The sequence below is a fragment of the Novosphingobium sp. genome (genome assembly GCF_027486195.1).
Taxonomy (GTDB): Bacteria; Pseudomonadota; Alphaproteobacteria; order Sphingomonadales; family Sphingomonadaceae; genus Novosphingobium.
The window spans coordinates 115,343-170,339 of the sequence record NZ_JAIXPP010000020.1 but is presented as its reverse complement, the minus strand read 5'-3'; the positions used below and the strand labels follow the sequence as shown (position 1 = coordinate 170,339).

The 54,997-nt window shown below is 66.0% G+C and carries 58 protein-coding genes (2 of these 58 cut by a window edge); 34 read left to right on the top strand and 24 right to left on the bottom strand.

The annotated features are described in order from the left end of the window. Positions 1-1,810, bottom strand: partial view of a YbcC family protein gene (locus Q0071_RS04990; protein ID WP_298165951.1) — the 5' portion only. It extends 611 nt beyond the left edge of the window; the window shows 1,810 of its 2,421 coding nt (coding positions 1-1,810); its start codon is at positions 1,808-1,810; the stop codon falls past the left edge of the window. 32 nt (positions 1,811-1,842) lie between these two features. Then, a complete protein-coding gene (locus Q0071_RS04985; RefSeq protein ID WP_298165949.1) occupies positions 1,843-3,420 on the bottom strand; it encodes a proton-conducting transporter membrane subunit in 1,578 nt (525 codons plus the stop codon). Between the two features lie 109 nt (positions 3,421-3,529). On the opposite strand from Q0071_RS04985, the gene Q0071_RS04980 reads away from it, so the two are divergent. From Q0071_RS04980 to Q0071_RS04970, 3 genes are all read left to right on the top strand, one after another. Then, positions 3,530-4,426, top strand: a complete 897-nt coding sequence (locus Q0071_RS04980; protein ID WP_298165947.1) for a LysR family transcriptional regulator — start codon at positions 3,530-3,532, stop codon at positions 4,424-4,426. 231 nt (positions 4,427-4,657) lie between these two features. Beyond that, on the top strand, positions 4,658-5,431 hold the full coding sequence (locus tag Q0071_RS04975) for a TauD/TfdA family dioxygenase (protein WP_298165946.1): 774 nt from the start codon (positions 4,658-4,660) through the stop codon (positions 5,429-5,431). 217 nt (positions 5,432-5,648) lie between these two features. Continuing rightward, the gene (locus Q0071_RS04970; protein ID WP_298165944.1) at positions 5,649-6,257 is read left to right on the top strand and encodes an NAD(P)H-dependent oxidoreductase; all 609 of its coding nucleotides are present in this window, start codon (positions 5,649-5,651) and stop codon (positions 6,255-6,257) included. A gap of 30 nt (positions 6,258-6,287) precedes the next feature. Here the strand turns inward: Q0071_RS04970 and Q0071_RS04965 are convergent, their stop codons facing one another. Then, positions 6,288-6,683: a MerR family DNA-binding protein gene (locus Q0071_RS04965; protein ID WP_298166069.1), complete on the bottom strand. Its 396-nt coding sequence runs from the start codon at positions 6,681-6,683 to the stop codon at positions 6,288-6,290. 93 nt (positions 6,684-6,776) lie between these two features. On the opposite strand from Q0071_RS04965, the gene Q0071_RS04960 reads away from it, so the two are divergent. Next, complete coding sequence (locus Q0071_RS04960; protein WP_298165942.1) at positions 6,777-8,183, top strand: hypothetical protein; 1,407 nt, start codon at positions 6,777-6,779, stop codon at positions 8,181-8,183. 12 nt (positions 8,184-8,195) lie between these two features. Here Q0071_RS04960 and guaA read toward each other — a convergent pair whose 3' ends face one another. Next, on the bottom strand, positions 8,196-9,755 hold the full coding sequence (gene guaA / locus Q0071_RS04955; protein WP_298165940.1) for a glutamine-hydrolyzing GMP synthase: 1,560 nt from the start codon (positions 9,753-9,755) through the stop codon (positions 8,196-8,198). Between the two features lie 538 nt (positions 9,756-10,293). Between guaA and gluQRS the strand changes: the two genes are divergently transcribed. The 4 genes from gluQRS to Q0071_RS04935 all read left to right on the top strand — a co-directional run bounded on the left by gluQRS (position 10,294) and on the right by Q0071_RS04935 (position 12,929). Then, positions 10,294-11,148, top strand: coding sequence for a tRNA glutamyl-Q(34) synthetase GluQRS (gene gluQRS / locus Q0071_RS04950; protein WP_298165938.1), 855 nt, complete (start codon positions 10,294-10,296; stop codon positions 11,146-11,148). Next, positions 11,145-11,381 (top strand): HIG1 domain-containing protein, encoded by a 237-nt coding sequence (locus Q0071_RS04945; RefSeq protein WP_298165936.1) that lies wholly within the window; start codon positions 11,145-11,147, stop codon positions 11,379-11,381. Before gluQRS ends, Q0071_RS04945 begins: the two co-directional genes overlap by 4 nt. Before the next feature lie 18 nt (positions 11,382-11,399). After that, the gene (locus Q0071_RS04940; RefSeq protein WP_298165934.1) at positions 11,400-11,975 is read left to right on the top strand and encodes a cob(I)yrinic acid a,c-diamide adenosyltransferase; all 576 of its coding nucleotides are present in this window, start codon (positions 11,400-11,402) and stop codon (positions 11,973-11,975) included. Positions 11,976-12,059: 84 nt separating this feature from the next. After that, positions 12,060-12,929: a 3-hydroxyacyl-CoA dehydrogenase NAD-binding domain-containing protein gene (locus Q0071_RS04935; protein WP_298165932.1), complete on the top strand. Its 870-nt coding sequence runs from the start codon at positions 12,060-12,062 to the stop codon at positions 12,927-12,929. Between the two features lies 1 nt (position 12,930). On the opposite strand, the gene Q0071_RS04930 is transcribed toward Q0071_RS04935, so the two are convergent. Continuing rightward, positions 12,931-13,275 carry a hypothetical protein gene (locus Q0071_RS04930; protein ID WP_298165929.1) on the bottom strand — a complete coding sequence of 115 codons (345 nt, stop codon included), beginning with the start codon at positions 13,273-13,275 and terminating at the stop codon, positions 12,931-12,933. A gap of 171 nt (positions 13,276-13,446) precedes the next feature. Between Q0071_RS04930 and Q0071_RS04925 the strand changes: the two genes are divergently transcribed. Next, a complete protein-coding gene (locus Q0071_RS04925) occupies positions 13,447-13,908 on the top strand; it encodes a thermonuclease family protein (RefSeq protein WP_298165927.1) in 462 nt (153 codons plus the stop codon). On the opposite strand, the gene Q0071_RS04920 is transcribed toward Q0071_RS04925, so the two are convergent. Then, positions 13,905-14,540 (bottom strand): TetR/AcrR family transcriptional regulator, encoded by a 636-nt coding sequence (locus tag Q0071_RS04920; protein ID WP_298165925.1) that lies wholly within the window; start codon positions 14,538-14,540, stop codon positions 13,905-13,907. The two genes, Q0071_RS04925 and Q0071_RS04920, sit on opposite strands and share 4 nt — an antisense overlap. 125 nt (positions 14,541-14,665) lie before the next feature. Here Q0071_RS04920 and Q0071_RS04915 point away from each other — a divergent pair, with 125 nt between their 5' ends. Then, the gene (locus tag Q0071_RS04915) at positions 14,666-16,453 is read left to right on the top strand and encodes a bifunctional metallophosphatase/5'-nucleotidase (RefSeq protein WP_298165923.1); all 1,788 of its coding nucleotides are present in this window, start codon (positions 14,666-14,668) and stop codon (positions 16,451-16,453) included. Positions 16,454-16,456: 3 nt separating this feature from the next. On the opposite strand, the gene Q0071_RS04910 is transcribed toward Q0071_RS04915, so the two are convergent. Genes Q0071_RS04910 through Q0071_RS04900 form a run of 3 tightly spaced genes read right to left on the bottom strand, consistent with a single transcriptional unit; the run spans position 16,457 to position 18,346 of the window. After that, positions 16,457-16,960, bottom strand: a complete 504-nt coding sequence (locus Q0071_RS04910; protein WP_298165922.1) for a DUF2306 domain-containing protein — start codon at positions 16,958-16,960, stop codon at positions 16,457-16,459. Then, the gene (locus tag Q0071_RS04905; RefSeq protein WP_298165920.1) at positions 16,942-17,727 is read right to left on the bottom strand and encodes a DUF1295 domain-containing protein; all 786 of its coding nucleotides are present in this window, start codon (positions 17,725-17,727) and stop codon (positions 16,942-16,944) included. Before Q0071_RS04905 ends, Q0071_RS04910 begins: the two co-directional genes overlap by 19 nt. Continuing rightward, a complete protein-coding gene (locus tag Q0071_RS04900) occupies positions 17,720-18,346 on the bottom strand; it encodes a lysophospholipid acyltransferase family protein (RefSeq protein WP_298165918.1) in 627 nt (208 codons plus the stop codon). Before Q0071_RS04900 ends, Q0071_RS04905 begins: the two co-directional genes overlap by 8 nt. 126 nt (positions 18,347-18,472) lie before the next feature. Here Q0071_RS04900 and Q0071_RS04895 point away from each other — a divergent pair, with 126 nt between their 5' ends. The 4 genes from Q0071_RS04895 to Q0071_RS04880 are packed head-to-tail and all read left to right on the top strand — an operon-like array spanning position 18,473 to position 22,001. Then, positions 18,473-18,937: a MarR family transcriptional regulator gene (locus Q0071_RS04895; protein WP_298165916.1), complete on the top strand. Its 465-nt coding sequence runs from the start codon at positions 18,473-18,475 to the stop codon at positions 18,935-18,937. Continuing rightward, the gene (locus Q0071_RS04890) at positions 18,930-20,000 is read left to right on the top strand and encodes an HlyD family secretion protein (RefSeq protein WP_298165914.1); all 1,071 of its coding nucleotides are present in this window, start codon (positions 18,930-18,932) and stop codon (positions 19,998-20,000) included. The genes Q0071_RS04895 and Q0071_RS04890 overlap by 8 nt, the downstream gene beginning before the upstream one ends. Further along, the gene (locus Q0071_RS04885; RefSeq protein ID WP_298165912.1) at positions 19,984-21,537 is read left to right on the top strand and encodes a DHA2 family efflux MFS transporter permease subunit; all 1,554 of its coding nucleotides are present in this window, start codon (positions 19,984-19,986) and stop codon (positions 21,535-21,537) included. The genes Q0071_RS04890 and Q0071_RS04885 overlap by 17 nt, the downstream gene beginning before the upstream one ends. Positions 21,538-21,578: 41 nt before the next feature. Continuing rightward, positions 21,579-22,001 carry a DUF983 domain-containing protein gene (locus Q0071_RS04880; RefSeq protein WP_298165910.1) on the top strand — a complete coding sequence of 141 codons (423 nt, stop codon included), beginning with the start codon at positions 21,579-21,581 and terminating at the stop codon, positions 21,999-22,001. On the opposite strand, the gene Q0071_RS04875 is transcribed toward Q0071_RS04880, so the two are convergent. The 4 genes from Q0071_RS04875 to Q0071_RS04860 are packed head-to-tail and all read right to left on the bottom strand — an operon-like array spanning position 21,998 to position 24,772. Continuing rightward, the gene (locus tag Q0071_RS04875) at positions 21,998-22,681 is read right to left on the bottom strand and encodes a glutathione S-transferase family protein (RefSeq protein ID WP_298165908.1); all 684 of its coding nucleotides are present in this window, start codon (positions 22,679-22,681) and stop codon (positions 21,998-22,000) included. The two genes, Q0071_RS04880 and Q0071_RS04875, sit on opposite strands and share 4 nt — an antisense overlap. Before the next feature lie 4 nt (positions 22,682-22,685). Beyond that, positions 22,686-23,345 (bottom strand): CoA transferase subunit B, encoded by a 660-nt coding sequence (locus tag Q0071_RS04870; protein ID WP_298165906.1) that lies wholly within the window; start codon positions 23,343-23,345, stop codon positions 22,686-22,688. Next, positions 23,345-24,055, bottom strand: a complete 711-nt coding sequence (locus tag Q0071_RS04865; RefSeq protein ID WP_298165904.1) for a CoA transferase subunit A — start codon at positions 24,053-24,055, stop codon at positions 23,345-23,347. The genes Q0071_RS04870 and Q0071_RS04865 overlap by 1 nt, the downstream gene beginning before the upstream one ends. A gap of 54 nt (positions 24,056-24,109) precedes the next feature. Further along, complete coding sequence (locus Q0071_RS04860; RefSeq protein ID WP_298165902.1) at positions 24,110-24,772, bottom strand: HAD-IA family hydrolase; 663 nt, start codon at positions 24,770-24,772, stop codon at positions 24,110-24,112. Positions 24,773-24,912: 140 nt separating this feature from the next. On the opposite strand from Q0071_RS04860, the gene Q0071_RS04855 reads away from it, so the two are divergent. From Q0071_RS04855 to yihA, 6 genes are all read left to right on the top strand, one after another. Beyond that, the gene (locus Q0071_RS04855; protein WP_298165900.1) at positions 24,913-25,692 is read left to right on the top strand and encodes a universal stress protein; all 780 of its coding nucleotides are present in this window, start codon (positions 24,913-24,915) and stop codon (positions 25,690-25,692) included. A 430-nt stretch (positions 25,693-26,122) separates the two neighbouring features. Continuing rightward, positions 26,123-26,257 carry a 50S ribosomal protein L34 gene (gene rpmH / locus Q0071_RS04850; RefSeq protein WP_298165898.1) on the top strand — a complete coding sequence of 45 codons (135 nt, stop codon included), beginning with the start codon at positions 26,123-26,125 and terminating at the stop codon, positions 26,255-26,257. After that, the gene (gene rnpA, locus Q0071_RS04845) at positions 26,254-26,691 is read left to right on the top strand and encodes a ribonuclease P protein component (protein WP_366886092.1); all 438 of its coding nucleotides are present in this window, start codon (positions 26,254-26,256) and stop codon (positions 26,689-26,691) included. The genes rpmH and rnpA overlap by 4 nt, the downstream gene beginning before the upstream one ends. Further along, positions 26,688-26,900: a membrane protein insertion efficiency factor YidD gene (gene yidD, locus Q0071_RS04840; RefSeq protein ID WP_298165888.1), complete on the top strand. Its 213-nt coding sequence runs from the start codon at positions 26,688-26,690 to the stop codon at positions 26,898-26,900. The genes rnpA and yidD overlap by 4 nt, the downstream gene beginning before the upstream one ends. Positions 26,901-26,954: 54 nt before the next feature. Next, positions 26,955-28,775 carry a membrane protein insertase YidC gene (gene yidC / locus Q0071_RS04835; RefSeq protein WP_298165887.1) on the top strand — a complete coding sequence of 607 codons (1,821 nt, stop codon included), beginning with the start codon at positions 26,955-26,957 and terminating at the stop codon, positions 28,773-28,775. 11 nt (positions 28,776-28,786) lie between these two features. Then, positions 28,787-29,449 (top strand): ribosome biogenesis GTP-binding protein YihA/YsxC, encoded by a 663-nt coding sequence (gene yihA, locus Q0071_RS04830; RefSeq protein ID WP_298165886.1) that lies wholly within the window; start codon positions 28,787-28,789, stop codon positions 29,447-29,449. 4 nt (positions 29,450-29,453) lie between these two features. Here the strand turns inward: yihA and Q0071_RS04825 are convergent, their stop codons facing one another. Next, positions 29,454-31,418 carry an EAL domain-containing protein gene (locus Q0071_RS04825; RefSeq protein ID WP_298165883.1) on the bottom strand — a complete coding sequence of 655 codons (1,965 nt, stop codon included), beginning with the start codon at positions 31,416-31,418 and terminating at the stop codon, positions 29,454-29,456. Positions 31,419-31,554: 136 nt separating this feature from the next. On the opposite strand from Q0071_RS04825, the gene Q0071_RS04820 reads away from it, so the two are divergent. Genes Q0071_RS04820 through Q0071_RS04810 form a run of 3 tightly spaced genes read left to right on the top strand, consistent with a single transcriptional unit; the run spans position 31,555 to position 33,881 of the window. Then, complete coding sequence (locus tag Q0071_RS04820) at positions 31,555-32,223, top strand: glutathione S-transferase family protein (RefSeq protein WP_298165881.1); 669 nt, start codon at positions 31,555-31,557, stop codon at positions 32,221-32,223. Positions 32,224-32,265: 42 nt separating this feature from the next. Beyond that, entirely contained in the window at positions 32,266-33,408 is a 1,143-nt protein-coding gene (dapE, locus tag Q0071_RS04815; protein WP_298165879.1) for a succinyl-diaminopimelate desuccinylase, read from the top strand. After that, positions 33,405-33,881, top strand: coding sequence for a nuclear transport factor 2 family protein (locus tag Q0071_RS04810; RefSeq protein ID WP_298165877.1), 477 nt, complete (start codon positions 33,405-33,407; stop codon positions 33,879-33,881). The genes dapE and Q0071_RS04810 overlap by 4 nt, the downstream gene beginning before the upstream one ends. 4 nt (positions 33,882-33,885) lie before the next feature. Here Q0071_RS04810 and Q0071_RS04805 read toward each other — a convergent pair whose 3' ends face one another. From Q0071_RS04805 to Q0071_RS04795, 3 genes are all read right to left on the bottom strand, one after another. Then, positions 33,886-34,269, bottom strand: coding sequence for a Smr/MutS family protein (locus tag Q0071_RS04805; protein ID WP_366886061.1), 384 nt, complete (start codon positions 34,267-34,269; stop codon positions 33,886-33,888). Positions 34,270-34,451: 182 nt separating this feature from the next. Next, positions 34,452-35,678 (bottom strand): murein transglycosylase A, encoded by a 1,227-nt coding sequence (locus tag Q0071_RS04800; protein WP_298165872.1) that lies wholly within the window; start codon positions 35,676-35,678, stop codon positions 34,452-34,454. Between the two features lie 6 nt (positions 35,679-35,684). After that, positions 35,685-36,344: a Tim44/TimA family putative adaptor protein gene (locus tag Q0071_RS04795; RefSeq protein ID WP_366886090.1), complete on the bottom strand. Its 660-nt coding sequence runs from the start codon at positions 36,342-36,344 to the stop codon at positions 35,685-35,687. A 300-nt stretch (positions 36,345-36,644) separates the two neighbouring features. On the opposite strand from Q0071_RS04795, the gene secB reads away from it, so the two are divergent. From secB to Q0071_RS04775, 4 genes are all read left to right on the top strand, one after another. After that, entirely contained in the window at positions 36,645-37,172 is a 528-nt protein-coding gene (gene secB, locus Q0071_RS04790) for a protein-export chaperone SecB (protein ID WP_298165868.1), read from the top strand. 56 nt (positions 37,173-37,228) lie between these two features. Further along, positions 37,229-38,803, top strand: a complete 1,575-nt coding sequence (gene murJ, locus Q0071_RS04785) for a murein biosynthesis integral membrane protein MurJ (protein WP_298165866.1) — start codon at positions 37,229-37,231, stop codon at positions 38,801-38,803. 15 nt (positions 38,804-38,818) lie between these two features. Next, positions 38,819-39,838, top strand: a complete 1,020-nt coding sequence (gene trpS / locus Q0071_RS04780; RefSeq protein ID WP_298165864.1) for a tryptophan--tRNA ligase — start codon at positions 38,819-38,821, stop codon at positions 39,836-39,838. 208 nt (positions 39,839-40,046) lie between these two features. Next, positions 40,047-40,757, top strand: a complete 711-nt coding sequence (locus Q0071_RS04775) for a DUF4136 domain-containing protein (RefSeq protein WP_298165862.1) — start codon at positions 40,047-40,049, stop codon at positions 40,755-40,757. A gap of 17 nt (positions 40,758-40,774) precedes the next feature. Here the strand turns inward: Q0071_RS04775 and dut are convergent, their stop codons facing one another. Together dut and coaBC are read right to left on the bottom strand one after the other, a co-directional pair. Beyond that, positions 40,775-41,245, bottom strand: a complete 471-nt coding sequence (dut, locus tag Q0071_RS04770; protein WP_298165860.1) for a dUTP diphosphatase — start codon at positions 41,243-41,245, stop codon at positions 40,775-40,777. Beyond that, a complete protein-coding gene (gene coaBC / locus Q0071_RS04765; RefSeq protein WP_298165858.1) occupies positions 41,232-42,425 on the bottom strand; it encodes a bifunctional phosphopantothenoylcysteine decarboxylase/phosphopantothenate--cysteine ligase CoaBC in 1,194 nt (397 codons plus the stop codon). The genes dut and coaBC overlap by 14 nt, the downstream gene beginning before the upstream one ends. Before the next feature lie 111 nt (positions 42,426-42,536). Here coaBC and Q0071_RS04760 point away from each other — a divergent pair, with 111 nt between their 5' ends. Beyond that, positions 42,537-42,941, top strand: coding sequence for a hypothetical protein (locus Q0071_RS04760; protein ID WP_298165856.1), 405 nt, complete (start codon positions 42,537-42,539; stop codon positions 42,939-42,941). On the opposite strand, the gene Q0071_RS04755 is transcribed toward Q0071_RS04760, so the two are convergent. Genes Q0071_RS04755 through ubiE form a run of 3 tightly spaced genes read right to left on the bottom strand, consistent with a single transcriptional unit; the run spans position 42,938 to position 46,374 of the window. Next, entirely contained in the window at positions 42,938-44,056 is a 1,119-nt protein-coding gene (locus tag Q0071_RS04755) for an acyltransferase (RefSeq protein ID WP_298165855.1), read from the bottom strand. The two genes, Q0071_RS04760 and Q0071_RS04755, sit on opposite strands and share 4 nt — an antisense overlap. 1 nt (position 44,057) lies before the next feature. After that, entirely contained in the window at positions 44,058-45,611 is a 1,554-nt protein-coding gene (ubiB, locus tag Q0071_RS04750) for a 2-polyprenylphenol 6-hydroxylase (RefSeq protein WP_298165853.1), read from the bottom strand. Between the two features lie 10 nt (positions 45,612-45,621). Further along, positions 45,622-46,374: a bifunctional demethylmenaquinone methyltransferase/2-methoxy-6-polyprenyl-1,4-benzoquinol methylase UbiE gene (gene ubiE / locus Q0071_RS04745; protein ID WP_298165852.1), complete on the bottom strand. Its 753-nt coding sequence runs from the start codon at positions 46,372-46,374 to the stop codon at positions 45,622-45,624. 59 nt (positions 46,375-46,433) lie between these two features. On the opposite strand from ubiE, the gene mutM reads away from it, so the two are divergent. The 3 genes from mutM (at position 46,434) to rfbG (ending at position 49,250) form a co-directional block, all read left to right on the top strand. Beyond that, the gene (mutM, locus tag Q0071_RS04740; RefSeq protein WP_298165850.1) at positions 46,434-47,249 is read left to right on the top strand and encodes a bifunctional DNA-formamidopyrimidine glycosylase/DNA-(apurinic or apyrimidinic site) lyase; all 816 of its coding nucleotides are present in this window, start codon (positions 46,434-46,436) and stop codon (positions 47,247-47,249) included. Between the two features lie 124 nt (positions 47,250-47,373). Then, positions 47,374-48,159, top strand: a complete 786-nt coding sequence (rfbF, locus tag Q0071_RS04735) for a glucose-1-phosphate cytidylyltransferase (protein WP_298165848.1) — start codon at positions 47,374-47,376, stop codon at positions 48,157-48,159. Beyond that, the gene (gene rfbG, locus Q0071_RS04730) at positions 48,156-49,250 is read left to right on the top strand and encodes a CDP-glucose 4,6-dehydratase (protein ID WP_298165846.1); all 1,095 of its coding nucleotides are present in this window, start codon (positions 48,156-48,158) and stop codon (positions 49,248-49,250) included. The genes rfbF and rfbG overlap by 4 nt, the downstream gene beginning before the upstream one ends. On the opposite strand, the gene Q0071_RS04725 is transcribed toward rfbG, so the two are convergent. Then, entirely contained in the window at positions 49,220-50,935 is a 1,716-nt protein-coding gene (locus tag Q0071_RS04725; RefSeq protein ID WP_298165844.1) for a glycosyltransferase family 39 protein, read from the bottom strand. The two genes, rfbG and Q0071_RS04725, sit on opposite strands and share 31 nt — an antisense overlap. 135 nt (positions 50,936-51,070) lie before the next feature. Between Q0071_RS04725 and Q0071_RS04720 the strand changes: the two genes are divergently transcribed. After that, a complete protein-coding gene (locus tag Q0071_RS04720; RefSeq protein WP_298165843.1) occupies positions 51,071-51,781 on the top strand; it encodes a M23 family metallopeptidase in 711 nt (236 codons plus the stop codon). Here the strand turns inward: Q0071_RS04720 and Q0071_RS04715 are convergent. Further along, entirely contained in the window at positions 51,771-52,418 is a 648-nt protein-coding gene (locus Q0071_RS04715; protein WP_298165841.1) for an HAD hydrolase-like protein, read from the bottom strand. The genes Q0071_RS04720 and Q0071_RS04715 overlap by 11 nt on opposite strands. Before the next feature lie 235 nt (positions 52,419-52,653). Here Q0071_RS04715 and Q0071_RS04710 point away from each other — a divergent pair, with 235 nt between their 5' ends. Together Q0071_RS04710 and Q0071_RS04705 are read left to right on the top strand one after the other, a co-directional pair. Continuing rightward, positions 52,654-53,460, top strand: a complete 807-nt coding sequence (locus Q0071_RS04710; protein ID WP_298165839.1) for an aldolase/citrate lyase family protein — start codon at positions 52,654-52,656, stop codon at positions 53,458-53,460. 268 nt (positions 53,461-53,728) lie between these two features. Next, on the top strand, positions 53,729-54,997 hold the 5' portion of the coding sequence (locus Q0071_RS04705; RefSeq protein WP_298165837.1) for an SLBB domain-containing protein. The gene runs 621 nt beyond the window's last position; the window shows 1,269 of its 1,890 coding nt (coding positions 1-1,269); the start codon lies at positions 53,729-53,731; its stop codon lies beyond the right edge, outside the window.

The window sequence follows — 54,997 nt, the reverse complement described above, 5'->3', positions numbered from 1 at the left end:
TGGCGCGCGGCAGGCGCAGCGCGCGTTCGCTGCGGGTGAGCACGGCGGCCGCTGCCAGCCACTGCTGGGCCTGCGCAATCGCCTCGCGGTGCGCATCGATCGGCTGGTCCTCGGTGTAGAGCGTCACCGCGTCGGTCGTCGTATCGTGCAGCGCTGCGACGAACAGCGTGGACTGCGGGATCACGATACCTTTGTCGATCAGGCCTGCGCGCACCTCGGGATCATTGAGCAGCCCGGCCAGCAGCCGCGCGTTCACTTCGCCCGAATAACCGCCGCAGGCACCGCAGTGGAGCCCGCTCGCATGCGGGTTGTTGACGACATTGGCACCGTGGCCAGCCAGCAGGACCAGCGGCGCGAACTCGGTGGTGAGCGACATCGCGCCGAGGATCGAGGCCGCCATACCCACGCGGGTCGAAGCATCGGGCGCGGGATCGGCAAAGGGCTTGGGATCGCGCGGCACCGGGTTGGCCTTGAGGCCCAGCGCATCCTTCAGCAGCTTGCCGATGTAGATCGGCCCTGCCGCCTCGACAAAGGCGAACGAGGACACGGCTGCCAGCTTGAAGCGGCCCCAGGCCCGCTCCGCGCGTGCGGAATGGCGGGCCTGAGTCGCGTCCCCATCGCCCTTGGCGCCGCTGGTGCGGCTGGTAAGCCCCGCATTGAGCAGCACGGGCAGGCGGTGTTCGGCCACGTCCGAGGCATAGCGCTGGTGCGAGGCAGTGAGGCCGAAGAACCCGGCAAAGCCCAAAGTCTGGACCCGCCGGTCGACCGATTCCAGGGCGCGGCGGAACACTTCGGAGCGCACGTCGATGCAGAAAGCGGCCTGCAGCACCGGCGGCTGACGCTCGTTGCGAAGGAGCTTCTGGCTGAGCGTCTCCGCAAGGGCGGACTGTCCGGCGCGCTCCGCGGCTTCCTGCAGGATCGCGTCGATGATCTGGTCGGCATTCGGCGCGACCGGTTCCTCGTGCGCGGCAAGCGTCGCCTGCCAGCCTCGGCCGATCTCGGCGCTATAGCAGTTCAGCAAGGCCTGCTCCCACAGCAGGCGGATGGTGAGGAAGTCGGTGATCGTCTCGTCGCTCTTGCCGGCAAGTTCGGCCTGCCACAGCTCGTAGCGCGCGACATGGGCCCAGCCGCCAAGCGTGACGAGCAGGCTGTGGAAGTAGGTTTCGAGCGCTGCAGGCGGCAGCTCGAGCCCGGAAACGGCGCTCGCCAGCGCTTCTGCCGCGCGCTCGGGCGCATCGGCCACGAAGCTGCCGAAGCCGGTAAGCCCGGCAATCTCAGGCGTCAAGTCGTGCGAGGCGACAGCCTGCCACGCGGCATAGGCGCCCTTGCCGCGCGGGGCGGCCCACAGCGCCTGTCCTTGATCGAAGTATCCACCCGCCCAGGCGCCGAAGCGCTCGGCGATCACGCCGGGCCAGTCGATACCCGAAGCCTTTGCGGCCAGATCGGCGACCGTCGGCACGGCCTTGATCGGTGCCGGGTCATGCGCGATCGCAGCCAGCAACGCGGCAAGCGAACTGGGCTTGCCGGCATGGGGTGAAGCGGCGAGCGCCGCGGCAAGATCGGCCTCGGTGATCGCGCCGGTGGCGATCCGGTCGCGGTACCATTGGCGCGGCATGGTGACGGGGGTGCCCGAAACCCGCGCCATAAGTGCGGCGGTTTCGGCAAGCGTCAGGCCCGTCTGGCCGAGGTAGGGATTGACCGCGACGCTGGAGGCCAGCGGCCAGACCGGCGGGATCGCACGGGCCGCGCCATCGGCGGCGACCTTGAGCTGCGCGAGGGTCTGGCTGTTATCGGTGGGGATCATGAGCATGGGAGTGATCCTTCAGGAGACGTGTGGAGGGGTCAGGCGGGCCGCTTGAGGGTCCAGCCGCCAAGCATCCGGTCGAACAGGGCGTTGGCGTAGAGGCCGTTGGAGAGGTGGACCCGCAGGCCTGCAGCCGCCGGGTGATAAGCCCAGAGCGGGAACATCGACTGCGCCACCGCGACGAGGCCGAAGCTCAGCACCGCGAGCACCATCAGGGTCCATTCGAGCGGACCCGGCGCCGGGGTGGCGGGCAGCGTGCCGGCGGTGAGCCAGAGCGCGAGGCCATGGAGCGCGAAGTAGCCGATCGAGGCCGCCACCGCGTAAACCGCCATCTTGCGGGTCAGTGCGCGCGGAGCGCTGTCAGCCAGGCCCTGGGCGAAGAGGTAGGCAACGCCGAAGATGAGGATCGCGCCTAGTGCAACCGCCTGCGGCGACTTGTGGTGGAAGCCCGGGATGGCATCGAAGGCGAAGGTCATCAGCGCGTAGATCGCCAGCGCCGCAAGGAACGCACGGCCAACCGCAGCGGGACGGGGGATCGCCACCGGCCCGGGCCGCCGTGCCGCCGCGATCTGTTCAACTGCACCGCCCGAGGCGAGGAAGGCATGCGCCTTGTAGAGCGAGTGGAGCACGATGTGCAGCAGCGCGAGCGGGAACAGCGCGAGGCCGCACTGCATGATCATGAAGCCCATCTGGCCGACAGTCGACCAGGCGAGCGAGGTCTTGATCGCCGGCTGGGTGAGCATGACCAGTCCGCCGAACAGCGCGGTAAACCCGCCGATCATGACCAGCACCGCCAGCACGCCGGGGGCAAGCAGCATGACATCGGCAAAGCGGATGAGCAGGAACCCGCCCGCGTTGATCACGCCGGCATGGAGCAGCGCGGAAACCGGGGTGGGCGCTTCCATCACTTCGGTCAGCCAGCCGTGCAGTGGGAACTGGGCGGACTTGAGCAGCGCGGAAATCGCGAGGAGCCCGGCGGCGGCCATCGCTGCGTAGCCGCCCATCCCGGCTTGCGCAGCGGCAAGGATCACATGCAGGTCGGTTGTGCCATAGGCGCTGGAGAGCAGCAGTGCGGCGCCCAGCAGCGCGGCGTCACCGGCGCGGGCGGTCACGAACTTCTTGCGCGCGGCGCGCTGCGCGGCGACCCGTTCGGGATAGAACAGCAGCAGCTTGTGCAGCGCGAGGCTGGTCGCGATCCATGCTGCCAGCAACTGGACGAGCGAGCCCGCCGTCACCAGCAGCATGACCATCACCAGCGTCGTTGCCAGCCAGGCCATGAACACGCCGTGGCGCGTCTCGCCATCGAGGTAGACGCGGGCATAGCGCACCACGATCCAGCCGACGAAGCTGACGAGGAGCAGCATCGTGGCGCTGATGAGATCGAGCCGGAAGGCCAGCAGCGGCAGGGCAGGGCCGGCAGCGGCAAGGGTCAGGGTGGTGGCACCGCCGATTGCCAGTGCTGCCATCGCGCCCCCGGCCATCGCCACCGCAAGCAGCGCAAGCAGCTCGATCAGGGCCAGCGGGCCGCGCGCGATGCGGCCGGGCTGCGCGAAGCCGAGCGCGGCAGCGATCAGCAGCAGGGCGGGTGGGGCAAGGACCAGAAGAGAAAGTGGCATGATCGGCGCTCCGCAGGAGGGGCTTTCGAAGTTGCCCCGCTCCTAGCGAAACTGCGGATCAGCAAAAAATTCATTGTTTAGCTGATATCGTTCGCTTTAAGTGAACGATATGGCCGATCTCAATTACAACCACCTTCGCTATTTCTGGGCCGTCGCGCAGGATGGCAACCTTTCGCGCACGGCGGAGCGGCTCAATGTCTCGCAGTCCGCGCTCTCGGTGCAGATCCGCAAACTGGAAGACCGGCTTGGCCATGCGCTGTTCGAGCGACGCGGTCGTGCGCTCCACCTCACCGAGGCAGGCCGGATCACGCTCGATCATGCCGAGGCGATCTTCGCCACCGGCGAGGAACTGCTCGGCACGCTCAAGGAGACCGGCAATGCGCGGCAGGCGGTGCGGATCGGCGCACTGGCCACGCTTTCGCGCAATTTTCAGATCAGCTTCGTGGAACCCCTGCTCGCGCGGACCGATATCGAGGTCGTGCTGCGATCGGGCAGCCAGGGCGAATTGCTCGGTGCGCTGGAATCCCTCGCCCTCGACGTGGTGCTCACCAACCAGACGCCTGCGAGCGATGCCTTGACCCCCTTCATCGTCCAGAGGTTGTCGGAACAGCCGGTCAGCCTGATCGGCACGCCCGCGCTGCTGGGCGAGACGCGCGCGGTGGCGGACCTGTTGCGGATGCACCCGGTGATTTTGCCGATCGCTGGCAGCGGCGTGCGCGGCGGTTTCGATGCGCTGGTCGACCGGCTCGATCTGAGGCCGCAGATCGCGGCCGAAGTAGACGACATGGCGATGATGCGACTGATGGTGCGCGAAGGGCATGCGCTGGGCGTCCTCCCCGCCATTGTCGTGCGCGATGAGCTGGGTACCGGCACGCTGGTGGAAGCCGAGGGGTTGCCCGGCATTGCCGAGACGTTCCTCGCCGTTACAACCCGCCGGCGCTTTCCCAATCCGGTGCTGCGCCAGTTGATCGACCGGGCGATGCGCGACCGGTTCGACCATGCCTGACGGCAGCGCGGCAGATCGGGCAGGCAGCATTCATCTCAGGTTTCTGACACAGCCCCCAACTATAATTACAAATTAGCTCTAAGTTAACATTGATCCAGATCAAAATAATAATAAAATAATTACCCTTGGAACTATGGTAAATAAATCCCATCTCTTCCCATAGGAGGTCTACTTACTATGGTCAGGGATGATGCAGGGCTGCATTCGAGTGCAGGTCTTGGTGAAGCTGTCATGACTCTCGATCGCCACGGCCTGGCCGATCTTCTGATCGGAGACCGGGACTGGCTGCTCACGCGACTGGAGGACAGGGAGGTCATCGTCGTCCGGCAAGCGTTCTGTCCGGTGCGTCCGCTGCGTTCCTTTGCCGAACGGCTGGAAGCCACGCTCCACGGCCCGCTGGCGCCCACACGTCTGCCGGTGCCGGAGGATTCCCTCATCGTGGGCGATCGCCAGGTTTCCGCGCTCGCCGAATATCTCCAGAACAGCCGCGTGTGGGAAAACGACCATGTGATGGCGCGCGCGCCCGGCGGGGTTTCGATCATGGCGATCTCCGGCGAGGGCAGCATTGCCACGCCGACCGAATTTGCCTGCACCGCCGCCGCCTGGGATGGCCTTGCGCCGGCCGAGCAGCGCGAACTGGCATCGCTGCGCGTGTTGCATGGTTTCTGGCATGACCGGCTCTATCACGAGCGCGAGCCGCGCCACGAAGCCCTGATGCAGTGGATGGCGCGGCAAAGCGCTGAGCTTCCGCTCGTCCAGCGCTTGCCCGGTGGCCGCCACGGCCTGCTCATCGACGATACCGCGATCCAGATCGCAGACGTGGAGTTCACGCAAAGCGAGGCTTTCCTCGGTGACTTGCGCAAGTGGGTCACGCAGCCGGCATTCGTCTATCGCCACACCTGGCAGCCCGGCGATCTGGTGCTCTGGAACAGCGCCTCGGTGATGTACCGCGACCTTCCCCGGCCGGACAATCCGATCTGGAAAATGGCCCAGTCCCGGCGCTGATCAAGCGCCATCTTTTCGGGACTTGGCATGAGCCCGGTCGGTGCGCAGCCGGCCGGGCGTTTTTGTGGCCATTCTGGCACCATCCGATCGGCACTTGTCATCAAACCGGCATCTTTCCGGCTGGGCAAATCAACCTGCATCTGCTGCGGAGTCTTGGGGAAAATCTTTCGTTTCAGTTCCTTTTCGCCTCTCACGCCTGCCGGAAAACCGACTCTCGATGAATGTGCTTGCTCTCTATCCGGCCGCCGCGCCGAACAAGGCGTGGATCCATGAACACATCACCGCCATGCTGGGCCGTGTCGCCGGGGCCGTGCCCGATCTTCTGGTGACGGAGCGCGATCTCACCGGGCTTGCGCCGCATGGTGCCGCCGGCGACCTGTCGGATGAATTGGTGCAAGAGCTGGTAGCTGCCGATCTGGTGGTGATCGGTGCGCCGATCGGTCACCATCCGGTGCCGCCCGCGCTGGTCCAGTGGTATCGGCGCGCCAATGGCAGCAAGAGCAATGGCGCGCCGATCTATGCCATGGGGCTCAATCCTGAATTGCAGGCCTGGTTCAGCCACGTCATCCGGGCTGACCGCACGTTCCGCTACACCGCGCAAGGGCCGAGCGGCTTGCTGTCCGGCAAGAAGGCGATCGTGCTCGCCGCCCGGACCGGGTCCTGGCACAACGAGGCGATGACGGATCATCAGGTGCACTGCATCGAAACCCAGCTGCGCTTCATGGGCATCGACGAAATCGCCACGACCGCAGCAGATCGCCATGCCAATCCCGTCCGCAGCCCGCGCCGCTGGCAGGCCAGGCCGGCGCAGAAGCTCGCGGCCTGATCCGCGTCTCGGCGCCGCTTCGTCCGGCGTTCAGGGTTCGAACGCGGTCAGGATCGGGCAAAGCCGCGTCGACCCTTGCTCACAAACCTGCGCCAGCCGGCTCAACGCGTCGCGTGCGGCTTGCAGTGCCCGGATCCGTTCGTCGAGCGCGTTGACGCGGGCCCGCGCCAGTTCGCGCGCCCGCGCGCGATCGTCCGTCGCATCGAGCGAAAGCAGCTGGCCGATTTCTTCCAGCGTGAAGCCTGCACCCTGCGCCGCCTTGATGAAGCGCAGGCGGCGCACATCGTCCGAACCATAGCGGCGCACCCGCCCGTTCGCGCTTGTGCCGGACGGCCGCTCGGGCTCGGGCATAAGGCCGCGGCGCTGGTAGTAGCGCACTGTTTCCACTCCGACGCCGCCCTCGCTGGCGAGCTTTGCAATTGTCATCACCGGTATGGGTTGACTCCGTACTATGGTACGGAGGCTATATGGGCCGGGGTTCGATGAACCACAAGCATGCAGCCCTTTTCAGGAACCCCGATGATCAGGACCCTTTTTGCCACGACGGCGCTGGCCATGCCGCTCGCCGCTGCGGCCCAGTCCATGCCTGGCATGGACCACCAAGCGCACCCCATGCCTGGCATGGACCACCAAGCGCACTCCATGCCCCCGGCTGAAGCTGAAGCACCCGCTGCGCCCCCGGTCGATCACGCTGCCATGGGCCACAGCATGCACGGCATGGACATGAAGAGCATGGACATGAAAGGCATGGTGGGCGCACTCGGCCCCTACAGCATGATGCGCGATGCCTCCGGCACGGCTTGGCAGCCCGATAGCGCGCCGATGTGGGCGATCATGGGCAGGGCTGGCGATTGGTCCACCATGGTCCACGGCTTCGCTACGCTCATCCACGACAACCAGGGCGGGCCGCGCGGCGATACCAAGACCTTCTCGACTTCGATGCTCATGGGCATGGCGCAGCGCCCGCTTGGTGGGGGCACGCTATCGCTGAAAGGAATGGTCAGTCTCGATCCGCTGATGGGCAAGCGCGGCTATCCGCTGCTGCTGGCGAGCGGTGAAAGCGCGGACGGTGTGACCAAACTGATCGACCGGCAGCATCCGCATGATGCGTTCATGGAGCTCTCGGCCACCTACAGCCACCCGATCACCGACCAGTTGTCCGGCTTCGTCTACTTCGGATTGCCCGGCGAACCCGCGCTCGGCCCCGCCACCTTCATGCACCGCTTCCCCGGCATGGCGAACCCCGAAGCGCCGATCTCGCACCACTGGCTCGACAGCACGCACGTGACGTTCGGTGTCGCGACCGCGGGCCTCGTCTATCGCGGGGTGAAGCTTGAAGGCTCGGTGTTTACCGGGCGGGAACCCGATGCCAACCGCTGGGATTTCGAGCGGCCGCGCTTCGACAGCTGGTCCGTGCGCGCCACGTGGAACCCCACGGCAGACCTTTCGATGCAAGTCAGCCATGGCTTCCTCAAGAGCCCCGAAGGTCTGCACCCGGACGAGAACGTGCGCCGCACCACGGCCTCGATCACCTGGAACCGTGCGCTCGGGCCCGGGCGCAACTGGCAGTCCACGCTGGCGTGGGGCCGCAACACCCATCTCGGCGGAGATCATGCCCACCCCGCCGATGCTTTCCTGCTCGACAGCGCGCTGCAACTGGGCCGTTGGACGCTGTTCGGAAGGGCCGAGAACGTCGACAAGGACGAGCTGTTCGGCGATGAGGCGGAAGGCAATCCGCTGGCGGGCCAGGTGTTCAACGTCAGCAAGTTCAGCCTCGGCGGCTATCACTCGCTGCCGATCGGCAAAGTGGCGTTCGATCTCGGCGGGCTGGTCAGCAAGTATGCGTTGCCCGAAGCGATCCAGCCCGCCTACGGCTCCAGCCCGACGAGCTTCATGCTGTTCATGCGGGTGCGGATCACCGGCTAGCCGGGGGTGCGCTTACTCCCACTCAATCGTGCCGGGCGGCTTCGAGGTGTAGTCATAGACCACGCGGTTGATGCCCTTCACCTCGTTGACGATGCGCGTTGCCACGCGGCTCAGGAACCCGGCGTCGAAGGGGTAGATGTCGGCGGTCATGCCGTCGGTCGAGGTGACGGCGCGCAGCGCGCAGACCGCGTCATATGTACGGAAATCGCCCATCACGCCAACGGTGCGCACCGGCAGCAGCACCGCGAAGGCCTGCCAGATCGCATCGTATAACCCCGCGTTGCGGATCTCTTCGAGGTAGATCGCGTCGGCCTTCCTGAGGATGTCGCACTTCTCGCGCGTCACTTCGCCGGGGATGCGGATGGCAAGGCCGGGGCCGGGGAAGGGGTGGCGGCCGACGAACACATCCGGCAGGCCGAGTTCGCGGCCCAGCGCGCGGACTTCGTCCTTGAAGAGCTCGCGCAGCGGTTCGACGAGCTTCATGTTCATGCGGTCGGGCAACCCGCCCACGTTGTGGTGGCTCTTGATCGTGACGGAGGGACCGCCAGTGAACGAGACGCTCTCGATCACGTCCGGATAGAGCGTGCCCTGCGCAAGGAAATCCGCGCCGCCGACCTGCTTGGCCTCGGCCTCGAACACGTCGATGAAGGTCTTGCCGATGAACTTGCGCTTGGCCTCAGGGTCGGTCACCCCGGCAAGGCCGCCGAGGAACAGCGCCGAGACGTCCTTGTGGACCAGCGGGATGTTGTAGTGGCCGCGGAACAGGCTGACGACCTGCTCGGCCTCGCCCATGCGCATCAGGCCGTGATCGACGAAGACGCAAGTGAGCTGGTCGCCGATCGCCTCGTGGATCAGCACCGCCGCCACCGCCGAATCGACGCCGCCCGAAAGGCCGCAGATCACGCGGGCATCGCCCACCTGTTCGCGGATTTCGGCGATCTTGGTCTTGCGGAACTCCGCCATCGTCCATTCGCCGGTGCAGCCGCAGACGTGGCGCACGAAATTGGCGATGAGCTTGCCGCCGTCCGGAGTGTGGACCACCTCGGGGTGGAACTGGGTGCCGTAGTACTTCTTTTCCTCGTTCGCGATCACCGCGAAGGGGGCGCCGTCCGATACGGCGACGATGCGGAAGCCGGGGGCGAATTGCGTCACCTTGTCGCCGTGGCTCATCCACACCTGATGCCGCTCGCCCGGTTGCCAGAGGCCGTCGAACAGCGCGCAAGGCTCGGTCACGGTAAGGAAAGCGCGGCCGAATTCGCCCGAGTCGCCGGGCAGGACCTCGCCGCCGAGTTGCTGGCTCATCACCTGCTGGCCGTAGCAGATGCCAAGGATCGGCAATCCGCTGTCGAACAGCACCTGCGGCGCGCGCGGGCTGCCGTCGGCCGGAACGCTGGCGGGTGAGCCCGACAGGATAATGCCTTTCGGCTTCATCCGGTGGAACGCTGCCTCGGCCTGGGTGAAGGGGGCAATTTCGGAGTAGACCCCCGCTTCGCGCACGCGGCGTGCGATCAGCTGAGTGACCTGGCTGCCGAAGTCGACGATGAGGATCGATTCTGAAGGCTGAATGCTCATGGCAGGCGGATAATGATCTCGGTATCCGCTGTCCAGCGAGGCGCGAAAAAAGCCGCGGGCCACGATTGCGCGATGTGCATGCGGTTTAGAAAATGCTTCAGTCTTGAAATATTAATGCTTCCCCAAAGGGTAATAACCCGGAAAATCCTGATTTTTCAGTACATCAGTAGCAGATCGCAATTGATTGCAAGGAATGCAACTGCACTTGCCGTGTTCGCACTTGCAGCACGGCGGGGAAGGCCTATTTGCGCCCTCGTTCCGAACGCTCTGTGCAATCCACCACCCTGCCGGCGCGCCACGAACGGGAGAGTCCCCTGAAAGGTTCCAAAACAGGAGGACAATATGCGTAACTACACTTCGGCGATCCTTTCGCTTGTTCTGGCTGCTGGCATCAGCAGCATGTTCTTCGGCGCCACGCTCGTCTGAGCCCGGCCCGGTGAACGGCAACCCGCAGCGCGGGCTTCCCAAACGAAACGGCTGCCTTACCCTTTAAGGCAGCCGTTTTTGTTTTCAGGCCACACGGTTATGGACGGTCTTCATGGACCTGCCGACCGTCACGCGATTTGCCCCCAGCCCCAACGGCCCGCTTCATCTGGGGCACGCCTATGCCGCGATTGTCGCGCATGATCGCGCAGCGCAAGACGGCGGCCGCTTTCTGCTCCGGATCGAGGATATCGATGGCGCGCGCAGCCGCCCGGACCTCGCGGACGAATTCCGCGCCGACCTCGCCTGGCTTGGCCTCTCGTTCGAGGAAGTGCCCGCCCAGTCCACCCGTATCGACAGCTACCGCGAGGCGGCCAACAACTTGCGCGCGATGGGCCTGCTCTATCCCTGCCGCTGCACCCGCGCCGAAGTGGCCGCCGCCGCCACGCTCCACGGACCGGACGGGCCGATCTACCCCGGCACCTGCCTGCGCAATCCGCCGCTTTCCGCTCCCGATCCGGTCTGGCGCCTCGATGTCGAGCAGGCGGCGGAACTGGCCGGTCCGCTCACCTGGTTCGATGAACAGCGCGGCCCCCAGAGCGCGCGCCCGGCCATGCTCGGCGATGTGGTGATCTGGCGCCGCGATGCGCCCGCCAGCTACCACCTGGCCGCCACGCTCGATGATGCCGAGGACGGCATGACCGTCGTTACCCGCGGCGCTGATCTCTTTGCCGCCACGCATATCCACCGCCTGCTGCAAGTCCTGCTCGGCCTGCCAGAACCGCGCTGGCATCATCACGGCCTGCTTGCCGGGCCTGATGGCCGCAAGCTTGCCAAGCGCCGCGCTGCGCCTTCGCTCGGGGATCGCCGCCGCGCGGGCGAGGATGGCCGGGCGCTTGCCGATGCACTGCGGCATACCCGCTTTGACACTGGCGTTTCACTTCATGACGGCCTAGACCTTGCGCCATGACGATGCTCCTTGTTCCCGTGATCCTTGTGCTGATGGCACTGACGGTCTGGTCGCTCCTTCGCGGCATTGGCGCTTTTCTCAGCACCACCAAGGCTGATCTGGAAGGCGACGGCACGCGGGCAACTGAAATGCAGCTGCTGCAGAACAAGATGATGTTCAACCGCATCAAGTACCAGGGCCTCGCCGTGGCTGTGGTCGCGGTGCTGCTGCTGTTCACCCACGGCGGTCGCTGAGTCGGCTCAGCTTTTCTCGTGGTCAAACTCAACAAGATCTACACGCGCACCGGCGATGAAGGCACGACGGGCCTCGTCGATGGCTCGCGCCGCCCCAAGCACGATCTCCGGCTCGAAGCGATCGGCGAGGTCGACGAACTCAACAGCATGGTCGGTTTCGCCGCCCTCGCGCTGGAGGCAGACCGCGCCGCTCCGCTCCACCGCATCCAGAACGACCTGTTCGATCTCGGCGCCGATCTGGCCACGCCGCTGGGTGATGTGGGCGGTGCCGATTTCACGCCCTCCGAAATGGTGCTGCGTGTCGTGGCGGCTCAGCCCGAACGGCTCGAAGCCGAGATTGACGCGCTCAATGCGCAGCTCCCGCCGCTGACAAGCTTCATCCTCCCCGGCGGCAGCGAGGGCGCGGCCCGCGTCCACCTCGCCCGCGCGATCACCCGCCGTGCCGAGCGCGCCGCCACCGCGCTGGCCGCGTCGGAGCCGGTGAACCCCGCTGCACTCGCCTATCTCAACCGGCTTTCGGACTATTTCTTCGTGCTCGCCCGTGCGCTCAATGCCGGGAACGATCCGCTCTGGGTCCCCGGCGGCTCGCGCTGACCGCACTCCCAAATCTGCGGCTTCCCACGCGCGCCAAACCTCACTAGGCAGCGGCCCAAAGTGCAATCACGCGGGGTTCAAGTCATGCAGACAATCGCAGTCATCGGTGCCGGTCAGATGGGTTCGGGCATTGCTCAGGTCGCGGCCGCCTCGGGCAAGACCGTGCTGCTTTCCGACGTCTCGCTGAGCCTGGCCGAAGCCGCGCGCACGAAGATCGAGAAGGGGCTGATGAAGCTTGCCGAGCGCGGCAAGATTCCCGCTGAGGATGCCATCGCCACCGTTTCGCGCATCACTCCGGTTGGCGATTACCTCCGCCTCGGCGAGGCCGATCTCGTGATCGAAGCCGCGACCGAGCGTGAGGACATCAAGCACAAGATCTTCGAAGCGGCGGGCAAGCACCTCGCGCCGAGCGCGATCATGGCGTCCAACACCTCGTCGATCCCGATCACCCGCATGGCGGTTTCCTCGCCCGATCCGGCGCGCTTCATCGGGATCCACTTCTTCAATCCCGTGCCGCTGATGAAGCTGGTCGAAGTCATCCCCGGTCTTGCCACTTCGGTGAGCACCATCGAAGCGGTGCGCGGCTTCGTCGCCGATATCGGCAAGGAAATCGTGCTCTCGCAGGATGAGCCGGGCTTTATCGTGAACCGCATCTTCGTGCCCTTCATCAACGAAGCGGCCTTCGTGCTGGGCAGCGGCACCGGCTCGATTCAGGATATCGACAAGGGCGTGAAGCTCGGGCTCAACCACCCGATGGGTCCGCTTGAACTCGCGGATTTCATCGGGCTCGATACCCTGCTCGAAATCATGAAGATCTACCTCGCTTCGACCGGCGACCCGAAGTACCGCCCCGCGCCGCTGCTGCAGAAGTATGTCGAGGCCGGCTGGCTCGGTCGCAAGTCGGGCCGAGGCTTCTATGACTACAGCGGCGAGGTTCCCGTCCCGACGCGGTGAGCTACTGGCTGTCCGGATCTTCTTCGAGATCCTCGTTGGCATCGCCCGGGGTGAAGGGCGCGCTCTGCCCATTTGCGGTGCCCGCGTCCTGACGCGGCGGCATGCCGTCGCGCACGTGCTCGGGGCTTGAGGCATCAACCCCCGTCTCGTCGTCCATCCGGCGCTTGTCATCTTCCGCCCAGGCACGGAATTCGTTCTCGCGGGCTTCCCGGGCCGCGCGCGCTTCGAGCTTGCCCGAAGTGATCCATGCACCCGCACCTGTGGTCGCGAATATGACGGCGCTGGCCGCCGTGAGGACTGCCCAGGCAAGGGCATACCAGCGGCTGCGGAAGAGCAGTTTGTACACGGGTCGGGCGGTCCGGTTGATGGCGCTTTGGCAAGCTTGTGGCCGCCGTGGTTAAGAAAGGCCAAAGCAGTCCGAACCGGACAGAAATTAGCTAAGTGAGCAACCTAAGATACTGTCCTATCAGTATTTTTTGAAATAGAACAAAGCATGAAAATCCGCCAGTCAGGCGGCATGATCAAACTTCCTTCCGCCCGCTCCCTGTCCGCGCTCGCCGTGATCGCAGGTTTCTCCCTCACCCTCCCGCTGTCGAGCGCGTCCGGTGCAGCCTCCGGCGATCGCGAGACTGCTGCCTTCGCCCGCTGCGTGGGACCGGCGCGCGTCACCTGCGTCGTGGACGGCGATACGTTCTGGTATCGCGGCCTCAAGATCCGCATCGCCGATATCAACGCGCCCGAGCTCGGCCATCCGTCCTGCGCCTACGAAGCGCGGCTGGCGGAGACGGCCACGCGGCGGCTGACGGACCTGCTCAATGCTGGACCCTTCACGCTTGCGGTCGAAGGGCGTGAGACCGACCGCTACGGCCGCGCGCTGCGGGTGGTTTTGCGCGCAGGGCGCAGTCTGGGCGAGGTGCTCGAGCGCGAGGGCCTTGCCGAACATTGGCACGGCCGGCGCGGAGACTGGTGTATCGCTTAGGCTGCCCTCAGCCCGCTTACGCCCATCGCGCCGCGGTCCTGGGCCGAAAGCCCGTCGAACACCGCATCGATGATGCGCGCCAGCTTTTCCTCGCTCAGCCGGTCCATCAGGATGCCCATCACGCCGATGTTGCAATAGGGCGAGACCATCTGGTTGATCAGGCTCAGCGTCATGTCGATCTCGAGCCCGGGGAAGAACCCTTCGCCCATCGCCTCGGCGATGATCATGCTGAGATAGTGGTCGGCAAGGTCGACGTAGCTGCGCACCTGCTCGAAGTATTCGTTGCCGAGCTCGACATACATCTCGTGAGCCACGGGATCGGCGCGGTAGGCATCGCGCATCATCACGAAGCGGCGCGCGAAGAATTCGTACATCTTGCGGCGGGCCGGCAGTTCGCTGGCGACCACGTCTTCCATGATCGCGACCTTGGGGCGGAACCAGTATTCCGCCACGGCCTCAAGCAAGGCCTCCCGGCTATCGAAATAGCGCAGCACCTGAGCTGGCGAGATGCCCGCGCGCGCTGCAACTTCCTGCATCGTCAGCGCTTGTCCGCCGCGCTCTTCGATGAGCGCACAGGCGAGTGCGACCAGTCGCTCCTGGCCGGCTTCAATATCGGGCTGCGCGCGCGGCATGTTATAATCCTGTCGCCTGAGAGGGCTAGTCGCCATGTTAGGGATTACCTGCGCCGGTTTCAATTCCGCTTCAGGTAATTGATCGAGTCCGGTTTGGTGTTGATATGGGCAAGGAAGCGTACGGCATGACGAAGATTGGCAATCCACACCATCGCAGCGCGATAGCCGGGGCTCTTGCCCTCACGGCGCTGCTCTCCGCCTGCGCCGCGCCGCACGCGGCGGGCAGCCTCGCTTCGGTGCCAGTTTCGTCGGTTCCAGTCTCGTCAGCGCCGGTCGAGGTTGCCGTGCTCGCCTTCAACGACTTCCACGGCAATCTCGAACCCCCGCGCCAGAGCGTGGGCATGCCGGACGGGCAGGGCGGCACCGCGCAAGTCCCCGCCGGCGGCGCCGCGTGGCTTGCCGCCGCGCTTGATTCGCTGCGCGCACGCCACGCCCATTCGATGACCGTGGCGGCGGGCGATCTCATCAGCGCGTCCCCGCTCGCATCCTCGCTGTTCCTCGATGAACCCGCGATCGAAGCGCTCAGCCGCCTCGGTCTCGATTATGCCGCCGTCGGCAACCACGAGTTCGACCGGGGGACGAGGGAACTGCTGCGCATGCAGACAGGCGGCTGCGAAAAGCTCACCGCGCGCGAGCCGTGCCAGCTTGAAAAGTTTGCCGGGGCGCGCTTCCGCTACCTCGCCGCCAGCACGCTGACGGCCGGCGGCACGCCGCTGTTTCCCGCCAGCGCGATTCGGACCTTCGGCAGCGGTGCCGGCGCGGTGAAGGTCGGCGTGATCGGTCTGACGTTGCGGGGCACGCCCACGCTCGTCAATCCGGCGGGCATTGCGGACGTGGCCTTTGCCGACGAGGCGGACACGATCAATGCCGAAGTGCCCAAGCTCAAGGCGCAGGGGGCGGACGCCATCATCGTGCTGATCCATCAGGGCGGCAGGCAGGCGGCCGCCCCCGATCCCAACGGCTGCGCAGGCTTCGACGGCGAGATCCTGCCCATCCTGCACCGCCTGTCGGGCGCGGTCGATGTGATCGTCTCCGGGCACACCCATGCAGACTACATCTGCGAATTGCCCACCAGCGATCCGGCGCGCCCGGTGCTGCTCACCAGCGCGGGGCTCTATGGCAAGGAACTGACCGAGATCACCCTCGCCATCGATCCCGCCGCGCACCGCGTGATCAGTCGCAGCGCGCGCAACCTGATCGTGCAGTCGCAGCCGTTCACCTCGGCCAAGGGGCCTGTCGCCCTCTCGCCGCTGGCACCGCTCTATTCGCCGCGCGCGGATATCGCCGCCTACGTGCAGCGCTATGTCGATGCTTCGAAGGCCTATGCGACGCGCCCGGTCGGCAAGCTTTCCGGGCCGGCGGTGAAGGGCGAAGAGGGCACGGGCGGCCCGCTCGGCAACCTGATCGCCGATGCGCAGCTCGCCGCCAGCCGGTCCGCCGGTGCGCAGATCGCGCTGATGAACCCCTTCGGCATCCGCGCCGCGATTGCCCCCGCCGCAGATGGCACGGTCACCTTCGGGGATATCTACCTCGTCCAGCCCTTCGGCAACGCGTTGACCATCGAAACGCTCACCGGGGCGCAGATCAAGGCAGTGCTCGAGCAGGGTTTCGATGATGTCGGCCCCGACCAGGCGCTCGCGCCGTCGACCGGCTTTACCTACCGGGTCGACCGCCGTGCTCCGGTGGGCAGCCGCATCACCGCGATCACACTGGGCGGCAAGCCGCTCGATCCCGCTGCGCGCTACCGGGTGGCTATGAACGGCTTCCTCGCGCTCGGCGGAGATGGCTTCACCGTGTTCAAGGCAGGGCAGGATGCCGTGACCGGGCCGACCGACATCGATGCGCTCGAAACGTATTTCCGCGCCGCTCCGCGTATCGATGTTCCGATGGAGGAGCGCGTAACTGGCGGCTGATCCTCAGCCCAGCAGCCAGCGCCCCAGCAGGCGGTGGAACGGGAACGTCAGCGCGCCGGCGGTCAGCAGGCCGCCGATCACCAACCCGCGCACGGTGCGCCGATGTGCGGCATGGTTGTGCGCCCGGGCGGTGAGGACGAGGCGCGGGGTTTGCACCGCCACGAAGGCGGAGAGCAGGTGGATCACGCTGAAATGGCCGTGGTTGGTTTCAAGGATCCAGAAGCTGTCCAGCGCCGAGACGAACATCGCGCTCGCCCAGACATATCCCAGCCGCCGGTGCAGCCGCGTGCCGCGCCTCTGCCACAGGATCACCGGGGTCAGCGTCAAGGCCACGATGACCGTGCCGAGGTGAAGCCAGATCGCAGGCGGCACCGCGCCCCAGCTCGCATGGCCGCGCATGATGGCGGCCAGCGCGGCAGCAAGCAGGGCCAGCGCGGCCCAACCCAGCACGCGTTCAAGCAGGTCGGAAGCGAGCGGCTGCGGGTGGGCTATTGCTTCGGCGGCCATGGAATGAACCCGGATGTGCGTCGCACATAGTCGGCATAATCCGGTCGGCGCTGGACGAGGCCCTTTTCGAGCAGCGGCTTGCCCGACCAGCGGGTGAGGGTGAAGGTCAGGAACACGGGCCCCGCCAGCGAGGCCAGCGCAATCGGCAGCCCCGCCTCGCTCGCTGCCAGCCAGATCCCCCACCACACGCACGTGTCGCCGAAATAGTTGGGATGGCGGGTATAGCGCCACAGGCCGCTATCGAGCACTTTGCCTTTGCTGGCAGGATCGGCGCGGAACCGGGTGAGCTGCGCATCGCCGATCGTTTCGAAAGCAAAGCCGATCAGCCAGAGCGCGCCACCTGCCATGGCCAGCGGCCCGATGCCTTCGCTGCCAGCGGCGAGCACACCTAACTGCGCGGGGAGGCAGGTCACGTAAAGCAGCACGGCTTGCACCGCGAAGACTTGCGCTGCCGCTCTGCCATACTTGCCGGCCTTGCGCGCCTTGCCCAACATCCGGGCGTAGCGCACGTCCTCGCCATGCGCGCGCCAGCGGGTGTAGAGATGCCAGCCCAGCCGCGCGCCCCAGATCAGCGCCATCGCCGCGATCAGGCTGGCCCGCGGACCCTTCTCAGCCGCCTGCGCCCAGGCCGAGACCGCGAGCGCCGCCATCGCCGCGCCCCACACAGCATCGATGAAGCTCACATCGCCGATCTTCGCGGCCGTGCGCGCGAGGAGCGCCATCAGGACGGCAAGCGCCAGTGCATTGACGATCAGCCCTTCAAGCATCGAACATCCCCGCAAAGTCCTTGATCCCGCGCTCGGGATGGCGCGGGGTCACGCTCTGATAGATTTCTGCGACCTGTTGCATATCAGCCTTGTAGTCCCCCGTCGGCATGATCGCCGGGCCAAGCCCGCCCACCTTGCGGCCATAATCCATCATCCCGATCACCAGCGGTACGCCCGCGCCCAATGCAATATGATAGAAGCCCGTGCGCCATTGGTTGACTGCGCTGCGCGTGCCTTCTGGCGCAATCGTCAGTGCGAAGCGGTCGCGCCGCGCGAATTCGGCGATCATCGCATCGACCACGTTGTGCCGCGCCGAGCGGTTGATCGATATCCCGCCCATGTCGCGCATGAAGCCGCCCATCGGCCAGCGGAACAGGCTGTCCTTGGCCATGAAGTGCGCATCGAGCCCCAGTTCGTTGACGAGGCCGAGGAAGTACACGAAGTCCCAGTTCGACGTATGCGGCGCGGCGATGATCACATAGCGCCCGCCCGGCGGCGGCGTGCCCACGGCCTTCCATCCCTGCATCCGGTAAAAGCCCAGCAGCGCGCGCTTCACCAAGCGCGAGGACAGGCTTGCCCGCCTTTCCTCAAGCTCCCGCGCAAAAGTACCTGCGTCCATCCGCCTCTCTCCCCCGCAGCATTTCTAGCGAGGCGGAGCTGGCTTGTCGAAGGGGAACCCGCGTCGGTGAGACTACCCTTTTAGCCTGTCTTGACTATAATAAGCACGATTATTATGTGCGTGCCTATGCAGAACAACATCGCTTTCCTGACCTCGGATGTGAGCCGCCTGCTGCGCAAGCGCTTCGATGTGGTGAGCCGCCGATTCGGCGTCACCGGCCCGCAGTGGCGCATGCTCGCTGCGCTGCGCCGCACTCCCGGCATCAACCAGGGCGCGCTCGCGCAGTGGCTCGAAGTGGAAGCGATCACTGCGGGGCGCATGATCGACCGGCTGGAAAAGTCCGGCATGGTCGAGCGCCGCGCCGATCCGAATGATCGCCGCGCCTGGCGGCTGTTCCTCACCGATGCCGCCACCCCGCTGCTCGACGAATTGTTCGTGTGCGCGACCGATGTGTTCGAGGAAGCGCAGCAAGGCTTTTCGGCGGCCGAGCGCGATCTGCTCCTTGCCCTTCTTGAACGTGTGCGCGCCAACCTTCTTGAGGAAGCCCCGCCCGAAAAGGTCCTGACACAAGGAGCGCTGGCCCATGGCTGAAGCCGATCCTTTCAAGCCAAGCGCGGCTGACAGCGCCGAAGGCGAGCGCCGCAAGGCCACCCGCAGCAAGCGGCTGCGTCTTGCTGCCATGCTGATCGTCCCCGCCCTTATCGTCGGCGGCGCACTCGCCTGGTGGTTCGGCAGTCCTGGCGAGGTTTCGACCGACAACGCATACGTGAAGCAGGACATCGTCTCGATCGCGGGCGAGGTGAACGGTCTCGTCGTTGCCGTGAACGTGCACGAGAACCAGCAAGTCAAAGCGGGCGATGTCCTCTTCCGCATCGATCCCACCAGCTACGAAGTCGCGATGCGCCAGGCTGATGCACAGATCGCCAGCGCGCAGGCCAACATCACCGCGCTTTCGGCCGATGTCGGCGCCAATGCCGCCAATATTGCCGGCGCGCGCGATGATCTCGCCCTCGCGGAAGCGCAGTATGCCCGTGAAAAGGCGCTGCTTGATCGCGGCTTCAACACCCGCGCCCGGATGGACGAGGCGCAGCACGCCGTCGCCTCCGCGCGGGATCGGCTGGCCTCGGTCGCCGCTGAAGTCGAGAAAGCGCGTGCGCAGCTTGCCACCGGCGCGCAAGTGCCCGGGCAGAACCCGCAGGTCGCTGCGGCGCAGGCCACCCGTTCCAAGGCCGCGCTCGATCTCACCCGCACTGTGGTGCGCGCGCCGGTCTCGGGCCGTGTCACGCAGGTGAACCGCCTGCAGATCGGCCAGATGGTCTTCACCGGGGTGCCGATGCTTTCGATCGTGCGCGAAGGCGGTGCCCGCGTGGAGGCAAACTTCAAGGAAACCGATCTCGCCCGCATGCGCTCCGGCCAGCCCGCCGATGTGAAGCTCGATGCCTATCCGGGCCTCAAGCTCAAGGGCCATGTCGATAGCATCGGCGCGGGCACCGGCTCCGAATTCTCGGTGCTTCCGGCGCAGAACGCCACCGGCAACTGGGTCAAGGTCACCCAGCGCGTGCCGGTGCGCATCGCGATCGATTCGTCCAGCGGAGACCGCCCGCTGATCGCCGGCCTGAGTGCGAACGTGACGGTCCATGTCGACGGCAAGTGATGCCCAGCAGCCTGCCTGGCTGGTAAAGCATCGCCCGCTGCTGTTCACTGCGGTGATGGCGGCGATGGTCATGCAGGTGCTCGACACCACGATTGCCAACGTCGCGCTGCCGCACATGGAAGCCTCGCTTTCGGCCACGCAGGAAACGATCAGCTGGGTGCTGACAAGCTATGTGCTTGCCTCTGCGGTAGTGCTGCCGCTCGGCGGCTGGCTGGTCGACCGGTTTGGCATCCGCCTCGTCTTCACGTTTTCGGTCGTGGCTTTCACCGCCGCCTCGATCATGTGCGGCCTTGCGCAGAACCTTGAGCAGATGGTGGCGTTCCGCGTGGTGCAGGGGATCGGTGGCGCGTTCCTTTCGCCTTTCGCGCAGACCGTGATGCTCAATTCCAGCACGACTGAAGAGCGACCGAAGATGATGGCCCTGTTCACGCAGGGTGTCATGCTGGGCCCCATCGCGGGGCCGCTGCTCGGCGGATACATCACCGAAAGCTACTCGTGGCGCTGGGTGTTCTTCATCAACGTGCCCATCGGGATCGCGTCCGGCCTCGTGCTGTGGTGGTTGCTGCCGCGCCAGGATGTGATCCGCCGCCCGATCGACCTCACCGGCTGGCTGCTGGTGGCGCTCGCGCTTGCCTCGTTCCAGCTCATGCTCGATCGCGGCCCCTCGCAGGACTGGTTCGGTAGCGCCGAAGTGGTGACCTATGCCGTGATCTGGGCCTGCAGCGCGTGGATGGCGGTAGTGCACCTCGTCACCGCCGAGAAGCCGCTGTTTCCGGGCCGCATGTTTGCCGATGCCAATTTCGTTGCCAGCCTCATTTTCATGTTCCTGATCGGCTGCGTGATGATGGCAGTGCTGGCGCTGTTGCCGGGGCTGCTGCAGGGCATCTATGGCTACCCGGCGGTCGATGCGGGCTGGCTGCTTGCCCCGCGTGGGCTGGGCCTGCTGGCCACGATCACGCTGCTCGGGCGCTGGATCACGAAGATGGATCCGCGCATCGCGCTCACCATCGGCATGGGCCTTTCGGGCTGGTCGCTGTGGCTCATGGCGGGCTGGTCGCCCGATATGCCGATGACCCCGATCTTCCTGACCGGCCTGATCCAGGGCGTGGGCATCAGCTTCACGATCATGCCGATCAACCTGATCGCCTTCGCTACGCTGCCGCCCGAACTGCGCACCGATGCGGCCGGGCTCAACAACCTGATGCGGTCTATCGGCGCCTCGATCGGCATCGCGGTGTGCACCTTCATGCTCGCGCGCAACATGCAGGTGAACCACGCGGAAATGGGCGCCCAGATCACCCGGATGAGCGTGCCGTTCGATCTCGATCGTATCACTGCCTATGGCGGCGTATCCGAGGCCGGAATGCGGGTGGTCGATGGCATGGTCAACAAGCAGGCGGCAATGATCGGATACCTCAACGATTTCTACATGATGGGCCTCTTGTGCTGGGCCTCGATCCCGGTGCTGTTCTTCGTCAAGGCCGGCAAGCCCGCCATGGGCGGCCCACAGATGCAGGCGGCGGTAGCGGATCACTAAAGTTATTGCTGGCGGCCTCGCCGAGGTTTAACGGCCATCCCATGGCTCTGATTTCAAATCCGAAGCTCGCCTGGATCCTGCGCTGCGGCTGGCAAGGCAAATGCCCGCGCTGCGGCAAGGGGCACATGTTTGCCGGCTGGCTCAAGCTCGCCAAGACCTGTGATCACTGCGGCCTCGATTTCGGCTATGCGCAGACGGACGATGGCCCCGCCTTTTTCGCCCTGTGCATCACCGCGTTCCCGCTGGTTTTCGTGGTGGTCTATGTGCAGGTGAAGTTCGATCCGCCGTGGTGGGTCCATGTCTTCACCTCGATGCCGATCCTCGTCCTCGGCTGCGTCGCCACGCTGCGCCCGTTCAAAGGGTGGTTAGCCGCCTCGCAATATGTGAATCATGCCGTCGAAGCGGGCACCGAAGGCCTCTGGGCAGAGCTGAACGCGCGCGAGAAGGCGGACGAGAAGCCTTAGGCTTTGCGGTAATCGGCGGTGATCGCCCCGCTGGCCGCAAGTTCTTCCTCGTGGCTCACTTCGCGCCAGGTTTCCGCGAGTGCAACTGCTTCCCATTCCTGCATCGCGGGATGCGCGATCACGTGGTCGACCCAGGCCTGACCCTTCCCAACGTCGAGGCCATAGCTGCGCACCCGGTAAGCGACCGGCGCGTAGAAAGCGTCGAGCACCGTGAAGGCCTCGCCTGCCAGCCACGGCCCGCCGAAGCGCGCAAGGCCCTGCTCGAAGATCTCGCGCACCCGCGCCACATCGCGCACCAGCGCATCGCGCATTGGGCGCGGCTGCACCCGCACGCCCACGTTCATCGGGCAATCATTGCGCAAGGCTGAAAAGCCGCCATGCATCTCGGTGACGGCGCTCTGCGCGAAGGCCCGGGCCGCTGCATCTACCGGCCACACGCCCGCGTGCCGGTCCGCCAGATAGAGCGCGATGCCGAGCGAATCCCACACGGTGGTCTCGCCATCAAGCAGCACCGGCACTTGGCCGGTCGGCGAGAACGCGCGGAACTCGTCATAGTTCGAAGGCTTGGTGAAAGGCTCGATGCGTTCCTCGAAGGGAATGCCCAGCGCCTTCATTAGCACCCAGGGGCGCAGCGACCAGCTTGAATAGTTCCGGTTTGCGGTGATCAGGGTATAGGCCAAGGGCTTACTCCACGTAGTGCGCCGTCGTCTTGGCCCTGACATCCTCAGCGCTGACGCCCGGCGCCAGCTCGATCAGCCGGAACGGCGAGGCGTGATCTGCCCGCGCGAAGACGGCAAGGTCGGTCACTATCATGTCGACCACGCCCTTGCCCGTCAGCGGCAGAGTGCATGCCGGAATGAACTTGGGGCTGCCGTCCTTGGCGCAGTGCTCCATCACCACGATGATCTTCTTGACCCCCGCGACGAGGTCCATCGCGCCGCCCATGCCCTTGATCATCTTGCCGGGCACCATCCAGTTGGCGATGTCGCCGTTTTCGGCCACTTCCATCGCGCCCAGCACGGTAAGGTCGATATGCCCGCCCCGGATCATGGCGAAGCTCTGCGCGCTATCGAAATAGGCGGACTGCGGCAGTTCGCTGATCGTCTGCTTGCCGGCATTGATCAGGTCGGCGTCTTCCTCACCCGCGAGCGGGAAGGGCCCGATGCCGAGCATGCCGTTCTCGCTCTGCAGCGTCACCGTCATGCCTTCGGGGATATGGTTCGCCACCAGCGTCGGAATGCCGATGCCGAGGTTCACATAGAAGCCGTCCTGCAGTTCGCGCGCGGCGCGGGCGGCCATCTGGTCGCGGGTCCAGCCAGCGGTCAATCCATCATGCTTGGTCATCAGCCGACATCCGTGTTGCGAACCGTGCGGAACTCGATCTTCTTGTCATAGGGCGAACCCACGATGATCCGCTGGACATAGACGCCCGGCAGGTGGACGCTATCTGGATCAAGGCTGCCGGTGGGCACGATCTCTTCCACCTCGACCACGCAGACCTTGCCGCAGGTGGCGGCTGGCACGTTGAAATTGCGCGCGGTCTTGCGGAAAACGACGTTGCCCGTCTCGTCCGCTTTCCACGCCTTCACCAGCGCCAGATCGGCGAAGATTCCGCGTTCAAGGATGTATTCCTGCCCGTCGAAAACTTTGCTTTCCTTGCCCTCGGCCACCAGCGTGCCGACGCCCGTCTTGGTGTAAAATCCCGGAATGCCTGCGCCGCCTGCGCGCATGCGCTCGGCCAGCGTGCCCTGCGGGCTGAATTCCACCTCGAGCTCGCCCGAAAGGTACTGCCGCTCGAATTCCTTGTTCTCGCCCACGTAGCTGGCGATCATCTTCTTCACCTGCCGCGTGCGCAGCAGCATGCCGATGCCTTCGTTGTCGATCCCGGCGTTGTTGCTGGCGAAGGTCAGATCCTTGACCCCGGATTCGCGCACCGCTGTCAACAGGCGCTCGGGGATTCCGCAAAGGCCGAAGCCGCCGCAGGCGATCAGCAAGCCATCCTTGAGCAACCCGTCAAGGGCGCTGGCGGCATCGGGATAAAGCTTCTTGGCCACGCGAATCCGGCTCCTGTGCTATGCAGCGCCTATCTAGCGCCCAGCGACAGCTTGTCACCCCAGCGGGAGCGCGAGCAGTGCTGAAAGGTCGGCCAGCGCCTGCTCGCCGCTCGTCACCTTGATCGCGTGCATCCCCAGCTTTGCCGCCGGTTTGCAGTTCACGCCAAGGTCGTCGAGGTAGATGCAGGCCGCGGGTTCGAGCCCCAGTTTCTCGCACATCATCTGGTAGATGCGCGGATCGGGCTTGCGCACGCCGGCCTTGCTGCTTTCGATCACATGCTCGAAGCGCGCGAAGATAAGCTCGAGCGCATCGCTGCGGTCTTCGCTCCTCGCCAGGCCGGCGCCGCCGTGTCCGGCGGGCACGTTGTTGGTGATGCAGGCGATGCGGTAACCGGCGGCCTTGAGTTGGTCGAGCGCAATGACCATCGCTGGCCGGACCGCGCCTGCCAGCACGGCAAGCACTTCGCTACCGGCCAGATCGTGCCCTTGCACACGCGCTTCCGCTGCAAACAGCGCATCGAACTCCGCCGCGCCGATCTCCGCCCGTTCAAACTTTGCCCATGCGTTGTCGTCGGGGTTCATCGCATTCACCCGGCGCACGAAGTCCTGCGGCAGGCCGCGCTCCGCTTCCAGCCGATTGAACGCTTCGAACGGCGACGAGGTGATCACCCCGCCGAAATCGAAGATCACTGCCGCAAACGCCCGCTCCGTCACCATGCCCGCTCCCAGTTGCGTGTTGCTGGCGGCATAGCGGTCGCGGCGGTGCGTGCAAGGGCAAGGAATTGACCTGGATCATTGGGCATCGGTCCGGATCGGGTCTATCAGTGGCTGCATAGCCAAACCCAAGGAGAAACCCCATGCGCTCGATTCTCTGCCCGGCGGACAACGCCGATACGCTGAACGACAGGGTCGAAACCGCGCTCGCGCTGGCGCGGGCGATGCGCGGCCACGTGTCTTTCCAGATCGCGACTCCCTTCGCGCAGATGGCGCTGTGGGAGCCCTTCGGCGGGGCGGCGCTTTCGGCCGAAGTGATCAACGAGGTGCGCGCAGCGGACGAGCAGCTTGCCACGGACCTCGACAAGCGGCTCGCCAACGAAGACGTGCCCTTCGACGTGGTGCTCACCGATCAGGGCCGCGTCGAAAGCGTGGCCGCGGCGGCGCGCTTCACCGATTGCATCGTCGCCAGCCTCGATGATCCCGCGCTCGAGGAAGTGGCGCTGGGTTCGCGCTGCCCGGTGCTGGCGCTGCCGCGCGGGGTGCCGCTGGTCGTGTTCGACAAGCCGGTGCTGCTCGCCTGGGATGGCGGGCATGAAGCCGCTGCTGCCATGCACGCAGCGCTGCCGCTGCTGGCCCTCGCCAGCGCGGTCCACATCCTGATGGTGCGCGAAAAGGAAGACAGCTTCCCCGCGCGCGATGCGGCCTGCTACCTCTCGCGGCACGACATCCATGCCGAAGTCCATGAAGTGGCAAAGCACGGCGCGATCGGCACCATGATTGCCGACAAGGCGCACGAACTTGGTGCGGGACTGATCGTGATGGGCGTGTTCGGCAAGAGCCGGCTGCGCGAACTGCTGCTCGGCGGAGTCTCGCGCGAGTTGCTCGACAAGTCGATGGTCCCGCTGCTCCTGGCACACTGAACGCCGCGACCTTCCCCTTGGGGCATGTTGCGACGCGGCGAAAGCGCTATCCGATTTTGGCATTGTCGCCATATCCGGGAGTCATACTGCTGTAATGGCGATGGAAATTGGCGGTTCCCAGGCGATTATGCCGTTTTGATTGCAAAAAGTGCAACCATTATGACCCATTTCGCACTTGCGAGAACAGGGGGATAGTTGCATATGAAAATGGCCTTTCAGGCATCCTCTCCCAAAACTTTCAGGCCCGGTTGGCAACGACCGGGCCTTTTTTCTGCCCGAGCCATTCGGCCTGGGGCACGGGGCAGGAAGGCGCCGCAATCCTAGCGGTGCTTGACTGCAAGAGTATCGCAGCGTAGTGGCCCGCTCCTGATTCCGGGCCGCGTTTTGCGCTGGCCACGGTCAAACCGATTCGAACGAAAAGAGCAAACCGATGAAGCGCACTTTCCAGCCCAGCAATCTCGTGCGTGCCCGCCGTCACGGCTTCCGCGCCCGCACGGCCACTGTCGGCGGTCGCAAGATCCTCCGTGCCCGCCGCGCTCGCGGTCGCAAGAAGCTTTCGGCCTGATCCCCGAAGCGCCAGCCGCCCCGGACGCTGCGGCGACGGGGCTTCGGCTGGAGATCATTGCGAAGCGCGCCGATTTCCTCGCCGCGAACAACGGAATCCGGGTCGCAAGGCCCGGTTTCGTGCTTTTGGTGAACCCGCTGGCACGCCCCGATGGCTTGCGCCGCTTCGGGGTTACCGTCACCAAGCGCATTGGCAATGCCGTTGCCCGCAACCGCATGAAGCGGCGCCTGCGTGCGCTCGCGCGGGAAATCCTTCCAGCTCAGGGCATTGCCGGTGCAGACCATGTGCTGATCGGCCGTGAAAACGGGATCGAACGCAATTTCGCGCTGCTTCGCCAGGAACTCGAAGCCGCGCTTTCCCGCGTGGCTGCGGGCAAGGGTGATCCGCCGCGCAGACCTTCTACCAAGGGCAAGCCCAAGGGACGCGGCAAGTGATCCGCCGCCTGCTGATCGTCCTAGTTCGCCTCTGGCAACTCGGTCCCTCGGTGATCCTGCCGCCCTCGTGCCGCTACAGCCCCTCGTGTTCGCACTATGCGATCGAGGCGCTGCGCAAACACGGTGCGATTAAGGGTGGTTGGCTGACGGTGAAGCGGCTATTGCGCTGCCATCCTTGGGGTGGCCACGGCTACGACCCCGTCCCCTAGTGCCGGTGCCGTGACAGCGTATCCTGCAGACATGACTTTTCGACGCGAGGCAGAGTGGAAAATCAGCGCAACGTAATTCTGGCGATGGTGCTCATGGCCCTCATGCTGGTCGGCTGGGACCTTGGCATGCGGTACTATTACCCTGCGCCTGCCAAGCCTGTCGCCGGTGCTGCCGCCGCACCCGGCGCCCCCGCCGGCAACGCACCTGCCACCGCGTCCACGCTCAAGCCGACCCGCGAAGGCGGCCTGCAGGCCCCGGCCGATGTCGCGCTTGAAAAGCAGGACCTTGCCCAGACCCTCGCCGCCGGCCACCGCATTCCGGTCGATGCGCCCGGCCTCAAGGGTTCGATCAATCTCCTCGGCGGCCTCGTCGATGATCTCACGCTCGCCCGCCACCGCGAAACGCTCGACAAGAACAGCCCGCCGGTGCGTCTGTTCTCGCCCGCCGGCACGCCCGCGCAGCACTATGCGCAGGTCGGCTGGATCGGCCAGAACGGCATTGCCGCCCCGGGACCGGACACGATGTGGCAGGCCGAAGGCGCGAAGCTGACGCCGGCGACGCCCGTCACGCTCAAGTGGACCAATCCCACCGGCCAGACTTTCGCGATCCGCTATGCGATCGATGCGAACTACATGATCACGCTGACCCAGTCGGTCAGCAATGCGGGCGGCGCGCCCGTTGCGGTCAAGCCCTTCGCGCTGGTCAACCGCACCGACCGCACCGCCAGCCTCGATACCTGGAACGTCCACTCGGGCCCGATCGCGGCGTTCGATGGCGCGGTCACGTTCGATAACAACTATTCCGACGTGAAGACCGCCGGCACGGTCAGCCCGGCGGGCTCCGCCAACTGGATCGGCTTCACCGATATCTACTGGCTCTCGGCCCTGGTCCCGGACACGGCGAACGGGGCGGTTCAGCCCAAGGGGGATTTCCGCAGTGTCGCGCCCGATATCTTCCGCGCGGACCTGATCTATCCCGTCTCGACCGTCGCGCCGGGGCAGACCGCGACGCAGACCGTGCGCCTCTTCGCCGGGGCCAAGGAAAACAATGTGCTCGAGGCCTACGAGAAGCAGGGGGCAACCAACCTCTCGCTCTCGATCGACTGGGGCTGGTTCCGCTGGTTCGAGAAGCCGATCTTCTGGCTGCTCGATTCGCTGTTCCGCGCGGTGCACAACTTCGGCCTCGCGATCATCCTGCTCACGCTGATCGTGCGTGGCATGATGTTCCCGGTCGCCCAGCGCCAGTTCTCCTCGATGGCGGCGATGCGCGCGATCCAGCCCAAGCTGAAGGTCATCCAGGAACGCTTCAAGGACGACAAGCAGAAGCAGCAGCAGGAAATCATGGCGCTGTACAAGGCGGAAGGCGTGAACCCGCTCGCCGGCTGCCTGCCGATCTTCCTGCAGATCCCGGTGTTCTTCGCGCTCTACAAAGTGCTCGTGCTGACCATCGAGATGCGCCACCAGCCCTTCTACCTCTGGATCAAGGACCTCTCGGCCCCCGATCCGCTGCACGTGCTCAACCTGTTCGGCCTGCTGCCGTTCACCCCGCCCGCGTTCCTCGCGATCGGCGTGCTGGCGATCCTGCTCGGCATCACGATGTGGGCGCAGTTCAAGCTGCAGCCTGCCGCGATGGACCCGGCGCAGCAGCAGGTCATGGCGCTTATGCCGTGGATGATGATGTTCGTGATGGCACCCTTCGCGGCAGGCCTGCTGATCTACTGGATCACCTCGAACCTGCTCACCATCGCGCAGCAGAAGTACCTCTACAGCAAGCACCCGCAGCTGAAGGCGCAGGCGAGCAAGGACCAACTCGATATCGACCGCGTGGCGCTGCGTGAGCAGAAGACCACTCCGCGCAAGCCCAAGACCCGGTGAGTGACGCCGCGATGACCGCACCGACTGAAGAGGAAACCACGGCGCGCGCCGCACTTGAGGAGCGCGCCCGGCGCCTGTTCGCAGGCCCCGTGACCTTCCTCAAGTCCGCACCCGCGCTCCAGTTCCTGCCCGATCCCACGGTGCCGGAGATCGCGTTTTCGGGCCGCTCGAACGTCGGCAAGTCCTCGCTGCTCAATGCGCTCACCGGGCGCAATTCGATGGCGCGCACCTCGGTCACCCCCGGCCGCACGCAGGAACTCAACTTCTTCGATCTTGGCGAGCCGATCCAGATGCGGCTGGTCGACATGCCCGGCTATGGTTTTGCCAAGGCGCCGCCCAGTGTGACCGAGCAGTGGCGGCGGCTCGTGCGCGATTTCCTGCGCGGCCGTGTCGTGCTCAAGCGCACCCTGCTGCTCATCGATGCGCGCCACGGCATCAAGGCGGTCGATCAGGACATGATGCAGATGCTTGACGAGGCCGCCGTGGGCTACCGCGTCGTTCTCACCAAGGCGGACAAGATCAAGGCCAGCGACCTTGCTGCAACGGTGGCCGCAACCGAGGCCGCCGCGCGCAAGCGGACAGCCGCGTTCCCGCAGATCCACGTGACCTCGTCGGAGCTCAAGATGGGTATCCCCGAGCTGCGCGCCGCTATCCTGGCAGACGCCGCGATCTGACGGATTACGCGGCGTTGCGGCTCGCCCGCCGCTCCAGCAGGGTATCCAACGCCACCGGCCGCTCGATGAAGTACCCTTGCGCATAGTGGAAGCCTGCAAGCGTCGCTTCCATCAGCTGCATTTCGGTCTCGATCCCCTCGAACACGCATTCCAGCCGCAGCGAGCGCGTCAGATTGAAGATCGCGCGCACCAGCCGGCGGCCCTCGCCATCGTCGAGCCGCACCGCGAAGCTGCGGTCGATCTTGATGATGTCGATCGGCAGCATATGCAGCGTGCTGAGGCTCGAATAGCCCGTTCCGAAATCATCGAGTGCGATCTTTGCCCCGCAAGTGCGCAGTTGCTCCAGCGCGGTGCGCGCGCCCGCAAAGTCGCCGATCAGCGATGTTTCGGTGATCTCGAACACCAGCCGCTGGGCTTCGATGCCGCTGCGCGCGATCCGCTCGATCAGCGCGGCGACCGTGCCGGGATCAGCGATGTCGGTCGGGGCGAGATTGAAGGACAGGCGCTGCTCGGGCGGCAATTGCGTGAAATCGGCCAGCACCCGTTCGAACGCGGCGAGCGTAACCGTGCGCGCCATGCCGAGCCGCTCCGCCGTTGCAAACAGCTGTTCGGCCGGCACCGCGCCGATGGTTGGCGATTCCCACCGCGCCAGTGCCTCCACCCCGACCGTCGCCATCGAACGCGTGCGGACGATCGGCTGGTAGGCCATCGCCAGTTCGCGCCCCAGGTCCGCGCTCTGCAAGGCCGCTTCCAGCGCCTGTTCCGATCGGATGATCCGCTCCAGTTCGCAGGAAAAGCGGACGATCCCGCCGCGCCGAGCCTTCTTGGCGTGATAGAGCGCAAAGTCCGCGCGGTCGAACAGGTCATGCGCGCGGGTGCCCGCCTCCGGCCAGGCAGCCAGCCCGCCCGAGCAGCCGACGGAGACCACGATATCGCCCAGTGGCACCGGCTGCTGCACCCGCTCGCAGAGCCACGCGCCCATCGCTTCAGCCGCTTCCATCGAGCCTTCGATGATGAGGCCGAACTCATCGCCGCCGAGCCGCGCGATCACCGCGTCGGGTCCGCTTGCCGCGCGCAGCCTTTCGCCGATCACTTGCAGCAGGCGGTCGCCCTGCGCATGGCCGTGGATATCGTTGATCGGCTTGAATCGGTCGAGATCGATCACCCCGATCGCGAAGGGGGCGCCTCGGCCTCCGCGCGCCAGCAAGGCATCGAGCCGGGCGAAGAAATAGCGCCGGTTCGGCAGGCCCGTCAGCGGGTCCGAATGTGCGAGGCGGGCGTTCTCCTCGGCAAGGTGCTGCGCTTGCGCTCGTTCATGGTGCAACGCGGCCTGCGAATCCTCCAGCGCGGTGAACGATCCATACGAATCGCGCAGCACCTTCAGCACGACGACGCTTACCAGCAGGATGTTGAGCGCCATGGAGGCCATCGTCACCGTCCCGCACGCAAGACAGTACGTGAGGAATACCCCGAGCACGACGAAGCTGACGAGGTGGGCGGCGCGCGGCAAATAGCTCAGGCAGAAGATGCAGCCCATCACGGTGATCGCCACGAACACGGTGACATGGCCGTGTTCGTCGCCATCGCCGTACTGATCGAGCAAAAGCGCCCATGAGACGAACAGCACGGACATTGCCGCCGCCATGATCTCGGTGCGCCGCAGCACACGCTGCGCCTGCCGTTCGGTCACGCAGGCCTCGTCGATCGGCCGCATCCACTGCAGCGTTCGCATCGCGCAGGCGATGATCAGCACCATCGGCACGTTGATCGACAGCCAGGCCGGTGCGGCAATGTGGTGGGTATAGGCCAGCGCCGCCGCATTCATCGTGAGGATGAAATACATCGGCGGCAATTGCCTGCGCAGGCGCAGGAACTGCTCGACGGGCAGCGGACGCCGTGCGGACCCCACGTCCGGGGGCCCGACTGCCGCCATGAAGGGCGCAGCGGAGAGTTCAGCTTGCGATGCCATGTCGCTTACTCGCCGATGCGCTCTTGTCGCCGGGTTGCGCCGCCTATCCGCGCAAATGCGCCGGGTATGTGATGGAAAAACTAACCTTGAACGCTGCCTCGACAGCGCCGCGCGGAAGGGTTAGGCCTGCTTGCGCATGAAGCTCGTCATCGGCAATCGCTCCTATTCCAGCTGGTCCTTGCGCGGCTGGCTTTCTGCGCGCCAATCCGGCCTCGCGTTCGAAACGCTGGTGATCCCGCTCTATGGCGAGAACTGGGAAGAGACCAAGTGCGCCGTGCCCGAACTCGCCCCCGCAGCGGGCAAGGTGCCGGTGCTGTGGGACGGCGATGCCGTCGTTTGGGATAGCCTCGCGATCCTCGAATACCTTGCCGACAAGGTCGGGCGCGATCGCTACTGGCCCAAGGCCGATGATGCCCGCGCCATGGCTCGCGCGATGGTGGCGGAGATGCATTCGGGTTTCGCCGCGCTGCGCAGCGAACTGCCGTTCAACTTGCGCATGGATCCCTTCGAAAAGCCGCTGAGCGATGCGGTCTGCGCCGATGCCACCCGCATCCTCACGCTCTGGGCGCAGGCCCGCGCCCGGTTCGGGCAGGGCGGCCCGTACCTGTTTGGCACGTTCGGCGCGGCGGACATCGCGTTCGCGCCGGTCGTGGTGCGGCTGCACCAGTATGGCGTGCCCGTGCCGGGCTTTGCCGCCGCCTATATGGACGCGGTGTGGGAGCACGAGTGGCTCGAAGCCTGGCGCGCTACCGCTGCCGAGGAGCCATGGTCGATCCCGCGCTTCGATGCGGCGGCACTAGGCTGAGCAGTGCTTCCCTCCTGCGCCGCGCTCGGTTAACTGCAGATCATGACCGTTTCTTCCGATGTCCTTGCCCGCACCGCCGCACTGATCGAGGCACCCAGCATTACCCCCGCCACCGGCGTGGTGTTTGATGTGCTCGAAGCCATGCTCGTTCCGCTGGGCTTTGCGGTGCACCGCTTCCTTGCGGGCGAGCCGCCCGAAGGCCCGGTCGAGAACCTCTTTGCGATCCGCCAAGGCCCGGCAGGCTCGCGCCATTTCGCCTTTGCCGGCCACCTCGATGTCGTGCCCCCGGGAGAGGGCTGGAGCAGCGCGCCGTTCTCGGCGGACCTGCGCGATGTGCCCGGCGGCACGATGCTCTACGGCCGCGGCGCGGTCGACATGAAGGGCGCGATCGCGGCGATGGTCTGCGCGGTGGAGCAGATTCCCGCCGCGGCCGGCACGGTGAGCTTCATCATCACTGGCGATGAGGAAGGCCCCGCCAAGTACGGCACCGTCCCGCTCATTGCGCATATGCGCGAGATCGGTGCGATCCCCGATTTCTGCCTGGTGGGCGAGCCGACATCGGTTCACCGGCTGGGTGACATGGTCAAGATCGGCCGGCGCGGCTCGGTCAACGTGTGGCTCACTGCCAAGGGCGCGCAGGGCCATGTCGCCTATCCGCACCTTGCGGACAATCCGATCCCGCGCCTTGTCGCGCTGCTGGCGGAACTCGATGCGCTGGTGCTCGATGAAGGCAGCGCGTGGTTTCAGGCTTCGAACCTCGAGATCACCGATCTCGAAGTCGGCAACCGCGCTACCAACGTGATCCCGGCAGAAGCCCGCGCGCGGCTCTCGATCCGCTACAACGATCACCACACCGGGCAGGCATTGGTCGACCGCGTGACCGAAATCGCCGCAAGGCATGGCACCGAAGTGCGCGCAACGCTCCACGGCGAGGCTTTCATCACGCTGCCCGGCGTGCAGTCTGCGCTGGTCGCTGCGGCGGTGGAGGCGGAAACCGGCCTCAACCCTGAGCTTTCCACCACCGGCGGCACATCCGATGCTCGCTTCCTGCGCGCACTGTGCCCGGTGATCGAACTCGGCCTCACCAACGCCACGATGCACAAGACCGACGAAGCCGTGGCGGTAGAGGACCTCGAAGTCCTCGTGCGCATCTATCGGCGCATCGCCGAGGCAGCGCTCGCATGAAGGGCCTTAGCAAGATGGCGGGGCGCAAGATAGCGGCGCTCCTTGCCATCGCCGCCCTGCTCGCCCCATCGCTCGCCGCTGCGAGGCCCGCTCGCACACTCACCGAGCGCAACCGTGCGGTGATCACGGCGTTCGCCGCGATGTTCTACGGCAAGCACGATGTGCGCGGCGCGTTCGAGCGTTATGTCGCGCCGGACTATATCCAGCACAATGCCAATATCCTCGATGGCCGCGATGCAGCGATTGCCGCGCTCGAGCCAATGTTCCGGCAGGAAGGTTCGCGCTTCGAGATCAAGCGGATCGTGGTTGATGGGGACATGGCGGTGATCCACCTCCACGGCCGCGCCGGGGCGCAGGGCAACGGCGGCACGGTGGCTGACATCTACCGGCTGGAGCACGGCAAGATCGTCGAGCATTGGGACATTCTGCAGCCCATCGCCGACAAGCCGCTGAATCCGCACGCCTACTTCTGATCGCTCAGCGCGCTTTCCTGAGCACGATGTAGACCGCGCCGTCCCCGCCATGGCGCGGCTGGGCGGGGCGGACCGAGGCGATGCGCCCGGCGTGGGGGCTCGCCGCCAGCCAATCGAGCAGCTTGGCGCGGATTGCGCCGCGCTTCTCGCCCCGCAGATCGTTCTCCGGCACCGGGCGGTGCTTGCCTGCGATCAGCAGGATCACCCGTGCGCCCATCGCCAGCGCCTGCGCGATGCCGCCGTTCAGCCTGTCGTGCGCCATCGCAAGGGTCAGGCCGTGGAGATCGATCGTCACATCAGGCTGGATCGGTCCGCGCCCCAGCTTGCGGTCCCAGCTCGAATCGAGCCCGCCAGCAGTGAGCGGACGCACCGGGTTTGCCACCGGCACCGGCTCGGGCTTCGGCGCCGGGATGCGGCCTTTTACGCGCTTGGGGGGTGGGGGAAGGGGCTCACTCGGCGCGACAACTACGGGAGTGGTTGCTGGCCGCCTGGGATGCAGCGGGGTCACCGTCGCGGCGACCCTCCGCCACAAGGCGGCTTCTTCCGGGCTGAGCCCGCGCGGGGGCGCCCTCATTGTCCGTTCAGCCGGGCCAGCGTGCCCTTGGGCAGCAGGATCAGCGCCTGCCCTTGCGCGCGCATGCCGCCTGCGATGGTGCGCGCCTCGGCACCGGCGCCCCAGAAGCTGTCAAAGCGGTTGGGGCCCTTGATCGCCCCGCCGGTATCCTGCGCCACCCAGAGTCCACTGATATTCTTGCCGCTGATCCCGCCATCACCCTGCAGCCACACCGGCGCGCCGAGCGGCACGAAAGCCGGGTCTGCCGCCAGTGTCGTGCGCGGGGCAATCGGCACGCCGAGCGCGCCCACCGTGTCTGGCCCCGTCCGCTCGCGGAAGAACACGAAGCTCTGGTTCTGCCGCATCAGCGCACTGCCCTCCACCGGATGCTCGTGGATGTAGCGCAGGATGCCCTGCATCGAACCGGGATACTGGCCCGATTTGGCATTGGGTCCGCTGCCGATCAGCCCCTGCGCGCGCATCACGCTGCCGATCCCGGTGTAGGGATAGCCGTTCTGCCCCGCGAAGCCGAGCCGCACGACCGTTCCGTCGGGCGCGCGCAAGCGTCCCGAACCTTGCACCTGAAGGAAGAACAGTTCGGCGCGGTCCGCCACCCAGCCGATCTCCAGCCCCCGGCCGGCCAGCGCGCCGTTTTCGATAGCGGTGCGGTCGAAGTAGGGGGCGAAGCGCCCCGTTTCGTCATAGCGACCCAAAGGCTGGCTGCCATCGGGCTGGGGCGGCGCATCACCCGGCCGCGCGCGCACGAGATCGGGGGGCATGGCATAGACCGGCACATCGAAGCCTGGCTGGCGCACGCGCACCCCGGCGATTTCCGGCTCGTAGTAGCCCGTGACGAGCGCTTCACCGCGCGCGACGGTTGCCGTCTCGAAATAGCGGCTGAAAAAGCCCCGCGCATCCTCCGGTGGCCAGCCCGCCGCAGCAGCGCAAGCGGGGGTCCAGTCCTCCGGGCGGGTCAGCCCGCTCGCGTCGGTACGGCGAGTCAGTCGCGGGCAGCTGGTGACAAAAGCGGCAAGCGCGGCGCGCGCGTTGGTATCACTGAAGCCCAACCCGGCCGGCGTTGGTCCCGGGCGCGTGCCGACCAGCGCGGCATTCGGTGCGGTGGGCGGCACCGGGGGCACCGGCGCGCCTTGCGGGATCAGCGGAATGCAGCCGGAAAGGAAAGCGGGCGCGAGAACGGCAAGCCAGGCCAGCTTGCCGGCCCGTCTTGCCCGCCATACCGCCACGTTGGGTCAGCCTTCGTCGGTCTCGTCGACAATCCAGTCCGGATCGCGCGAGGTGATATCGCGTGAGAAGGTCCAGACATCGCGGGTTTCGATCGCATCGTCGAGCGAACCTGCCACGACTGCGCCGTTCGCGTCGCGGGTGACCGAGGCCACGTCGGCGACGAAGCTGACCGAGATACGCGCACGCGGCGCAGCGTAGCTGGCATCGACGATGCGCGCTTCCTCGATTCGGATCAGCTTGGCGGTCACCGATTCACCGGCATCGCTGCGCGCGTCGATCGCAGCGGCAAATCCGTCGAACACATCGCTGTCACACAGCTGCGAAAGCTCTTCCTTGTCGCCGCGCCAGAAGGCTTCGAGCACCATGCCATAAGCACCGCGCGCGCCTGCCAGAAACTGGCCGACATCGAAGCGGCGGTCCGCCGCGACAATCGCGCGGATGCCTGTTTCGGCGCGGGAATCGAGCTGGTTGTCCTGCGGCAGCGGCAGAGTGCGGGGCGCGCCGGTGGTCTTTTCCGGCAGGCGCGGCGCCAGGGTGCGCGGTGCGCTGGCCGGATCGGGCTGCTCCACGCGGCGGCGCAGCGGCTCATCGTTCTGCTCGGGCCGGCGGCCAAGAACGGCATAGAGTCGCAGGCCCAGGAATGCTGCGATCATCGCGAGAATCACAATTTCAACAATCACAAGGCCATATCCTGCTTGATCAGGGCGGTGGCCGGGCCTGCGGGTCCCGGTCGCCGCCAACACTTCATCGTGCCCTATGTGGTTACGAAATACAAATGAACAACGCGTGGACGGCACTCGGATTGGCCTCCTGAGGCAGTTTTTCGCCTGCCTCTAGGTGCACTCCGTCGCAACCAGCGCTCCCGGCCCCACGGCGCAAGCGCGATTGCCCCGTTCGGCGGCAGGTGCTAGTCGCCCGCCAAACCGCACTTAACCGTTCCAACTCATTCGCATGAAAGCACGATCATGGCCGAAGAAGGCGATATCATCACCCCGCTCGATCTCGACACGTCTGGCCCCGTTCCCAACGGCGAGGATACCAGCCCCGCGATCGGCCTGATCTCGCAGTACATCAAGGATCTCTCGGTCGAGAACCCGAACGCGCCGGACAGCTATCAGTGGGCCGAAGCCCCGGAAGTCTCGATCGATTTCAACATCGGCGCCCGCCCGCTGGGCCCCGATGTGCACGAGATCGAGATGAAGATCACCGCCACTTCGAAGACGTCGCAGGGCACCCAGTACGCGGTCGAGCTGCTCTATGGCGCGCTGATCGGTATGCGTAACGTGACCGACGAGCAGGCCCATCCGTTCCTCTTCGCCGAGGGTCCGCGCCTCGTATTCCCCTTCGCCCGCCGCATCATCGCCGATGCCGTGCGCGATGCAGGCTACCCGCCGCTGCTGCTCGAACCGATCGACTTCAACGGCCTCTACCTGCAGCAGCTTCAGGCCCGTCAGGCCGAGGAACTGGCCGCCGGCACAGCCGGGCAGGCCTGATCCGGGCGCTTTCATGGCCATTCCAGCCATGAAGCAAATCCCATGAGCCTTTGGCCATGAACCTGCTGAAGGCGACCGGCACGATCGGCGGGCTCACGCTCGCCAGCCGCGTGCTCGGCCTGGTGCGCGATAGCCTGTTTGCCCGCTATGTGGGCGCAGGCTTCGCGTCCGATGCGTTCCTCGTCGCCTTCCGCCTGCCCAACATGTTCCGCGCCCTCTTTGCGGAAGGGGCGTTTGCCTCCGCGTTCATCCCGATGTTCAACCGCAAGGTGGGTGATCCGGAAGGGCAGGGCCTGCCCGACGGACTCGATTTCGCCGAGCGCGCGCTGGCCGTTCTGCTGCCGGTGCTCGTGGTGATGACGGCGCTGCTCGAAATCTTTGCCTGGCCCGTCACGCTGGTGCTTTCGGGCCAGTTCAACGGGGTCAGCGCCGATCAGTTTGCGTTCGCGGTCGCGCTGTCGCGGATGACGATCCCCTACCTCATGCTGATCAGCCTCGTCTCGCTGTGCGGGGGCATTCTCAATTCACTGAACAAGTTCTGGGTCAACGCCGCCGCGCCGATCCTGCTCAACCTGACGCTGATTGCGGCACTGCTGCTGTTCCATTCGGCCGATCCGGTGATCACCGCGCGCAATCAGGCCATCGGCGTTTCGGTATCGGGCGCCTTCCAGCTCCTGTGGCTCATCTGGGCCTGCCGCCGCGCCGGGGTCAGCCTGCGGCTGCGCGTGCCCCGGCTCGATGCCGATGTGAAGCGGCTGATGACGCTCATCTGGCCCGCTGCCGCCGGTGCCGGCGCGGTGCAGATCAACCTGGTCATTTCCACCGCGCTCGCCGCCTCGCTCCTCGCGCATGGCTCGGTGACCTATATCTACATGGCGGACCGGCTGAACCAGCTTCCGCTCGGGCTGATCGGCATCGGCCTTGGCACCGTGCTGCTCCCCACGATCTCGCGCCAACTCGGCGGCGGCGATGAAGCGGCCGCAATGGAAACCCAGAATCGCGGTCTCGAACTCGCCCTTATGCTCACGCTCCCCGCCACGGTCGCGCTGGTCCTTTGCGGGGAGCCGATTGCCGCCGCGCTGTTCGGCTATGGCCGCTTCACGCCGCAGGATGCGCACTTCACGGCGCAGGCGCTCGCCGCTTTCTCGATCGGCCTGCCCAGCTACATCCTCGTGAAAGTGCTCACCCCCGGCTACTATGCGCGGCAGGATACCGTCACCCCGGTGCGCTACGCCACGATCTCGATGGGCGTGAACCTCGCGCTCAATCTGGCGCTGATCGTGCCGCTGCAGCATGTCGGCCCGCCGCTGGCGACCGCGATTGCCTCCACCGTCAACGTCGCGATGCTCTATCGCACGCTGGTCGCACGCGGGCAGTTCACCACCGATGCGCGCCTCAAGCGCCGCGTGCCGCGCCTCGCGCTGGCCGCGCTCGCCATGGGCGTGGTGCTCTGGGCGGGGCAGGGCGAGCTGATGCCTTATGTCCACGGCACCTGGTTCGTCCGCTTTCTGACGCTCGCCGTGCTGGTCTCGGCGGGCGGCCTCGTCTATGGGCTCAGCGCCATCCTGCTGGGCGCGTTCTCGCGGGATGATCTCAAACTGCTCCTGCGGCGCAGGGGCAAGGCCAACTAACAGCGAGCTACCCACATGCGTATCGTCTCGGGCATCCAGCCCACCGGCAATCTTCACCTCGGCAACTATCTGGGCGCGATCCGGAACTGGGTGGCGATGCAGGACGAATGGACCGCGAAGGGGGGCGAGTGCCTCTATTTCCTCGCCGCTCTCCACGCGATCTCGATGCCGCATGATCCCGCTGCGTTGACTGCGGGCACGCGCGAAATGGTCGCCGCGCTGGTGGCTTGCGGGATCGATCCCGCGCGCTCGATCGTGTTCAACCAGACACAGGTTCCCGCGCACGCCGAGCTGCAATGGCTGCTGACGGGCACCGCGCGGATGGGCTGGCTGAACCGGATGACGCAGTGGAAGGACAAGGCCGGCAAGAACCGCGAAGGCGCTTCCGTTGCCCTGTTCACGTATCCGGTGCTGCAGGCGGCGGACGTGCTGCTCTATCAGGCGACCCACGTGCCGGTGGGCGAGGACCAGAAGCAGCACCTCGAGCTTGCGCGCGACATCGCGCAGAAGTTCAACAACGACTTCGCGTCTGAAGACGCGCCTGTCTTCACCCTGCCCGAGCCGATCATCCCGCCCGAGGCCGCGCGGATCATGAGCCTGCGCGATGGCAGCGCCAAGATGTCGAAGTCCGATCCTTCGGATATGAGCCGCATCAACCTGACGGACGATGCCGACGCGATCATGCAGAAGGTGCGCAAGGCCAAGACCGATCCCGAGCCGCTGCCGGGCGAGATGGACGGCCTCAAGGAGCGCCCTGAAGCGGCAAACCTTGTCGGCATCTATGCCGCGATGGCAGGGATCAGCCAGGCCGAAGTGCTGGTGCAGTTCGCCGGGCAGGGCTTCGGCGCGTTCAAACCCGCGCTGGGAGAGCTGCTGGTCGAGAAGCTCGCCCCGATCACCGCGCGCTACCGCGAGCTGCGCACCGATACCGCCGCGCTCGATGCGATTCTGGCTGATGGGGCCCGGCGCGCTCGCACACTCGCCGAGCCCACTCTGGCGCGCGCTTATGCTGCGCTTGGCCTGCTCAGGGGTTAAACAACCTTGCTGTGTTGATGGGGTGATGCGGGGGTGTAACAAATTGCATCACATTGCCGCTCAAGGTCCGAAATGGCCCGGAAACGCGGCGCTTTTGCCTCATCGTTCAACCAGCATTCAGCACCTGACGCGCAACTAATTCCCATGCTACCAATGCGCCGGTGCTGGCTGACAGGGGAGCCGGTCCCGCACCAAGGAGTCGCTGGAAATGAACCTTAATCCCATGCGCAATCGCTTCGCCATGCTGGCAGCGCCCCTGCTGCTTTCGCTTGGCGCGTGCGCCACGCCATTCAATGCCAATGTCTCGCGCTTCCAGGCCGAGCTGCCCGCACCCGCAGGACAGAGCTTCGCGATCGTTCCGCAGGATCCGCGCAATGCCGGCGGCCTCGAATTTTCGCAGTACGCCAGCCTCGTCGCCGCGCAGCTGCAGAAGGTGGGTTATGTGCCCGCCACCAGCCCGCAGGCCGCCGATCTCGTGGTTCAGTTTGACTACGGCGTCGACAAGGGCCGCGACAAGCTGCGCACCAGCGGTATCGGCGATCCCTATTGGGGCGGCTGGTACGGTCCGGGCTGGGGCCCGGGCTTTGGCGGTTGGGGCGGCTGGGGTGGCGGCTGGGGCCGCCGCGGTTTCGGCGGGCCCTGGGGCTACGGGATGTATGATCCGTTCTTCTTCGGCGGTGCCGGCGGGTTCAACAACGTCGATGTGGTGACGTTGTACACCAGCGGCATCGACATGAAGATCGACCGCCGTGCCGATGGCAAGCGTCTGTTCGAAGGCAAGGCAGAGGCTGCCTCCACGTCGAACCGCCTGCCCTACCTCGTGCCCAATCTGGTCGAGGCGATGTTCACCGGCTTCCCCGGCCATAACGGCGAGACGGTGAAGATCTCGATCGCACCGGAAAAGAAGAAGAAGACCTGAACGAGGTGCGGTTCGGCTCAGCCGGGGAGCGCCGCAAGGCCCCCGGTCGAGCCGAACCCGCCCGCGCCGCGCGCGGTCTCGTCCAGCGTATCGACTTCGAGCCAGCTTGCCTGCGTCACCGGCGCCAGCACCAGCTGCGCCACGCGGTCCCCCCGGCGGATCGAGAATGTCTCCGCCCCCAGGTTGATCATGATCACCTTGAGCTCGCCGCGATAGTCGCTGTCGATCGTGCCCGGCGTGTTGGGCACAGTGACGCCGTGCTTCAGCGCCAGCCCCGAACGCGGGCGCACCTGAATCTCGAAGCCCTCGGGGATGGCCATCGCGAGCCCCGTCGCCACCGCATGGCGCGCGCCGGGGACGATATCGACATCCTCAGCCGAAACGACATCCATGCCCGCCGCCCCGGCTGTGGCATAGGCCGGCAGCGGCAGATCATCGTTGCCGGGCAGGCGCTTGACCATCACGGGAACAGGGTCAGGCAAGCTCATCGGCAATCCTTTCAACCAGCGCGGCGGCCACCGCGTCCTTGGGCATTTCCGGCAGGCTTTCCACCCCGTCGGCGCGCACGATGTGCACCGCGTTGAGGTGGCCGCCCATCACATCGCCCGAAACATCGTTCGCCACGATCCAGTCCGCGCCTTTCCTGATGAGCTTGGCCTGCGCGTGCGGCACCACGTTCTCGGTCTCGGCAGCGAAGCCCACCAGCAGGCGCGGGCGATCGGGCGAAGCGCCCAGCCGCGCGAGAATGTCGGGGTTCTCGGTCAGGTTCAGCGGCGGGATCACGCCCGAACCGTCCTTCTTGAGCTTCTGATCCGCCTCGGTCGCAATCCGCCAGTCCGCCACGGCCGCGACCATGATCGCAGCATCGGCGGGCAGCGCCTCGGCCACGGCAGCCGCCATGTCGCGCGCGCACTCGACATCCACGCGTGTTACCCCCGGCGGCGTGGGCAGGGTCACTGGCCCCGCCACCAGCGTCACCCGCGCCCCGGCGCGCGCTGCAGCAGCGGCAATCGCGAAACCCTGCTTTCCGCTCGAACGATTGGCGATATAGCGCACCGGATCGATCGGCTCGTGCGTCGGCCCCGCCGTCACCAGCACATGCTTGCCCGCCAGCGGCCCGGTCGGACTTCCGCCGAGCTTTGCGGCAATCGCTGCGAGGATTGCGGGTGGTTCGGGCAGGCGTCCAGGGCCGAATTCGCCGCAGGCCATCGGCCCTTCGTCGGGGGGCATCACTTCGATCCCGTCCGCGCGCAGCGTCGCCACGTTGCGCCGGGTCGCGGGATGTTCCCACATCCGCACGTTCATCGCGGGCACGGCGAGGACCGGCTTGTCGGTCGCGAGCAGCAAGGTCGTCGCGAGATCATCCGCGATCCCCGCCGCCATCTTGGCCATGAGGTCCGCCGTCGCCGGGCAGACGACCACGAGATCGGCCTGCCGCGAAAGCTGGATGTGGCCCATCTTCGCTTCGGCATCGAGGTCCCACAGCGTCGTGTGCACGGCGTTCTCGCTCAGCGCCGCGAGCGTCATCGGGGTGACGAACTGGCTCCCGCCCTTGGTCAGCACGCAAGTGACGGCGCCGCCCTCACGGCGGATCAGGCGCACGAGTTCGCTGGCCTTGTAGGCCGCAATGCCGCCGCCGATGATGAGGAGGATGCGCTTGCCCTGCATGGCCGCGCTTGTGCAATGGCGCGCCGCGCCGCGCAATGGTTTTGCTTGCACCGCCCTTGCGTCCGCGTCCGGGCTGGCCCACGCTGAAACAAACATAAGGAAAACCTGCCGATGCGCCTGATCCTGACCGCCCTGATCTTCCTCGTCGGGATGTTCGACCTATCGATGGCCGGTTCGTTCCTGCTCACCCCGCAATCGACGGCCTCAGGCCCGGTCTTCGGCCTCGCGCCCATCGGCATCGCCGGACTATCGACCATTCGCGGCGACATGACCTCGTTCTTCGGCGTCGGCGCGGTGTGCATGATGTGGGGTGCGTGGCGGCGCAATGCCGATCTGCTGCTTGTCCCCGCGATGCTGTTCGGCACGACACTCTTCGGCCGCGCGGTCAATCTGGCCGTGGTCGGCGCCTATCCCGGCTGGGCCATGCCGATGGCGGCCGAAGCTGGGCATGTCGTGCTGGCGCTGGCGGCGTGGCGCTTGCTGCCGCACCACAAGATTGCCGAGATCGCCGGTTAGGCGGCGACCGCGCTGGCCGCGCGCCCCTTGCCTGCAAGCTTCAGCACGAGCCGCTGCGCCGGCCGTTCAATCCAGCGGTGCGAGGCAAAGCCCGCCAGCACGCTCGTGCCCAAGAAGAACAGCAGGAACGCTGGCTGCCGCACGATGCCGCGCGATCCCAGCGCCCAATCGATCAGGAGCACCAGTGCGAGCTGGATCGGGAAGTGCCACAGGTAGACCCCGTACGATGCGTCGCCGAGGTGCCGTGCCACAGCCAGCCGGTCGGCGCGGTCGGCCGTGTCGATCGCCAGCACGGCAAGCAGCGCGGCAAACGTGCCTGCCAAAGTCGCCGCATCGCCCCAGTGCAGTTTCAGCCCCAGCCACAGCGCCGCGAGGGCCAGCAGCGCCGCCAGCGCGGCGAGCACGCCTGTACGCAGCCCGCCCTTAAGCGCCGCGCCATAGACCGCCGCTCCGCCGAAGAAGTACCCGATGCAGGTGAGCACCGGACCATCGGGAGCCTTCAGGAAAAACAGCGTGAGCGCCATCGCCGCCGCCGTCAGCGCCAGCACGGTGGGCGACCGGCGCAGCCCCGGCAGCAGCAGCCAGAACGCGGCGTAGGCGAGGATCTCGGTCGAAAGCGACCACGATGGCCCGTTGAACGATTGATCCGCCTGCCAGCCCCAGTAATGCGCCAGTCCAAGGCTCAGCACGAAATGCTTTGCATCCTGATGGTGGTAGATGAACTCGGTGCCGTTCAGCCCGTTGTAGGCGGCCTGCATCATCGCCACGAGACCCAGCGTCAGCAGATGCAGCGGCCACAGCCGCGCCACCCGCGCCAGCCAGAACCGCCCGCGCGCACCGCTATCCGCCAGATAGACATGCGCAAAGACAAAGCCCGAGACGGCCCAGAAATACTGGACCGCGACGTGGCCATAATCGAACAGCCACCACAGTTCCTGATAGAGCGGCGAAACCTTCGCCCGGTTCACATGGAACTGGTAGTCCACCGGCGGCACGAAGAAATGCTGGTAGTGCCAGAACAGCACCGCGCAGGCCGCGAGCAGGCGCGAGAGATCGAGCGCATTGAAGTGCCGCTTGGGCAGGCGCAGCCCGGGCAGAGGGGGCGGCTTGCCCACCTCAGCTCCACGGGCCGAGCAGGATCACCCCCGCGCTTGCCGCCGCGCCGATGGCGACCGCCGCCACATAGCCCAGCCACTTGAGCCCGCCACCATCGCTGATCAGCGCGATCGGCGGCAGCGGCGGATCTTCGGGCGCGCCGCCCTTGGGCGGGAAGCGCTCCTCCACCCGGCGCACGAGATCGGGCAGGCCGAACAAGGTCTTCACGTTCTCGCGAATGCGGTCGGCAATCGCAGCCTCTGGCCCCAGTTCGTCACGAATCCAGTCGCGCACGAAAGGCGCGGCGACGTCCCACATGTTGATCGAGGGGTCGAGCTGGGTGGCGATGCCTTCGACCATCACCATGGTCTTTTGCAGCAGCAGCAAGTGCGGCTGGGTCTGCATGTCGAAATCGCGGGTAATCGCGAACAGCCCGTCGAGCATCTGGCCGACTGAAAGCTCGCTCACCGGCTTCCCGCGCATCGGCTCGCCCACCGCGCGCAGCGCCGTCGCGAACTCGGCCACCGAATGGTAGCTCGGCACGTACTGCGCCTCGAAGTGGATCTCGGCCACGCGGGTATAGTTGCCGGTGGTCAGGCCATAGAGGATCTCGGCCAGCCACTGCCGTGCGCGCCGGTCGATGCGGCCCATGATGCCGAAGTCGATCGCGGTGATCGTGCCATCGGCTTCGATGAACAGGTTCCCCTGGTGCATGTCCGCGTGGAAAAACCCGCCGCTGATCGCCTGCCGCAGGAACGCGATCACCAGCCGTCCGGCCAGTTCCTTGCGGTTGTGGCCGGCGGCATCGATGGCATCGTTGTCACTGATCTTGATGCCGTCGATCCAGTCGAGCGTCATCACCCGGCCATTGGTGCGGTCCCAGTCGATGTTCGGCACGCGGTAGCCGGGGAAGGCATGCATCTGCTCGGCAAGCTCGGAGGCCGAGGCTGCTTCCCGGCGCAAATCCAGCTCGCGCAGGGTCCAGCGCTTGAAGTTGGCGATGACCATGCGCGGACGCAGCCGCGAGGCTTCGCCGCCCACCGCCTCGAGATGCGCCGCGGCCCATTCGTAAGTCGCGATATCGGCGGCAAACTTCTCGCGCACGCCGGGGCGCAGCACCTTGACCGCAACCTTGCGGCCATCGGTCGTCACTGCGCGGTGCACCTGCGCCACCGAAGCCGCACCGACAGGTTCTACCTCGAACTCTGCAAACAGCGATTCGAGCGGGCGCTCGAAGCTCGTTTCGATCTCGCGGCGGATCAGCGCGAAATCGACGGGAGGCAGCTTGTCCTGCAGCTTGAGGAGGTTTTCCGCCGGTCCCGGCCCCACCAGATCGGGCCGCGTCGCCAGTGTCTGCCCCAGCTTGATCGCCGCCGGGCCGATTGCGCGGAAGGCCCCGGCGTAATCGCGATCCCGCCCTTTGCCAGTGAGCGAAATCCAGCGCGCGAGCTTCACCAGCCGCCGCACCGGCGCGGGCGTGTTCGCGTCGTTCTCGATGCCGATCAGCGCGCCGTGCCGGGCAAGCGTGATGCCCCAGCCCAGCAGGCGGCGAATATGCGTGATGTGGCGGGTCAAGATGCCGGCCTTAGATCTTCCAGCCCGAATGGATCGCGACGACCCCGCCCAGAATCGCCTCGACTTTGGTATGGCGGAAGCCGGCGGCGCGGATCATGCCTTCAAACTCGCGCATCTTGGGGAAGCGGCGGATCGATTCGATCAGGTAGCGGTAGGAATCCGCGTCGCCTGCGATCATCTGGCCCAGCTGCGGCACCACCTTGTGCGAATAAAGGTCATAAACCTCGGCAAAGCCCGGCCATTCGGTGGTCGAGAATTCGAGCACGAAGAACCGCCCGCCCGGCTTCAGCACGCGGTGCGCCTCGGCCAGTGCCTTGTCGATCCGCGTCACGTTGCGGATGCCGAAAGCGATCGTATAGGCGTTGAATTCGCGGTCGCCGAAGGTCAGCTCCTCGGCATTCTGGCGCGACCAGGTCAGGCCCTGAATGCCCTGCTTCTCGGCGCGCTCGATGCCGACATCGAGCATGTCCTGGTTGATGTCCGAAACCGTGATGGCCGCGCCATGCCGCGCCATGCGGAAGGCGATGTCGCCCGTGCCGCCCGCCATGTCGAGGATCGTCTCGCCCGCGCGCGGCTTCACCCGGCGCACGAAGCGGTCCTTCCACAGCCGGTGCATCCCTGCCGACATGGCGTCGTTCATCCGGTCGTAGTTCTTCGCGACGGAGGAAAACACCGCGCCAACGCGCTCGGTCTTCTCTTGCGGGGTCACCTCCTCATAGCCGAAGGAGACGGTTTCGGGCTCGGCAGCAGTTGCGTCAGTCATACCCCGCGCCTTTACGTGGGAATTGCCGCAACCGCAAAGCCTGTTAGGGGCAAAGCACCATGCCTGAATTGCCAGAGGTAGAAACCACCGTCCGCGGCCTTGCCCATGTCCTCGATGGACAGGTCATCGCACGTATCGAGACCCGCCGTGCGGACTTGCGCCGTCCGTTTCCACCTGATCTCGTGCAGGCGCTGACAGGTGCCCGCATCACAGGCCTTTCGCGGCGCGCCAAGTATGGTCTGATCCATGTGGACCGCGGGCAGACCATGGTCTTCCACCTCGGCATGAGCGGGCGCTGGCGAATCGATCCCGAGGAGATCGGCAAGCACGATCATCTGGTGATGGAGACCGGAGCAGGCCGCACCCTCGCGCTCAACGATGCGCGCCGCTTCGGCTCCGTCGATCTGGTCGATACCGCCGCGCTGGAGCAATGGCCGCAGTTTGCCGCTATGGGGCCCGAACCGCTCGGCCCCGGCCTCACCCCCGGCCACCTCGCCAAGGCCTTCGCTGGCCGCTTCGCCGCGGTGAAGCTGCTTCTGCTCGATCAGCAGATCGTCGCGGGGCTCGGCAATATCTACGTCTGCGAGGCGCTCCACCGCGCGAAGATTCATCCGGAGCGCGAGGCGGGCAAGGTCAGCCGCGCCGCGCTAAGCCGCCTTGTGCCCGAAATCCGCGCGGTGCTGGAGGAAGCGATTCGCGCCGGCGGCTCCACCTTGCGCGATTATGTGCGCCCCGATGGCGAACTTGGCTATTTCGCCAAGGACTGGCGCGTCTACGGGCGGGAAGGCGAGCCATGTCACTGCGGCAAGCCGGTCAGCCGCGTGGTGCAGGGGGGACGCTCGACGTTCTTTTGCGGCCACTGCCAGCGGCTCTGACAGGTTCTGTTCATGTCGGATCAGCTTCCACATTGAACTCGGCGCGTCGTCTGATTAGCGTCGAGTAACGTCAGCGCACCCGCCTTGCCGGGATGCGCTCTTTTTGTCCGCATGGCGCGGCAATATGCAGGAGTGTGGCTTGACCATCGCGGTGATTTTGGCCGGCGGCCTTGGTACGCGGCTCGGTGAGGAAACATCGGTTCGCCCGAAACCGATGGTTGAAGTTGGCGGTATGCCGATCCTTTGGCACATCATGAAGATCTATTCCGCGCACGGCGTGAATGATTTCGTGATCTGCCTAGGTTACAAGGGCTATATCATCAAGGAGTACTTCGCGAACTACTTCTTGCATATGGCTGACGTGACGCTGGATCTCACCAAGAACAGCATGGAAGTACACCAGAACTGGAGCGAGCCGTGGCGGATCACGCTGGTCGAAACCGGGGCTGACACGATGACGGGCGGCCGCCTCAAGGCAGTGCGGTCCTATCTGAAGGAAGGCGAGCCCTTCTGCTTCACCTATGGCGATGGCGTCGCCACGGTCGACATCACCGCGCTGCTCGATTTCCACAAGGCGCACGGCAAGCGCGCCACCATCACGGCTGTCACGCCGCCTGGCCGCTTCGGCGCGCTCGAGATCGAGGGCGACTTGGTGCGCAGCTTTCAGGAAAAGCCCGCCGGCGATGGCAACATGATCAACGGCGGCTTCTTCATCGCCGACCCTTCCGTGATCGATCTTATCGAGGGACCGGCAACGATCTGGGAGCGCGAACCGCTGGAGCAGCTGGCCGCTTCGGGCGATCTGGCCGCCTGGCGCCATGAAGGCTTCTGGCAGCCGATGGATACCCTGCGCGACAAGCTCTACCTCGAAAAGCTGTGGGAGGAAGGCGCGCCGTGGAAAATCTGGTGAGCCCAAATCTGGTAAGCGAGGCCTTTTGGCGCGGACGGCGCGTTTTTCTCACCGGGCACACCGGGTTCAAGGGCAGTTGGCTGGCGCTCTGGCTGCATGCGATGGGCGCGAAAGTCACCGGCTTTGCGCTGCCCGCCGAACCGGTCAGCCTGTTCAACCAGGCCCGCATCGGTGAACTGGTCACGCACATCGAGGGCGATATCCGCGATCTTGCGGCGGTCGAGGCCGCAATGCAGGCCGCCGGGCCGTCGGTCGTGCTGCATCTCGCCGCGCAGCCGCTGGTCCGCAAGTCCTATGTCGAGCCGGTCGAAACCTATGCGACCAATGTGCAGGGCACGGTCCACGTGCTTGATGCCTGCCGCCGCATTGCCGGGCTGGAGGCCATCGTCTGCGTCACCAGCGACAAGTGCTACGAGAACCGCGAATGGGTCTGGCCCTATCGTGAGGACGATCCGATGGGCGGATACGATCCTTATTCAAGCAGCAAGGGCGCGGCAGAACTGGTCGCGGCCGCCTATCGCCGCAGCTATTTCAGCAAGGCGCCCGGGCCGCGGCTGGCCACGGTCCGCGCCGGCAACGTGATCGGCGGGGGTGACTGGGCGGAAGACCGGCTCGTGCCCGATATCGTCCGCGCGCTGCTCGGCGGCCACGCGCCGCAGATCCGCGCGCCCCGGTCGGTGCGGCCCTGGCAGCATGTACTGGAGGCGCTGAGCGGCTATCTCCTCGTCGCCCAGCGGCTGGCGCAGGGGGATGCCGGGATCGACAGCGGCTGGAATTTCGGCCCCGCCGAAAGCGACGCCCGCCCTGTCTCGTGGATTGCCGACCGGCTGATTTCGGCATGGTCGGGCGCTGCACCGGGTGCGGGTTGGCAGGACGTTTCCGGCGGCGAGGCGGTCCACGAAGCGCGCCTGCTGCGGCTCGATTGCTCGAAGGCGCGCGCCGATCTCGGCTGGCGCACGGCGCTGACGCTGCACGACGCGCTGGGCATGATCGTCGACTGGCACAAGGCCGTCGGCGCGGGTGAGGATGCGCGCGCGGTCACGCAGGCGCAGTTGCAGGACTACCGGGGGCGCTGCGCCGCGCTCGGCTGATTGTGTGGTGCCTGGTCCGCCTTCGGCTGGTCCAGCGCCACGACATGCGTGGTCCAGCCGCCGATGCGGCCCGGGACGGTGGCGAAGGTTGCCATGATCCGTCCCCGGCCCAGCAAGGCACGATAGGCGGCATATTCCTCCGGGAAGGTGCCGCGCTCCGCCGCGTAGCGGTCGTATTGCGTGATGATGGCGTAGTCGGCGCGGCATGTGCCGCGCTTCTCGGGCGCAACGGTGCCGTAGTCGATGTTCGAACGGCCGCCGCGCCCGGCGTCTACGGTGTCATACTGCACCTTGCCACCCAGATAGGCGCGCACGTCCACACAGCCCACTGTGCCGAACGGAAAGATCAGGTGCCATGGCTGGGGCAGGATATCGAACGCGAAGTGCTCCACCAGCACGGTGCTGCCGGGCGGGATGTGCGCTTTGGCCCAACTGGTGGCGAGCTGCCGCGCATCGGTCTGGCGCTCGATCTTGCGAGTCGTCATGGCCATCGCGGGCTGGATCAGCGCTGCTGCCAGAAGTGTGATCCCGCCAAGGCGCAAGGCTGGCGTCTTCTCGATTCGCGCCATCAGCTGGGCCCAGCCCAGCCCCATCGCAATCGCCAGCAGCGGGATGAGCGGCAGGACCCAGCGTTCCCAGACCAGCGTCTGGCTGCAGATCGTGGCGGCAAAGGCTGCCAGAACGGGCAGCACGATCGCGCCGGCGCGGTGGCGCAGCAGCCACAACCCTCCCCACAGCGCCAGACAGCAGCCGATCACGCCGAGGCCCGAAAGGACTGGTCCGCCGGCATACCAGCCGAGGTTGTAGAGCGGGCTGCCCCCGGTCGCGCCGAGATGGTGGCTCTGAGCCTCGCCGTGCAGGTTGTGGACCACGGTGGCGAAATCGAGCGCGATGTAGGGCGAGACGGCAAGGAGCCCGATGACCGTGGCGACCGCACCGGCCGCGAGGTGCGCCGCGATTTGCAGGGGCCGCGTCCGGTCAGTGGCAAGCCGCACTGCCGCCGCTCCGATCAGTGCCACTCCGGCTATGCCGGTGGGCCATTTGGTCGCGATCGCCACCCCCAGCCACAGGCCGGAAACCATGTGGTCCCTGAGCCGACCCTGGCGCATCGCGCGCATTGCCGCGCGCAGGCTGAGCAGCATGAAGAAGGTCGCCATGATGTCCGTGCGGATCACCTGCGACCAGGCGACGCTGGCCGGTTCGATGGCGACCAGCGCGGCGGCGGCGAGTCCGGCATGGCGCGCCAGCCCGGCTTGTTCGCGATTGTCACCCAATTCCTCGCCCAGCCGGAAGGTCTGCCAGACCGTGCCGGCGCCGAAGGCAACCATGGCGAGCCGCCCGGGCAGGATCATCCAGGCCGGATTGGCATAGACCGCGCCCGCAAAGGCCTTGATATCGGCAAACCAGCCCATCGCCCGGCCAAGGCCGAGCACGGTGAGATTGACCAGCGCGAGCACTTCCATGGTGGTCGTGCCGGGATGGCCAAACCAGCCCGGATTAAGGGACAAGCTGCGCAGCATCTTCAGCGCGCCGAGCTCGAAGATCAGTTCATCGGGATCGTTCAGCGCCGGCAGGCCGAAACCGGCACCGTGGATCCGCAGAACCAGCGCCAGACCGACGATGCCCGCGATCGCAAGTGTTACCGAGCGGGGGCGGGGCCAGCTTCGGCCTCGATCAACTGCCATCGCCTGTCCCTGTTTCCTCGGCCACACTGCCTGATTGCCGTCTTCCCCCGCGCTTAGCATAAACCGTGACCATGCCAAGCACGGGCCAGCGCGGCCCGCTTGCAGTGATCGCGCGGCTGGTCCAGATGCTGCAGCATGCCGCGTCGTGCCGTCTTGCTGCCCCTTTTGCTGCTCGGGATGGCCGCAGCGCCAGCGGTCCGCGCGGCCGATGGCAGCGCGGCGGCCATGCTGCCCACGGGCGAGGAAGCGCGCCCGCAAGGCCTGCTTCTGCCTGCCGCACCGGATGCGCCAGAGGTGCCTTCGCCGCCACCTTCGCCGCCGCCCGGCGCCTATCGCGCGATCTCGCTGTCGCCCGGCGCTTTGCCCCTGTCATCGCGGTTCGGCTGGCGCGGTGATCCGGTGGAGGGCGGCACCCGGTTTCACGCCGGGGTCGATATCCCGGCCCATGCGGGTGCCGCCGTGCGCGCAGTCCGGGCCGGGCGGGTGGTGTTTGCGGGCTGGGCAGGGGGCTACGGCAATCTTGTCGTGATCGATCACGGTGCCGGGTTGCGCTCGCGCTACGGTCATCTCGAACGCGTGCTGGTGGCTGCGGGCGAACCGGTCGGCACGGGCGACAAGATCGGCGAAGTCGGCTCGACCGGCCGCTCGACCGGACCGCACCTGCACTACGAAGTGCGCAAAGGCGGGGTGGCCATCGATCCCATGCGGGCGGCGATGCAGGTTTCCGCCGGCATGGCACCGGATCTGGCATGGCCCGCGATGGAACCTGCAGCCGAAGTCGCGCCGCGCTGGTCGTGGACGACCGATGGCATGGCCGATGCCTTGCCTGCGCCTGCTATTCGCTGAGCGCGCTGACCAGCGTATCGAAGCTGTGGTGCACCGTGCTTTCGGGCGGTGACCATCCGGCTTCGGCATAGCCCCAGCTGAGAAAATGGAACGGCATGCCGGCGGCAGAAGCCACCGCGTGGTCGATCTCACTGTCGCCGATGAACACGCCTTCGCCCCGCGCCAACTGGTGCGCGGAAAGCACACAATCGAGCAAATCGGGTTCCGGCTTGGGGCGCAGATCGGCCCTGCCGCCGACGACCGTGCTGAAATGCACCGCCAGGCCGGTATCGTGGAGGACCTTCTCGCAAAGCGTCTGCGGCTTGTTCGAGCAGATGGCCATCGCGAAGCCTGCCTCCGCCAGCCGCTGCAACCCGCTTTCCACTCCCGGAAACAGCGTTTCGCGCGAGGTGGTGTGATCGGCATAGCGCGCGCGGAATTCGCGCAGGTCCTCGTCCGGATCGATGCAGGCGTCCCCCAGCAGGGCCCGGACCATCTCCCGCCCGCCGCGGCTCATGTAGCGTCTTGCGCTGCGTTCATCGATCATGTGCGCGCTGCTTCGCGCTTGCAGCATTGCGCGCAGAATGGCGACGCAGGCCGCATTGCTGTCGACCAGCGTGCCATCAAGATCGAACACCAGCAGGGGTCTGCGTACCATCATTCTCGGCCTTGGGAACGGACGGTGGATCCGGCCGTTACCACTACGTAACAAACGCCTCTTAAGCTGGGGTTAATGATTAATCTGATGTTAAGTTTTATGGGGCAATATCTATAGAGTGTGCCGGAGAGACGATCTGGCGGCTTGTGAAGTGACGCGAGCTGACATATCAGAATAACGCATTTTTTGTGTAACATTAGTTTTCCAGACTTTACATCCAAAATGGAGATATTGCGTGAACCTTGCTGAACGCCATATGCTGGACCTGCTGAAGCGCGGCCGTGACTACAGCGGCTTCGTCGCTGTTAAGGCAGAGTTCGAGGCTGAAGGCACGCGCGCGGACGAACTTCTTCGGCTGCTGGAGATTGCGCATCGGGCGGATTTGAAGGTGGCGATCAAGATCGGCGGCTGCGAGGCGGTTTCCGATCTGCTGCAATCGCGAAATTACGGCGCGAATTACATCATCGCGCCGATGGTGGAGACGCCCTACGCACTGTCCAAGTTCGTCGATGCCAAGAACAAGGTCTATGGCAAGAACGAGCAGGAAACCGAATTCCTGTTCAACCTCGAGACGCAGACGACACTCGAAAACCTCGCCGCAATGGTCCCGGTCGCCAAGCAGGGCGGCATTGATGGCATCGTGTTCGGCCGGGTCGATTTCACGCTTTCACGCGGGATGGCGCGCGGCGCGATCAATGATCCTTCGGTGACCAAGGCGGTGCTCGATGTCGCCAATGTTTGCGCCGAAAACGATCTCGGGCTCGTGGTGGGCGGATCGGTGGCGGCGGAAGCCGTGTCTAATCTCGCGCGCTTCCGCAGCGTGCGGCTCGACCGGTTCGAGACGCGCAAGGTCGTGTTCGACGGTGCCGCTGCGGTGAGCGATTCGATCACGCACGGCATTGCGACCGCGGTCGAGTTCGAGCTGACCTGGCTTCGCAACAAGCACGAGTACTACAGCCAGATCGCCGGTGAAGACCTTGCCCGCATCCGCATGATGGAAGAACGCCAGGCCTCGCGCGTCCAGCTCGCGGTCGCGCGCTGATCCGATCGGGCCCCCGGCGGCAAGGGCCGCGCGGGGGCCGTGCGGGGGCCGTCCGGGGGTGGTTCGCCTTGGTCCCGAATGCGATGAAGGCGGCCGCTTCTCTTGGGGATATTCCAAGTCGGCAGGCTTATTGCCGCGTGCTAAGGGGTTTTGTGCCGGGCCATTTCGGCCCATGCTGTGATGGCCCGACATGTGCGGGATCAGGCGCAGTGGTGCACAGGTATTGATGGGTCAGCCGTTGAAAATCACCAAGCTTGGAACCTGCGCCATGGCGGCGCTGCTCGCGCTGTGCTGCGGTCTTGCGGTCGTGCCCGGTCAGGCCCAGGTCGTCGATCCCGGTCAGGTCTCTTCGACGTATAGCGGGCAGGTTTCCGCCGGCGGTTCGCAGTCTACTGCATCCCAGAACGCCACCAACCGGGGCGTGCAGCCTTCGCCGAGCGTGCAGTCCTCCGCCATTCCCGAATATCGCCCGACGCAGCTCGTCGTCCCGGCCGAGGGCCAGACCAATGCCGAGCCTCGCTCCGCTGCCGATCAGCCTGCGCGCACGCGCCGCCAGCAGCCGGGTCCGCCGGGCGAATTCGAAGCCTTCGTGTCCGAGATCGTGGGCAAGCCGGTCCGCCGCTTCGGCGCCGATCTGCTGACGCCGGATGCGCGTGATTTCACGGCCCCGCCGGTTGTTTCCGTGCCGGCGGATTACCGCATCAATCCGGGCGACGAGATCCGCCTTGGCCTGACCGGCAACGTGCAGGCCACCAACCTGCGGTTGAAGGTCGATACCGAGGGGCGGATTTTCGTTCCCGAAGTCGGCGCGATTCAGGTGGCCGGTGTTGCCTACCGTGATCTCCAGACGGTGATCGGCCGCGCCGTCTCGCGCCAGTACAAGGAATTTTCTGCGTCGGTCGGGGTGACCCGGCTCAATGGCATCACCGTCTATGTCACCGGCTTTGCCGCTGTCCCCGGCTCCTACACCGTCAGCAGCCTGTCGACCGTGGTCAACGCCGTGCTTGCGGCTGGCGGGCCGGCAGCGGGCGGCAGCTTCCGGTCGATTCAGGTGCGGCGCGGCGGCAAACTTATATCCGATTTCGATCTTTATGATTTCCTGCTCAAGGGCGACAAGTCCGCCGATGTCGTGCTCCAGAATGGCGATGTGATCTTCATCGCGCCCGCCGGTGCGCAAGTGGCCACGATCGGCAGCGTGAACAACGAAGCGATTTACGAAGCGCGGGCCGGGGATACGCTGAAGGACGTGCTGGTCTATGCCGGCGGGGTCAACACCGTGGCTGATATTCGCCGCCTGCATGTGCTCGATCCGATGAGCGATCAGGGCTGGCAGGAATTGACGCCGGAGATCGCCGCGACGACCCCCGCCCGGCGCGGCCTCGTGCTGCGCGTGCTCTCGGCTGTCGGCATTGCGCAGCCGTCGCAGCGGCTGCCCTCGCTCGTCACGATCGGCGGCGAAGTGCAGAACCCTGGGCGCTATTTCGTGCAGCCCGGCACCACGCTGGAAGAAGTCATTGCCAAGGCCGGCGGGCTGACC

Coding starts and splice junctions, on each gene's coding strand:
- Q0071_RS04920 (WP_298165925.1), bottom strand. CDS start 14,540: ATGCCGCGCGCGCAGCCCGATATTGAAGCCGGCCAGGAGCGACTGGTC.
- Q0071_RS04890 (WP_298165914.1), top strand. CDS start 18,930: ATGGCTGAAGCCGATCCTTTCAAGCCAAGCGCGGCTGACAGCGCCGAA.
- Q0071_RS04775 (WP_298165862.1), top strand. CDS start 40,047: ATGAACCTTAATCCCATGCGCAATCGCTTCGCCATGCTGGCAGCGCCC.
- Q0071_RS04880 (WP_298165910.1), top strand. CDS start 21,579: ATGGCTCTGATTTCAAATCCGAAGCTCGCCTGGATCCTGCGCTGCGGC.
- Q0071_RS04715 (WP_298165841.1), bottom strand. CDS start 52,418: ATGGTACGCAGACCCCTGCTGGTGTTCGATCTTGATGGCACGCTGGTC.
- Q0071_RS04810 (WP_298165877.1), top strand. CDS start 33,405: ATGAAGGGCCTTAGCAAGATGGCGGGGCGCAAGATAGCGGCGCTCCTT.
- Q0071_RS04935 (WP_298165932.1), top strand. CDS start 12,060: ATGCAGACAATCGCAGTCATCGGTGCCGGTCAGATGGGTTCGGGCATT.
- Q0071_RS04925 (WP_298165927.1), top strand. CDS start 13,447: ATGATCAAACTTCCTTCCGCCCGCTCCCTGTCCGCGCTCGCCGTGATC.
- rfbF (WP_298165848.1), top strand. CDS start 47,374: ATGCAGGAGTGTGGCTTGACCATCGCGGTGATTTTGGCCGGCGGCCTT.
- Q0071_RS04975 (WP_298165946.1), top strand. CDS start 4,658: ATGACTCTCGATCGCCACGGCCTGGCCGATCTTCTGATCGGAGACCGG.
- Q0071_RS04895 (WP_298165916.1), top strand. CDS start 18,473: ATGCAGAACAACATCGCTTTCCTGACCTCGGATGTGAGCCGCCTGCTG.
- Q0071_RS04760 (WP_298165856.1), top strand. CDS start 42,537: ATGCGCCTGATCCTGACCGCCCTGATCTTCCTCGTCGGGATGTTCGAC.
- guaA (WP_298165940.1), bottom strand. CDS start 9,755: ATGAGCATTCAGCCTTCAGAATCGATCCTCATCGTCGACTTCGGCAGC.
- Q0071_RS04945 (WP_298165936.1), top strand. CDS start 11,145: ATGACGATGCTCCTTGTTCCCGTGATCCTTGTGCTGATGGCACTGACG.
- Q0071_RS04985 (WP_298165949.1), bottom strand. CDS start 3,420: ATGCCACTTTCTCTTCTGGTCCTTGCCCCACCCGCCCTGCTGCTGATC.
- Q0071_RS04910 (WP_298165922.1), bottom strand. CDS start 16,960: ATGGCCGCCGAAGCAATAGCCCACCCGCAGCCGCTCGCTTCCGACCTG.
- Q0071_RS04720 (WP_298165843.1), top strand. CDS start 51,071: ATGCCGCGTCGTGCCGTCTTGCTGCCCCTTTTGCTGCTCGGGATGGCC.
- Q0071_RS04970 (WP_298165944.1), top strand. CDS start 5,649: ATGAATGTGCTTGCTCTCTATCCGGCCGCCGCGCCGAACAAGGCGTGG.
- Q0071_RS04980 (WP_298165947.1), top strand. CDS start 3,530: ATGGCCGATCTCAATTACAACCACCTTCGCTATTTCTGGGCCGTCGCG.
- Q0071_RS04820 (WP_298165881.1), top strand. CDS start 31,555: ATGAAGCTCGTCATCGGCAATCGCTCCTATTCCAGCTGGTCCTTGCGC.
- Q0071_RS04725 (WP_298165844.1), bottom strand. CDS start 50,935: ATGGCAGTTGATCGAGGCCGAAGCTGGCCCCGCCCCCGCTCGGTAACA.
- rpmH (WP_298165898.1), top strand. CDS start 26,123: ATGAAGCGCACTTTCCAGCCCAGCAATCTCGTGCGTGCCCGCCGTCAC.
- trpS (WP_298165864.1), top strand. CDS start 38,819: ATGCGTATCGTCTCGGGCATCCAGCCCACCGGCAATCTTCACCTCGGC.
- Q0071_RS04960 (WP_298165942.1), top strand. CDS start 6,777: ATGATCAGGACCCTTTTTGCCACGACGGCGCTGGCCATGCCGCTCGCC.
- Q0071_RS04900 (WP_298165918.1), bottom strand. CDS start 18,346: ATGGACGCAGGTACTTTTGCGCGGGAGCTTGAGGAAAGGCGGGCAAGC.
- Q0071_RS04860 (WP_298165902.1), bottom strand. CDS start 24,772: ATGGTGACGGAGCGGGCGTTTGCGGCAGTGATCTTCGATTTCGGCGGG.
- dapE (WP_298165879.1), top strand. CDS start 32,266: ATGACCGTTTCTTCCGATGTCCTTGCCCGCACCGCCGCACTGATCGAG.
- Q0071_RS04825 (WP_298165883.1), bottom strand. CDS start 31,418: ATGGCATCGCAAGCTGAACTCTCCGCTGCGCCCTTCATGGCGGCAGTC.
- murJ (WP_298165866.1), top strand. CDS start 37,229: ATGAACCTGCTGAAGGCGACCGGCACGATCGGCGGGCTCACGCTCGCC.
- secB (WP_298165868.1), top strand. CDS start 36,645: ATGGCCGAAGAAGGCGATATCATCACCCCGCTCGATCTCGACACGTCT.
- Q0071_RS04885 (WP_298165912.1), top strand. CDS start 19,984: ATGTCGACGGCAAGTGATGCCCAGCAGCCTGCCTGGCTGGTAAAGCAT.
- Q0071_RS04855 (WP_298165900.1), top strand. CDS start 24,913: ATGCGCTCGATTCTCTGCCCGGCGGACAACGCCGATACGCTGAACGAC.
- Q0071_RS04905 (WP_298165920.1), bottom strand. CDS start 17,727: ATGCTTGAAGGGCTGATCGTCAATGCACTGGCGCTTGCCGTCCTGATG.
- ubiE (WP_298165852.1), bottom strand. CDS start 46,374: ATGACTGACGCAACTGCTGCCGAGCCCGAAACCGTCTCCTTCGGCTAT.
- coaBC (WP_298165858.1), bottom strand. CDS start 42,425: ATGCAGGGCAAGCGCATCCTCCTCATCATCGGCGGCGGCATTGCGGCC.
- gluQRS (WP_298165938.1), top strand. CDS start 10,294: ATGGACCTGCCGACCGTCACGCGATTTGCCCCCAGCCCCAACGGCCCG.
- mutM (WP_298165850.1), top strand. CDS start 46,434: ATGCCTGAATTGCCAGAGGTAGAAACCACCGTCCGCGGCCTTGCCCAT.
- Q0071_RS04965 (WP_298166069.1), bottom strand. CDS start 6,683: ATGACAATTGCAAAGCTCGCCAGCGAGGGCGGCGTCGGAGTGGAAACA.
- Q0071_RS04915 (WP_298165923.1), top strand. CDS start 14,666: ATGACGAAGATTGGCAATCCACACCATCGCAGCGCGATAGCCGGGGCT.
- Q0071_RS04870 (WP_298165906.1), bottom strand. CDS start 23,345: ATGACCAAGCATGATGGATTGACCGCTGGCTGGACCCGCGACCAGATG.
- dut (WP_298165860.1), bottom strand. CDS start 41,245: ATGAGCTTGCCTGACCCTGTTCCCGTGATGGTCAAGCGCCTGCCCGGC.
- yihA (WP_298165886.1), top strand. CDS start 28,787: ATGACCGCACCGACTGAAGAGGAAACCACGGCGCGCGCCGCACTTGAG.